Source organism: Tropicibacter alexandrii, assembly GCF_003667315.2.
Taxonomy (GTDB): domain Bacteria; phylum Pseudomonadota; class Alphaproteobacteria; order Rhodobacterales; family Rhodobacteraceae; genus Tropicibacter; species Tropicibacter alexandrii.
The window spans coordinates 1-56,665 of record NZ_RCTZ02000017.1 but is presented as its reverse complement, the minus strand read 5'-3'; the positions used below and the strand labels follow the sequence as shown (position 1 = coordinate 56,665).

Here is a 56,665-nt window from a genome sequence, read left to right as displayed (position 1 = left end):
TCAGGGCGGGCAACGCATGGGCCAGCTTCGCCCCCCAAGGCGTCGTGATCATCGTCATCGACACAGCGATGACCAGCGCCGGGATGTTCACCGCGCCGACGGTCATCGGCGGTGCGCCCGGCACCTCCAGCAGCAGGAACCCGATCACCGAGGGCACCGCGATCAGCAGGCCGAACCCCGCCGCCGTCGCCACCGCCCGGTGCATCGGCACGCTGTAAAGCGTCATGAGCGGCACGCCAAAGCTGCCGCCGCCAATGCCCATCAGCACCGACAGGAAGCCTACCAGCGGCGACAGGATCGCGCGGGCGATGCCCTTGGGCATTTCCGGCCCGACGCGCCAGTGCTGCTTGCCAAAGGCCAGATACAGGCCGACCGCACCCGCCAGCACGCCAAAGATCACGGTCAACACGTCCGAGCGCAGCTGCGTGGCCGTTGCCACGCCGATGATCGCCCCCAGAACGATGCCCACGGCCCAGCTCTTGAGGATGCCCCAGTCCACCGCGCCCTTCTTGTTGTGCGAATGCACCGACCGGATCGAGGTGAACACGATCGAGGCCAGCGAGGTCGCAAGGCAGACCTGCATCAGCAGCGGCGTGTCATAGCCCAGCCCGGTCAGCACGAAGAAGAAGACCGGCACCAGAACGATGCCTCCACCGACGCCAAACAGCCCGGCCAACACCCCTGCAAAGGCCGAGGCCGCCATCAAGAGCCCGACCAAAGGGAGAAGGGTTGCCATATCCATGTCTTATGCCGCCTGTGCCTGTTCGATCTGCGCCAGCGCCTCTTCGACCACGTCCGTCCCGGCGCCGGGGGCAGTTGCCTTGGTCGACAGGACCTGCCGCCACCGCCGCGCCCCGGGCCGCCCTGCGAAAAGCCCCAGCATGTGCCGCGTGACCTGATGCAGTTTTCCGCCCGAGGTCAAGTGCGCCTCGATATAAGGCAGCATCGCGCGGGCCACGTCCTCGGCGGTCTGCGGGTGCGGATCGTCGTAGATCCGGGCATCAGCCTCGCCCAGCACGTTCCACGGCTCGTGATAGGCGGCGCGTCCGATCATCACCCCGTCAAGCCCCTGCGCCAACAGCTCCCCCGCCTGATCCAGCGTCGTGATCCCACCATTGATCGACAGATGCATCGCAGGAAACCGCTGCTTCATGGCGTGGACGAGGTCGTGGTCCAGTGGCGGTATGTCGCGGTTTTCCTTGGGTGACAGGCCCTGAAGCCACGCTTTCCGGGCATGGATCGTCACGCGGGTGCAGTTGATCCGATCCAACTGCCCGAGGAATTCCGGCAAGACCTGCGCCGGGTCCTGATCGTCGACCCCGATCCGGCATTTCACGGTGACCTCGACATCGACGGCCTCTTGCATCGCCGCGACACAGCGCGCAACCAGCGGTGCATCGCGCATCAGGACTGCGCCAAAGGTGCCCGACTGCACGCGGTCGCTGGGACAGCCGCAGTTGAGATTGATCTCGTCATAGCCCGCCTCGGCCCCGAGCCGCGCGGCCTGCGCCAGTTCGACCGGATCGCTGCCGCCCAGTTGCAGGGCAACCGGGTGTTCCTCGGGGCTGTGGTCGAGCAGGTGCAGCGCCCCGCCCCGCACCAATGCGGGCGAGGTCACCATCTCGGTATAGAGCAGCGCATGACGGGACATGAGCCGGTGAAAATAACGACAATGCCGGTCGGTCCAGTCCATCATGGGTGCCACGGAAAGCCGCGCCGCCGATTTGGCGTTGTTTTCTTTGCTCTTTTCCAACTTACGCTCCGATCCTCAACGTCGCACGATATCCGTCATTTGCCGGGATTTCCGGCCGCTTCCGGAGTTGCTGTGCCACGGCGCAGCACAGTTTCCATGCCCTCGCCCGGGCGCCGCCCGGAGGCCTCTCGATCGCTGTTCAGATAATAGGCGGATCGGTCAGCACGACGCGACCTCCGCTTCGACGCAATCAAGAGGCCGACATGACCTACTCACTCTCGACCCAAAATGAAACCCAAGACCTGCTGGCGCGCATCACGCGCGACCTCAGCGCTCGGCAAGCGTCATTTGCCGACGTTGTGCCGAATTCCACGACCCATCCGCCGCCTAGCGGTCGTCGCAATCTCCTTCGATCTTCGCCTACGCCCAGCGCCTGAACGGATACGAGACGTCATTCAAGGTCATTCTTTGCGCAGCGGTGACCGGTGACGCGCTCTATAGGGCACACAATGCATTGTCTTGTGCTCAAGGTCGGGTACCCTTGATCAAGGGCCAATCGTCATTCCGGTGTGACTCTGCCTTCGGCCTGCGGGCGTGAACCGGACAGGATGAACCCCACCCCATCACGATGCGTCGAAAGGTGCATTGCGACCAACAGCGCGGCTATCGTGCGGCTTAGATGGAGCGACGATCTGTGGTGAACAAGGTCTTCACACCGGCTGACCCGGCCCTGCCGATGAACTACCCCGGCTTTGTCTTCCGAACCCTTCTCGAAGACGGCTATCCAGAAGAGGCGCTGCTTGCGGGGACCGGCCTCGCGGCGGAACAATTGGGCGATCCGCATTTCAGATGCGGTTTTCAGCCGCTGCGCCGCCTGCTTCGCAATGCCATCGACCGAACGGACGATCCCGATCTCGGCATCAGGCTGGCTCAGAAGTTTCAGCCGACCTATATCGGGCTGCCATCCTATGCCGCAATGAACGCGGCATGTTTTGCCGATGGGCTCGCCGTTTTGACACGGTTCTTTTTCCTGAACTTCCCGGCGTTCGAGTTCAGCGTTTCAAGCCAGCAGCCGGGTCTGGACCCGGACGAAACCGCCATCCGACTGCGCTCCAAATTCCCATTCGAGGATATCGAGTATTTCGGACTGAGCAGCGCCATCGTCGCGATCAATGGTCTTTTGAAGGCGATGTTGCGGGCCGAAACCGTCGCGACCCGCGCGGAACTGACCGTCCAGCGTCCGGCGCAGGTTGCCGAGATCGCAGCTGGGCTGGGCTTTGAGTTCCGGTTCGAGGCCGCCGAAAACAGGATCGTCTTCCCTGCAGAGCTGCTGGACCGGCCGCTTCCCGGGTCCGATCCATTGAACCACGCGCGCCTCTTGGGGCTTTGCGAACAATTCGCCCAAGAGATGACCTTCGGCGAAACGCCTGTCACACAGGTGATCGCCGTTCTCGAAGGCACGCCCTCCCTCGCGGCCTCGCTGACCGACACGGCCACTGCATTGGGATATTCCGAGCGCAACCTTCGACGGCAGTTGGACCAATCGGGCACATCGTATCGGAAGCTCGTCGAACAGGTGCGCGAGCAGCGGGCGCGCGCGCTCTTGTCAGGCACCACGCAGCCGATCAAGGCGATCGCGGGCGCAACCGGCTTCGAGTCGTCTTCGAATTTCGCCCGCAGCTTCAAGCGCTGGACCGGCCTGACGCCGAAGGCATATCGGGACAAGGCTCTGCTCAGGGGCGATTCTGGCCGTTAATGAACATCCTCTGGCCGCTGGTGATCCTGACCCGTGGTCGTAGGACGCATCCCCTTCGAGGTATTCTGCACATGCAGAACACGTGGAGGGGCCAATGCTGCACAGACCACATACTTCAATGCAGACCGGAGAAATCCGCGGCCGTCTGGCCCGTCGGTCCTTCTGTGTCGTGCTGTCCTGCGCGGCCATCTTTGCCGCACCGAGCATGGCAGAGGTCACCAGCCTCGGGCTGGAAGATACGACCGAGGGGCGCGCCCTGCCGCGTGTCGCAGAGGGCCAGTCCGCAGAGCTCCTCTCCGCCTTCTTCGGCCTCGACAACGCGCTGCCGTTCCTAGCGCGATTGATCTGTCGCGGCGCCCCCGGCAAGGACGGGATGCCGGTGATCTTCTCCACCGAGATCGATCACGCAACGATGCAGGCGGGCGACTTCCTCGTGCGCACCGCCTCCGGCGCGACGGGGCAGATGCATTGCGTCACGCTTTTGCCGGCCACCGATGCCGGGGAAATGCGCACCGTTCTGCTGGTGGGTGAGTTCGGGGATGCGGACAACGATCCGCCGGTTGTGGTGGAGGTCGTCGGGCATCTTCATTCGATCGACGGGATGCTGGATTTTCGCGGCGCAAAGGTGGAGGTCACGCCGCTGGCGCCGGGTCCGAGCCTCGTAATGGCAGAGATCGCCGATCCGCAGGCGCGCGACCTTGGCCTTGGTCAGCGGCGCACCGACGGGACGGACTGCCCGACCGACGGCATTTCGCAGGCGGTGCGGGTGGTCTGGGCCGGGGGCGTGACGCTTGCAGACGGCGGCGAACCGGGCGCGGTCGAGCGCGACCTTTATCGTGTCACCGTACAGGCCGCCGATGGCATCAAGCGCGAGGTTACACCGCGCGCCCTTGCCGATCTCGGAGACGGGGACAACAACCACCTGCTCTGTCTGGACACCCCGGACACGCCCGTCTCTGTCTCTTTCCCGGCGGGCGTCTTCACCGATCCGAACGACGATCTGAACCCCGCAACCTCGGTTGCGGTCCGGCCCGCGCGGTGACCCGCGCCGCCGCCCTGTTTTCGAACACCGTTTTCATGAGGCTTTCGACATGATCAGACATCCCGTTCCGGCGCTTGGCGCCTCCGTGATCGCAGTGCTGGCGGCGCTGCCCGCACTGGCGCAGGAGACGCGCCCGAACATCCTTGTCGTGCTGTTTGACGATGTCGGCTTCACCGGTTTCGGGGCCTATGGTGCCGATGCCAGCACGCCACATATCGACGCATTGGCCGAACAGGGCGCGCTGTTCTCGCGCTACTACTCCTCGCCCTTCTGCGGGCCGAGCCGCGCCATGCTGATGACGGGCCAAGACAATCACCAGACCGGCATGGGCACGCTGACCGAGACGGTCACAGCCGCGCAAAGCGCATTGCCCGGCTACTCCATGGTCTGGGACGACGGCCAGCAGACGATCGCGAGCCATTTGTCGAAGGCCGGGTACCAGACCTATGTCTCCGGGAAATGGGGGATCGGCGCGAAGGGCAAGAACCTGCCCGACCGCTTCGGCTTTGACCGCTCCTATGTCATGGATTCCACCGGCGGCAGCAATTACGACCACCGTCACTACCTGCCAGGATACCCGGAGGTTTCGTGGTACGAGGACGGCGAACCCGTGCGCCTGCCGGAGGATTTCTATTCCTCCCGCAATCTCGTGGACAAGATGATCGCCTATATCGACGAAGGTGCTCCCGATCAGCCCTTCTTCGGCTTCCTGTCGCTTCAGGCGGTGCATATCCCGGTGCAGGCGCCAGCGGAGTTCATCGACAAATACGAGGGTGTCTTCGACGCCGGTTGGGACGTGATGCGCAAGGAGCGCGCCCAGCGCGCCATCGATCTGGGCCTCGTGCCGGAGACGACGACGCTGGCCCCGGTTCACGAAGACCACCGCGCATGGGACGACCTGACAGCACAGGAGAAGGCAGAGGCCGCGCGCGCCATGCAGGTCAATGCGGGCATGAAAGAGGCCGCCGATTTCCATATCGGGCGCTTGCTGGACCATCTGGACCTCACCGGGCGGCTGGACAACACCATCGTCGTCATCACCTCCGACAATGGCGCGGAATCCGGCGTGACATCGCTGGATAACCCCGTGGCCGATCTTCTGCTGAGCGGCCTCCACCGGCTGGAGGGCTACGATACCTCGCCCGAAAACATGGGCCTGCCCGGCAGCCTCACCGCGATTGGCCCGGAATGGGCGTCGGTCGAGGCGTCGCCCTTCAACCTCTACAAGTTCTACTCCAGCGAAGGCGGGCTGCGCGTGCCGCTGGTGATGTCGGGCCCGGGGATCGAAGCCCGCGGTGTGCTGGACGCTCCGGTGCATGTCTCCGACCTGATGCCGACCCTGCTGGACGCGGCGGGCGTCGACTATGACCCAAGCGCGCTTTACGGGCGCAGCATCCTGCCGGTTCTGGCCGGTGAGGCGACCCAGACGCGCGGCGATGTCGAAGGTTTCGGCGGCGAAGTCAGCGGCAACGCCTCGCTCTATCGCGGCAACTGGAAGCTGGTGCGCACCGCCCTGCCGCGCGGCGATTTCACGTGGCGGCTCTACGATCTGTCGGTCGATCCGGGTGAAACCACGGATCTGGCGGGCGAGAACCCCGAACTCTTTGCCGAGATGCGGGCCGAGTACGACGCCTATGCCGCCCAGACCGGCGTGCTCGATCTGGGGCCGGAGGACTACGCGGAGAAGCAGCTCTTCGCCAATCTTCTGGACCGGACGTTCAGCAAATACTGGCCTTACATCTTGGGTCTCGTGCTGGCGTCGCTCGCCGGGCTTTACGGCCTTTACCGCCTGATCCGGATGGCCGTCCGCCGCCCGGCCCACTGAAGACCAGCCCACGGAAACCCGTCCCATGCATGCCCCGCCAAGGGGGCCGTCCTTCAAACATCCAATTTTCGGAGAAAAGTCATGAACTGGATCGTCATCACCCTGCTCGTCTTGGCCCTTCTGGCCATTCTCACCTACCTTTACCTGCCCGCCTTCCTGCGCCTTCTGGGCATCCATCGCCACTACACCATCCCCGATTTCGACATGAAGGGGCGGCGCGCGCTGATGATCTGCACCAACCACAACCGGCTCGATCCGCTCAAGCGCGACACCGGTGCCTTCGGGTCGGAATTCACCGTGCCCTACTACGCCTTCGTCAATGCGGGCATGGAGGTCGACATGGCCTCGCCCAAGGGCGGCGTGATCCCGATCCAGCCGGGATCGTGGTCTTGGCCGCTGGCTTGCGACGACGACAAGCGCTTCATGAAGGACAAGAAGGCCATGCATGACCTCAAGAATTCCAAGGCCATCGCCGATCTCGACCCGAACGAGTATGACGTGATCTTCATGGCCGGTGGCTGGGGCGCGGCCTATGACCTGATGCAAAGCGAGGAACTGGGCGATTTCATCACCCGCGCCAATGCCGCTGGCAAAATCCTCGGCTCGGTCTGCCACGGGGCTTTGGGGCTGTGTGGCGCCAAGGGGCTCGATGGCGAGCCGCTGGTCAAGGGCCGCCGTGTCACCGGTGTGACCAATGGCCAGATCAACACCTTCGGCATCGCGGTCACGCCCAAGCACCCGGAGGAAGAGCTGCGCAAGCTCGGCGCGATCTACGAATGCCAGCACGCCTTCCGCGACCCGTTTGCCACCCATACCAGCATCGATGGCAACCTGATCACCGGCCAGAACCAGAACAGCGGCTACGAGACCGCCCACCGGATTCTGGAAAAGATGGCCACCCAGCGCAACGTCTGAGCGCGCCTCCGGAGGAGCCCCGAGATGCACACCACTCACGGACCCCGCATCGGTTGGCAGCCGGTTGAAAAGGCCGCCTTCGGGCTCATCTACGGCGCGATCATGGTGTTGAGCCTGCTTCTGGCCTTGGGTGATGCGCCCGAGGCCCCCTTCGAGCCGGCGCTGGTCCTTTTCGGATCGGTGCTGGCGGTGACGCTGGCCAAGGCCTTCTCCGAGCTTCTGGCCCATGGCATGGAGACCGGCGAGCGCATCCTGACTGCGAAGGCCTTCCGCACCGCTTGGGCGCACAGCCACCCGACATTGACGGTCGCCAATGTGCCCACGGTTCTGTTCATCGCCGTAGGGCTGGAATGGCTGGCGATGGAGACGGCGGCGATGCTGTCGCAGGTGTTCTGCGTGGCGATCCTGACGGTGCTGGGTGCGCGGGTCGGCTGGGTGATCGGTCACAGTTGGTGGCTGCCCATCGGCGGCGCGCTCTTTGCCGGGGCGCTGGGGGCCGCGCTCGCGGTCCTGAAATACGCCATTCACTGAACCGCACGGGGGCTGCAATGCTCACTATCCTCACGCATGTCCGCCTATGGTCCCGGTCGCGCAAAAGGACCGTGGCCGCAGGCGGCGCTCTGCTCGCCGGGCTTGTGGTTCTCACCCTGCCCCTGATTTGGCCGCAAACGCTGCGCTCCTCTCAGCCGCAAGAGGCCTGCGCCCTCGATCTGGAGACCCTCGGCGGATTTGTCGATATCCCCGGCGGCGGCTTCGTCATGGGGGTCGACCCGGTCTTTCCCGAGGAAGGCCCGCCGCGCAAGGTGCTGGTCTCTCCCTTCCGCCTCGCAGCGCATGAGGTCACCAACAGCCAATTCGCGGCCTTCGTGGCCGAGACCGGCTACATCACCGAGGCCGAGCGCAATGGCGGCTCAGCCCGGTTCAGCGACAGCGAGACGCCGGAGGCATTCTTGTCATGGTGGTCGCTCGACACGGAGGCGACATGGCGCACGCCGGACGGGGCCGGCTCTGACCTCACCGGGCGCGCCCTGCACCCGGTGGTGCATATCACGCAAAACGATGCCCGCGCCTATGCCGACTGGGCCGGTGGGCGTCTGCCCACGGAGGTCGAGTGGGAATATGCCGCCAGCCTCGGGCTCTTTGATCCGATGGACCCGGAATCGGGTGTGCGCGCCCCCGATGGCACGATGCGCGCCAACGTCTGGACCGGGCTGTTCCCGGTGCTCAATTCACGGCGCGATGGCTTTGCCGGGACGGCACCGGTGGGATGTTTCGAGCCGGGTCTGACCGGCGCCTATGACATGATCGGCAATGTCTGGGAATGGACGGACAGCCGCTTCGCCCCCGCCGTGCCCCGCTTCACCATCAAGGGCGGGTCCTTCCTGTGCAGCGAGGATTACTGCCAGAGATACCGCGTCGCAGCCCGCGAAAGCCTCGAACGCGATTTCAGCACCGCGCATATCGGCGTCCGCATCGTGCAGGACATCCCCTGATCCAAAAGGACCCCACGTCATGCCCGTCCGAATGATCCCCTGCCGCGTGGCTTCAGACCTGCTCGCAGGAGATGCCCCACCCAGACAGAAAGCGCGCGCCGACCTGCCGGAGCGCCTGACCGATTGCGCCGCGGCAGGTCCGAGGCCCGTGACCCCGGTCGCCCGGATTGTCGAGATCGAAATGGTCTGCGCCAAATCCGGCGCTGCAGCCTCAGGCGCTGCCAAACCCACTGCGGAGGGCTGAGGATGCGGACCGCCGGGATGCAACGCGCACTCTTGCTGGCCATGTCGGTCGGTCTGATCCCGGTTGCGCTGTCCTACGGCGCTTTGCCAGAGGTCAGCCTGCCGCTCCTTTTCGGGATCGAGGCGTCGCATGTTCCGACGCGCCACATCTTCCGTGCGATCATGGGGCTGTATCTCGCCCTGATCCTCTTCTGGCTCGTGGGCGCGTTGCGGGCCAACCTGCGCAGACCCGCCCTCTGGAGCCTGTTCGTCTTTACCCTCGGGCTCGCGCTCGGACGCGCCCTGAGCCTTGTCCTCGACGGTTGGCCGGGCCTCCTGCTGTTCGGCTACATGTTGGCCGAGTTCGCGCTCGCTGCCATGGCCATCTGGCTTCTTGCAAAGGCCCAAGGCCACCCCGATGCCCCCTGACTTCGCCCGATTTCTCGCGCGTCAGGAGCGCGCGGCCATTCCTTGCGCGCAACCGACAACGTCACCTGCGCCGGTAGAGCAACAGCACCACAGGGGCCAGCGTCACGGTCAGGACGACGGGCGCGATCAGGGCCAGCCCGATCTGCGACAGGCTGGACGTGCCCGACATCAGCCCGCGCAGCGCGGTCGTCATCAGCGACACCGGGTTCACCTCGACGAAGCTGCGGAGCCAGCCGGGCATCGTCGCCGGATCGACCATGATGTTGGAGGCGAAGGTGACCGGAAACAGGATGGTAAAGCCCAGGGTCATGACCGTCATTGGCGTGCGCACCAAAAGGCCCAGCACGATGAACACCCAGCCCATGCCAAAGCCGATCGTCAACAGCATGGCAAAGGCGGCGAGCGTGCCGATCAGACCCGCTTCGGGGCGGTAGCCAAGGATCAGCCCGATGCCCAGAATGATCCCGCCCGCGATCAGATGGCGCAAAAGGTCCCCGACCATCAGCCCCGCAAAGGGCGCAAGCGACCAGATCGGCAGGGTGCGGAAGCGGTCGAAGAGGCCCTTCTGGAAATCCGTGGACAGCCCCATGCCGGAATAGACCGAGTTGAACACGACGGTCTGCACCAGAATGCCCGGCAGGAAGAATTGCAGGTAGTCGCCCGTCGATCCGGCCAGCGCACCCCCGAAGACAAAGGTGAACAAGAGCGTGAACATGATCGGCGTCATGACCAGATCGAACAACTGTTCGGGCACATGGCGGAACTTCAGGATCGCGCGCCAGCCAAAGACCAGCGCGTTCGACAGCGGCCCGGGCGGCGTTGGCGGAGGCACCCGGCGCAGGGCCGCGATGCCGGGTGTTTGGGCGTCCGAGCTTTGGTCGGTCATGGCATGGCCTTTGGGTTTTCGGGGTCCGTTGCGTCCTGCTTTCCGGTCAGCGCAAAGAACACTTCGTCAAGGCTCGGCGTGCCCATGCGGAAGTCGGCCAGCGCGATGCCGCCCCCGATCAGCGCCGCGATGGCGGCGTTCGCCGCAGCCGCGTCACCGGCCAGCACTGAAAGCTCGGCCCCCTCGGGGCTGCGCTGCACCGCGCTTTGCAGATGGGCGGACAGCAGCTCGGCCGCGGCCTCGATCTGGGCATTGTCGGCCAGCGCGATATGCAACACGCCCGAGCCGGTGGCCGCCTTCAGCTCGCGGCTGGTGCCCTCGGCGATCTTGCGCCCGTGGTCGATCACCGCGATCCGGTCCGCCAGTTGATCGGCCTCTTCGAGATACTGGGTTGTCAGCAGGATCGTCACGCCAGACGCAGCAAGCTGCCGGATCAGCCGCCAGACGCCCTGCCGCGCCGAGGGGTCCAGCCCCGTCGTCGGTTCGTCCAGAAACAGGACCCCGGGTGTCACGATCAGCGACGCCGCGATGTCGAGCCTGCGCCGCATGCCACCGGAGTAATCCTTGACCTGCTTGCGCGCCGCCGCCGACAGCTCGAACGCGCCCAGCAATTCGTCCGCCCGCCCCCGCGCCGCACCGGGCCGAAAGCCCCACAGACGCGCCAGCATCACCAGATTTTCGCGGCCCGTCAGATCCTCGTCGAGCGAGGCGAACTGACCCGTCATCGCAATGCAAAAACGCACCTTCTCGGGCGCGGTGGCGATGTCATGGCCCATCACCGTGGCACGTCCGGCATCGGGCGGCGTCAAGGTGGCCAACATCCGCAACAGCGTGGTCTTGCCCGCGCCGTTCGGCCCCAGCACGGCAAAGATCATGCCGCGCGGCACCTCGAGGTCGATCCCCGCCACGGCGGTCAGATCGCCAAAGCGGCGCACGAGCCCGCGGGCATGGATCGCAAGGTCTATGTGTTCGGTGTCCACGTTCGGCGTCCGGGGTTGCTGCGGGGTCTCTGGCATGCCGCAAGGTACAGCAGCCGCAGGATTAGTCGATAGCATCGTGGAAAGATCGTCGTCAGACCGACCTGCGGCAGAGAGAGCCCGGGAGGGTGAGCAAAACGTCATGCGCCACATTATTTGTCGTATGGCCTGCAAGGCCGCGTCACCGGCTGATGCCAACCTGTTCCGCGCCGCCGTGCGACCGCGATTTGTCGTGAAACTTTCATGCCGGTTTCGTCTTCGGGTTATCTGCCGCTGCTCATTTGAGCGCGACGAATGTGGAATCGAGCATGGCAGACAGGAAAGCGCGCATATTGGACGTGGCCCGACGCAATGGCCGCGTGTCGGTCGACGCATTGGCGGACGTGCTGGGCGTGTCGGCGCATACGGTGCGCCGCGATATCAACAGCCTATGCAGCGAGTTGAAGCTGCGCCGCCTGCACGGCGGGGCCGAATTCGTCCAGCCTCAGGCCAACATCCCCTATCCCCGGCGCGCCGTGCTGAACTTCGAGGCCAAGATGGCCATCGCGCGCGCGGTCGCCGATATCGTGCCGGACGGCGCGACGGTCTTCATCTCGGTCGGCACGACCCCTGCGCTCCTGGCGGGTGCGTTGGCCCATAGACGCGGACTGACCGTGGTGACCAACAACCTCAACGCGGCGATGGCGCTGTCGGACGCCGAAGACGTGCGGATCATTCTTGCAGGCGGTGAACTGCGCCTGCCCGACCGAGACGTGCTCGGCCCGGACGTCATCGCCACGTTCACCGCCTATCGGGCCGATTTCGGGATCTATGGCGTCGGCGGGATCGACCGCGACGGCAGTCTGCTGGACTTCCACGAATCCGAGGTCCGCGTGCGCGAAAGCATCCATGCCCGCAGCCGCGCAACGATCCTTGTCGCGGATCACAGCAAATTCGGCCGGATCGCGGCTGCGGTCGGCGGGCATCTTGCGGACCCCGATCATGTGGTGATCGACCGCAGGCCCGGACCGCCATACGCGGACGTGCTGGACCCGATGGGCGCGCGCGTCACCGTCGCGATGGAGCAAGACCGCGATGTCTGAGCCCGTCTTTGTCCGTCTCGACGGTGTGACACGGCAATGGAATGGCGCAGGCGGCGTGCGCGATGTCTCGCTTGAGGTCCCGCGCGGCGCGTTCGTCGCCATTCTGGGGCCATCGGGCTGCGGCAAGTCCACGCTGTTGCGGCTGCTGGCCGGGCTCGAGACGCCAGAGGCGGGCCGGATCGAGATCGACGGGCGCGAGGTCACGCATCTGCCGCCCGCGCAGCGGGGCCTGTCGATGGTCTTTCAGTCCTACGCGCTGTTTCCGCATTTGAACGTGCGCGAGAACATCCTGTTCGGGATGAAGGTGCGCCGCGTCTCGCGCGACGCACGAGAGGCGGCCCTCGCCCGCGCCACGAAGATGACCGGGCTCGAGGGGCTGGAACGGCGCAAACCGGCAGAACTGTCCGGCGGCCAAAGGCAGCGCGTGGCCTTGGCCCGCGCCGTGGTCTCGGGCAAGCCGCTATGCCTGATGGACGAACCGCTGTCCAACCTCGACGCAAAGCTGCGCCATTCCGTGCGGCGCGACATCAAGGCGCTGCAACGGCAGCTCGGCCTGACCGTCATCTACGTGACCCACGACCAGACCGAGGCGATGAGCCTGTCGGACACCATCGTCCTGATGCGCGACGGTCGCACCGAACAGATCGGCCCGCCCGAGGCGCTTTACCACGCGCCTGCGACCCCCTTCGTGGCGCGCTTCATCGGCGATCCGCCCATGGCGGTGGTGGACGGTGCGGCGCTTGGCGTCGCGGCGCATCCGGTCGGCATCCGCATCGAGGCCATCGAACGCGTCCCTCTGAACGAGGCCGATATCGAGGCCGAGGTGGTCGAGACCGAATATCTCGGGGCGCGCACGCAGGTGCTCTTGCATCACCCGGCGGCAGAGGGTCTCGCCTTGATCCTGCCCGACCGCGTGCCCCTGCCCCCGGGCACGCGACTGGGCCTGCGCCTACCCCAAGAACACCGGGTCCGCTTTGCCGCCGACCCGCACCGGAATCACGCCCCGCATCCGCCTTTGCCCGGGGACCGTGATGGCCATGTGGCCGACCCCAACCCGAACACCCACCCAGAGGATCAAGCATGACCCGCATCATCACCGCTGCCGCGCTGCTGGCCGGCACTGCCCTTGCCGCGCCCGCCATGGCGCAGCACACCGAACTGACCATGTATTACCCGATTGCCGTCGGCGGCCCGCTGACGCAGGTCGTGGACGGCATCGTCGCCGATTTCGAAGCCGCGCACCCCGAGATTTCGGTGAATGCGATCTATGCCGGCAATTACGACGACACCCGGATCAAGGCTTTGGCCGCTCTGAACTCGGGCGATCCGGCGCAGCTGGCCGTGATGTTCTCGATCGACGCCTATGACCTGATCGAGCAGGACCTGATCGTGCCCTTCGAGGACGTGACCGACGACGCGGCGTGGCTGGGCAGCTTCTACCCGGCGCTGATGGCCAACGGAAAGATCGAGGGCAAGACCTGGGGCATCCCGTTCCAGCGCTCGACCATCGTCGCCTATTACAACAAGGACATGTTCCGCGAGGCCGGGCTCGACCCGGAAAAGGCGCCGACCACGTGGGACGAGATGGTCGAGATGGGCAAGGCGCTGACCAATGACGATCATTTCGGCCTGATGATCCCGTCGACGGGCTACCCGTACTGGATGTTCCAGGCGCTGGCGATCCAGAACGGTAAGGAAGTCATGTCGAATGACGGCCTGACCACCTATTTCGACGATCCCGCTGTCGTCGAAACGCTGGAATTCTGGAAATCGCTGAGCCAAGAGCACGGCATCATGCCAGAGGGCACCGTGGAATGGGGCACCTTGCGGCAGGCCTTCCTCGAAGGTCAGACCGCGATGATGTGGCATTCGACCGGCAACCTGACGGCGGTGAAGAACAACGCCAGCTTCGATTTCGGCGTGGCCATGCTGCCCGGCAACGAACGTCTGGGGTCGCCCACCGGCGGCGGCAACTTCTACATCTTCAAGGATGCCTCCGAGGATGAGCGCGCAGCGGCGCTGGAACTGATCAAGTTCATGACCGCCCCGGAACAGGCCGCCAAGTGGTCGATCGAGACCGGCTACATGGGCGTGTCGCCCGCCGCCTACGAAACCGAGGCGCTGCAGGCCTACACCGCCGAATTCCCGCCGGCGCTGGTGGCCCGCGATCAACTGGAACACGCGGTCGCCGAATTCTCGACCTTTGAGACCGCGCGCGTGCGTGAGGGCTTGAACAATGCCATCCAGTCGGCGCTGACCGGGCAGATGTCTGCCGCCGACGCGCTGGCCGAGGCGCAGGCCGCCGCAGAGCGCCTGCTGTCGGCCTATCGCTGAACCCACAAGGGGCGCGCCGACGCAGCTTGGCGCGCCCCACTGACCGGAGCCCGTGATGACCGACAGCACCAGACAGTTGCAGCAGATGGCCCGCCGCCGACAAGCGGTGCATGGCTGGCTGTTGCTGTCACCGGCGCTGATCATGTTGTCGACCTTTGCCTTCTACCCCTCGGTGGCGACGGTCTGGACATCGCTCTGGTCCCGCGGAACACGGCGCAACCCGTCGGAATTCGTGGGGCTTGAGAATTACCAGCGCCTGCTGGACGACCCGACCTTTCGCGAGGTCGCGTGGAACAACCTGCTTTATGCCGGTGTCACGATCCCCGTCTCCATCGTGCTGGCGCTGGTCATGGCGCTGTGGGCCAACGCAAAAATCCCCGCGCGCGGCTTCGTGCGCACCGCCTATTTCACGCCGACCATGCTGCCGATGATCGCGGCCGCCAATATCTGGCTGTTCTTCTACACCCCCGGTTTCGGCGTGCTGGACACGATCGGCGGGCTGTTCGGCGCGCCCTCGGTCAACTGGCTGGGCCAGCCGGAAACCGCGCTTTGGGCGATTTGCGCCGTGACGATCTGGAAGGAGGCGGGCTTCTTCATGGTCTTCTATCTGGCCGCGCTGCAAACCATCCCCGAGGACCTGCGCGAAGCCGCGCAGATCGAAGGCGCAAGCCGCTGGACCTACCTGCGCCGGATCGTGCTGCCGCTCTTGATGCCGACGACGCTTTTCGTGCTGGTCAATGCGCTGATCAACTCGGTCAAGCTGATCGATCACCTGTTCATCCTTACCAAGGGCGGGCCGTCGGACAGTTCCAAGCTGATCCTCTACTACATCTGGGAAAGCGCCTTTGCCTTCTTCGACGCGCCGTCGGCGGCGGCCATGACGGTGCTGGTGCTGATCGTGCTCGGTGTCGGGGCAGCGGTGCAGTTCCGGATGCTGGACCGCAGGACACATTACAGATGACCGGCTGGATGCGACATGCCGAGGCGGCGCTTGCGGTGCTCGTCGCGATCCTGTGGATCTCGCCGCTGGTGTTTGCCGTCTGGGCGGCGTTTCACACGCCCACCGACGCGATCAATTTCAACCTCACCGCGCCGTGGACGCTGGAGAATGTGCGCACCGCATGGGGCGGCGCACCGTGGCTGCGGTATTTCCTCAACACCTTCCTGCTGGTGACGCTTGTTCTGGTGGGGCAGTTCTTCTTCTGCACATTGGCGGGCTATGCGTTTGCGCAGATCGACCTTCCCTTCAAGGACACGCTGTTCCTGTTGGTCCTGTTGCAGCTTTTCATCCTGCCAGAGGTGCTGATCGTCGAGAACTACGACGTCGCGGCCCGGCTTGGCTTGCTCGACACGGTGCTCGGCATCGGCGCGCCCTACATGGCTTCGGCCTTTGGCATCTTCCTGATGCGCCAGACCTTCAAGTCGGTGCCGAAAGAACTGGACGAGGCCGCCCGCATCGAAGGCTGCGGCACGCTGGGTGTGCTTTGGCGGGTCTACGTTCCGGCGGCGCGACCGACCTATCTGGCCTATGCTCTGGTCTCGATCTCGACCCATTGGAACAATTTCCTCTGGCCGCTCATCGTCACGAATTCGGACACCACCCGTCCGCTGACGGTGGGCCTGTCGATCTTTGCCGCGCCGGAAAACGGTGTGAACATCTCGGCCATCTCGGCGGCGACCACGCTGGTCGTGGCCCCGTTGCTGATCCTGTTCCTCGTCTTCCAGCGCCACTTCGTCCAAGCGTTCCTGCGGGCGGGGATCAAGTAACTAACCTGCATTGGGCGCCTGCCCACGCCACCCCTCAGCCTGCCTTCAAGAGACCGAAAAAGGCGTCCAGAGTCTCCATCTCGCGATCCACCGGCGCAAAGACGGCCTCCGTGCTGGAGGTGTTGCCGCCCAACAGCGTAAGCTGCTTGACGTCCTCGTTGCGCCCCGTCCCCGTCTGCCAGACGAAGCCCATCCCCATACCGTTCACGACCGCCTCGTAGACACCTTCGCGCGTGTCGAGGGTCAGGAAAGGCTGCGGTTTCGCATCGTGAAGGCGAAAGTATCGGTCAACCACCCGTTGGGTGGAGGACCCCGCAGAGCGAAAGATCAGCCGCTCGCCCAGCAGTTCAGAGCACCCGATCGACGTGCGCGCGGCCAAGGGATGCCCCAGCGCCACGATCGCCACCACATTGTTGGTCAGCAGGTCCTTGCGCCGAAAGCGCCCGTCCGTCGGCACGTCCGGCAAGATGCCGACATCCACGGTATGGTCGATCACCTGCCGCATGATCTTGTCATGCGAGCCGGTGGTGACGCGCAGCTTGACCTGCGGAAACGCCTTGTTGAAGGCGGCGATCACCGACATGCCGGGCATGGCATTGCCCAACCCAACGGACAACTCGCCCCGCGCCAGCGATCCGTGCCGTCGCAGCATCCGTTCCAGCGCATCATGTTCGTGGATCACCCGCGCGGCGGCATCGCAGAGCCGGTCGCACAGCGGCGTGGCGCGCAGCCGCCCCTGTTCGCGCACGAACAGGCGCACACGGAACTCGTCCTCGAGCTTGCGCACCTGTTGCGACACGCCCGGCTGCGTCAGCCCCATGACCCGCGCGGCTGCGGAATAGGAGCCGGTTTCCGACACGGCGAGCAGCGCTTCCAAGGCACGAAGGGACAGGGTCATCGCGTGAACCAAAGCAAGGGTTTGAGACAGCCAAAGCGTAGCCTTGATTCGTCACAGCCATGTCACGGCGAACTGAAAATCCTTCTCTTGTCATCAACGACACGCCGAATCCGAACGAACGCACATCGCACAGCCCCCGCATACCGCCCCCGCGGTTGCGGCCAAGGGAGCATTTGCCGTGACACAGGTCCTGAACCGCGCGGACAGCATCGTCCACAGCCTTGCCTCCGAAATGGTCGAGAGCGACCGGCTGGTGCTGTGCGATCTCGATGGTTGCCTCATGTCCGAGGGCCGGGCCTTTGGCGACGCCGCCGCGTTCGTCCGTGCCTGCGCGGACCGGTTCTGGATCGTGTCGAACAACTCCACCCACAGCGCCCACGGTCTGAGCACCGCGCTGGCGCGGCTGGGTCTCGCGGTGCCGTCCGACCGCATCCTGCTGGCTGGCGAGGAAACCCTGCGCCACATCGCGGCAGAGCGCGCGGGCGCGCGGCTTGCGCTGTTCGGCAGTCCCGAGATGGAACGCCTTGCCCGCCTGCTGGGCTTCGTCCTTGATTTCGGGCGCCCCGACCTTGTGCTGCTGTGCCGCGATACGCAACTGAGCCTAACCCGTCTCGACGCGCTGACCGCCGCGCTTCGCATGGGGGCGGAGTTCTGGATCAGCAATCCCGACACCGCGCATCCCGGCGCGGACGGACAGCCCATCGCCGAGACAGGCGCCCTGTTGGCAGCGGTCGAGGCGATCCTTGGCCGGATGCCCTATCACAGCCTCGGCAAGCCCGACCCGCACATGGCCAATGCCGCGCTGGATCGCAGCGGCTGTGCGCCAAGCGATGCGGTCTTCATCGGGGACAACCCGCTGACGGACGGGGCCGTGGCAAAGGCCGCCGGGGTGCGCTTCATCCGGTTGGCGCGGGACGCACGGCAAACGGAGGCCTGCGCATGACGCTCTACATCCTGCGCACGCTGGTGAAGATGGTGGTCACGCTGTTCGTGATCGTCACGCTCGTCTTCTTCGCGACCCGCCTGTCGGGCAGCCCGCTGGATACCTTCCTTGGCGAGGGGCTGACGCCAGAGGACCGCGAGGCGATGATCCGCTATTTCGGCCTCGAGGGCTCGATCTGGCAGCAATATGTCAGCTATCTGCGCGGGCTGCTGGAGGGCAATTTCGGACTGTCCTTCCTCGAACGCCGCCCGGTGGCACAGATCGTGGCCGAACGCATCGGGCCGTCGTTGCAACTGCTGGGGTCCTCCTTGGTCCTGACGATCTGCGTTGCGGTGCCTTTGGGTGTGATCGCGGCGCTGAACCGTTCAAGCTGGGTGGGCAGCGCGGTGATGGCGCTGGCCTTCGTCGGCTACGCGGTGCCGAATTTCGTCATCGCGACGTTCATGGTGCTGCTCTTCGCCTTCACGCTGAACTGGCTGCCGGTGGTGGGCAATGGAACGGCCCTGCATTTCATCATGCCGACCATCGCCATGTCGGGCGTGCTGATCGCCGCGCTGACGCGCTTTACCCGCAACGCCATGCTGGACGTTCTGGGGCAGGATTTCATGCGCACCGCCCGCGCCAAGGGCCTGCCCGAGACGGTGGTGATCCTCAAGCACGGGCTGCGCAACGCGGGCGTCACGGTGCTGTCGGTTCTGGGCCTGCAGATCGCGGGCATGGCGGCGGCGGGCAACGTGGTCGTCGAGGCGATCTTTTCTTGGCCGGGCATCGGCGAGCTTCTGGTGAAGGCCGCCATCGTGCGCGACTACCCGGTGCTGCAATTCGGGGTCATCACCGTGTCCTGCGCCGTCGTGGTCATCAACGCGGTGACCGACATCCTCTACGCGGTCGCCGATCCGCGCATCCGCATGGCGAAGGGATAGGGCATGACCGTCAGCACGCATATCCCGACCCGTGGCGCGTCCTTGATGACGCTCTGGCGCGAAGCCGACGGCATCCAGAAGGCCGCCGCCCTGATCGGGGTGACGCTGGTCCTGCTGGCGCTGTTCGCGCCGCTGATCGCGCCGTTCGACCCGCTGAAGCAATCGTTGATCTCGCGCCTGCGTCCACCCATGGGCTTCGAGCGCTACAAGGACGGGTTCTTCCTCGGCACCGACGAGCTTGGCCGCGACGTGCTGTCGCGCAGCCTCTTCGGTCTGAGGCTGACGCTGGGCCTTGCGTTGCTGGGGGCCATCATCGGCCTGCTGGTCGGCGGAACCCTCGGGCTGGTGGCAGGCCTGCGGCGCGGTTGGGCCGAGGATACCATCATGGGCGCGGTGGATCTGCAGATCGCGGTGCCCTTCACGCTGGTGGCGCTGTTGATCCTCGCGCTGTTCGGATCGTCGCTGACGGTGATGATCTGCGTTCTCGGCATCGCCGGGTGGGAGCAATACGCCCGCATCGTGCGCGCCGAGGTGCGCAAGATCACCGAACTGCCATTCATCGAGGCCGCACGCGCGAGCGGCGGGGGGCCGCGCTACATCGCGCTGACCCATGTGCTGCCCAACATCGTCTCGCCGCTGGTGGTGCAGTTCACCCTGTCGCTGTCGAACATCGTGATCCTCGAAAGCACGCTGTCCTTCCTCGGTCTCGGTGTGCAGCCGCCCACCGCCACGCTGGGCAGCATGGTGGGCTACGGGCGCGACTACATGCCCACCGCGCCGTGGATGGTGAGCGTCCCGGCCGTCCTGATCATCCTCATCACCTTTTCCGTGCAGATCCTCGGCGACTGGCTGCGCGACCGCGCCGATGTCCGCCTGCGCGCCCGATAAACCCAGAGGCCGAAGATGCCCGCCAAACCTGACCAAGGAGACCTCAAGATGAAGACCTTCCTGATGACCACTGCGGCGGCCCTCATGGCGTCCACCACCTTTGCCCAGTCGATCACCGTCGGCGCCGCCAACGTGTCCGATTACCTCGATCCGGGCCGCGACCATTCCAACGTCGGCTCGCAGTTCTACTACAACGCCTTCGACACGCTGATCGACCGCGACCATTCCAAGCTGGAACCGGAATGGGTGCCCGCTTTGGCGACCGAGTGGGCGATGGTCGACGACACCACCATGGAATTCAAGCTGCGCGAAGGCGTCACCTTCCACAACGGCGAGGCCATGACCGCCGATGACGTGGTCTTCTCGCTCAACCGCATGTATCAGGCGAGCTTTGCGCCCTATCAGGTGCGCGCCAAGGACCGTCTGGCCAATTTCGCCGAGGCGGTGAAGATCGACGACTACACCGTCCAGATCAAGGTGCACCGGGCCGAGCCGCTGTGGGAAACGCTGGTTTCCCTGCAGCAGGTCATGATCATCCCCGAGGAATACACCAAGGCGCTGTCGGGCGATCCGCTGGTGGCCGAGGATGGCGATTACGAGGCGTTCAGCCTCGCCCCCGTCGGCACCGGCCCCTATGCGATCTCGGAATTCACCCCGGGTCAGAAGGTGGTCTACACCCGCTTCGACGACTTCTGGGGGGACCTTGCGCCCCTGGAGCAGGCGACCGTGATCCGCATCCCCGAGACCGCGTCGCGCATCACCGCGCTCAAGACCGGCGAGGCGGACATCGTGACCAACATCGCGCCCGACCAGTTGGCGCTGATCAATGCCGATGCGAACCTGAAGACCGAAGGCTCCGCGACCGCCCTGTTCCACGTCATGATCATGAACGTGAACCACCCCAACCTGACCGATCCCAAGATTCGTCAGGCCATGTCCTATGCCATCGACCGCGACCTGCTGAACGAGGCGCTGTGGCTGGGCAAGGCGGTCGTGCCCTCGACCCACACGATGGAAGAGATGGGCGCGCTGCACATGCCCGAACTGACCACCTTCGAGTATGACCCCGAGATGGCGCGCAAGCTGCTGGCCGAAAGCGCCTATGACGGCGAGGAAATCGTCTTTGATGCCTTCCCGGTCTACTACACCAACGGCGTGCTCGCCGCGCAGGCGATCATCGAGATGTGGGCCGAGGTCGGCATCAACGGCAAGCTGAACGTCACCGACAAATGGACCGGCAACGATCCCGAGATGATGGCGCGGTCGTGGTCGAACCCGATGTATTTCGCCGACCCGTTCGGCAGCTTCGGCGTGATGTGGGCCCCGGACGGCCCCTCCGAGGGCGCAGGCCGCTTCAACACCGACGACGCCTATGCCGAAGCGTGGGAGCGGTTCCGCTTTTCCAAGGATGTCGACGCCCGCCGCGCCGCCTATGGCGAGCTGATGGAGCGTATCAAGCAGGACCCGCCGGTGCTGCCGCTGTACCGCCCGTTCGAAAGCTGGGGCATGAACAAGTCGATCAACTGGAAGCCGCAGTCGGGCCATATCCCCTACGTGCTCGACTTCCGCGCTGGCGCCATCGCGCTGGCCGACAGCTGATCCGATCGGCGCGTCCCCTCGCGGGGCGCGCCACACTTTCCCGGAACCAAGGACACGCCTCATGCCGCTGCGCATCGCAATCGTCGCCGACATCCACCACGGCACCCCCAGCCACACCAAGCGCGGCGACGCCGCCTTGCCGCTCATGGCGCGTTTTGCCGAGTGGGCGAACGCCGAGACGCCCGACATGGTGCTGGACCTCGGCGACCGGATTTCCGACATCGACGAAGAGACGGACCTGCGGCTGGAACGCGAGGTGGCCCAAGCGTTCAAGGCGGTCGACGCGCCGATCCACCACATCTGCGGCAACCATGACCGCGATCATCTGAGCGTGGCCCAGAACGAGGAGATCCTCGGGCAGCGGCTGGTCTCCGAGGTGCTGGATTGCGGCCACTGGCAGATCGCGCTGTGGCGCGCGGATGCAAAGATTTGCCGCGACCCCGAGCGGCGCGGGTTCGCCCTGCCCGAGACCGACCTGCTGTGGCTGTCGCGCGTGATGCAATCGGCGCAGAAACCGACTCTGGTGGTCAGTCACGTGCCAGTGTCCGGCCATGACCAGACCGGCAATTACTACTTCCAGCGCAACCCGCAATTCTCGCGCTATCCCGAAAGCGACCGCGCGCGGCAGGCGCTGGCGCAGGCGCGGGTTCCGGTCGTCTGCCTTGCGGGGCACGTTCACTGGAACACCGTCACCACGGTCGACGGCATCCCGCACCTGACGCAGCAATCGCTGACCGAAAGCTTCACCACCCAAGGCGCGCCCGCCGAAGCGTGGGGGATGCTGACGCTGAGCGATACCGCGCATTGGCAGGTACATGGCCGCGACCCGTTCGAGGCCCGCGTCACCCCGACAGCCGGGCGCTGGACGCCCCCGCTGGCACCGTTCTGAGGCAGGTCACAGACATGATCGAGGCACCCGTCCTGTCCGTCAAATCGCTCTCGGTGGCCTTCGGGGCGCACGAGGCCGTGCACGATCTGTCCTTCGACATCCACGCGGGCGAGACGCTGGCGCTGGTGGGGGAAAGCGGCTCGGGCAAATCCGCGACGGCGCTGGCGGTGTTGCGGTTGATCGAGCGCGAGGGCGGACGCATCACGGCGGGCCAGATCAGGCTGGGCCGCGACGCACCGGTGGACCTTGCCGCGCTGTCGGACCGCCAGATGCAAGTCTATCGCGGCAACCGCATCTCGATGATCTTCCAAGAGCCGATGACCTCGCTCAATCCGGTGATGCGCATCGGCGAGCAACTGGCCGAGGTGCTGCGCCGCCATCAGGGCCTGTCCCGGGCCGAGGCGATGCGCGCCGCCGGTCAGGCGCTGGATCAGGTCCGCATTCCCGATCCCGCCCGGCGCCTGCGTCAATATCCGCACGAATTGTCGGGCGGGCTGCGCCAGCGGGTGATGATCGCCATCGCATTGGCCTGCCGACCCGATGTTTTGATCGCGGACGAGCCGACCACCGCGCTGGATGTAACGACGCAGGCCGAGGTGCTGCGCCTGCTGAAGGCGCTTCAGACCGAACTGGGCATGGCGGTGCTGTTCATCACGCATGACATGGGCGTGGTGGCCGAAGTGGCCGACCGCGCCCTCGTGCTGCGCCACGGCAAGACAGAAGAGGTCGCAACCGTCGCCCAGCTTTTCGAGGCGCCCCGGTCACGCTATGCGCGCGACCTGATGGCCGCGACGCCCCGGCTTGGAACCGCGCCCCTGCGCGCGCCGGTCGCGCAGGCCGAACCGGTGCTGACGGTCGAGGGGCTGAGCAAGGGCTTTGCCCTTGGCGGCGGCCTGTTCCAGCCCAAGACCGTCACGCAGGCCGTCGACGACGTCTCGTTCGAGATACGCCCGGGCGAGACGCTGGGCCTCGTCGGCGAGAGCGGCTGCGGCAAGTCCACCCTGTCGCGCGCGCTGATGCGCCTGATCGAACCGGATGCGGGCCGCGTGCGCCTCGCCGGGCGGGACATCACGCAACTGGACGCCGCCGCGCTGCGGCAGGCGCGGGCCGATATCCAGATGGTCTTTCAGGACCCGTTCGCCAGCCTGAACCCGCGCATGAAAATCGCCGATCTCGTCACCGAACCGGCGCATCTGCATTCGGGGATCATTGGTGAGGCGCGGCGCGCCCTGGCCGAGGACCTGCTGGAGCGTGTCACCCTGTCGCGCGGCGATGCGGATCGCTACGCGCACCAATTCTCGGGCGGGCAACGCCAGCGGCTTTGCATCGCGCGCGCGCTTTCGGTGTCGCCCAAGGTGATCGTCGCGGACGAGGCGGTCTCGGCTTTGGACGTGTCGACCGCCGCGCGCATCACCGCGCTTATGCAGACCCTGCAAGAGGAGATGCGCATCGCCTTCCTCTTCATCAGTCACGACATCGCGGTGGTGGAACGGGTCAGCCATCGCATCGCCGTCATGTATCAGGGCCGGATCGTCGAGACGGGCCCCGTGGGCGAGGTGCTGCACGACCCCAAGCATCCCTACACGCAAAAACTGCTGTCCGCCGTGCCCGCTGCCGTGCCGGGCGCACGGCCGGTGTCGACCGCGCGGATGCCCCTGTCGGAGCCCGCAGAATGATGGATGCCCCCTACACCCCGGATCGCTTCGACGCGGCGGTCGGTCACTACGTTGCGGCGCGTCTCGACTATGCCCCCGCGCTGATTGCGTGGCTGGCGCGCGAAACCGGCATCGCGGGCGGGCGCGTGCTTGATCTGGGCTGCGGGCCGGGCTTCATCGCCAATGCCATCGCACCCCATGCCGCGCATGTTCTGGGCCTCGACCCGAGCCCCAACATGATCGCCGCCGCGCGTGACCGGGCCGCGCCGAACGTGCGGTTCGAGATCGGCAGTTCCGAAGATCTGAGCCTTGTCGATGCCCCGCTGCACCTCGTCACCATCGGGCGGGCCTTCCACTGGATGGACCGGGCGCAGACGCTTGCCGATCTGGACGGGCTGATCGCCCCGGGCGGAGCCATCGCCCTGATCAATGACAGCCCCGTCAAGGCGCCGAGCAACCAGTGGTGGCACGCCTACAACGCGCTGGCCAAACGCTTTGCGGTTCTGGACGACTACAACCGGCACCGCGCCTCCGACGCGTGGGTGCCGCATGAAGAGGTGCTGTGCCAATCGCCCTTCGACAGGCTGCGCGCCATCTCCGTCTACCAGCGCCATGACTGGAGCTTCGACCGGCTCATCCGCCACACACTGTCGCGCTCTGCCACGACAGAGGCCCTGCTGGGTGAGCGCGTCAGAGAATTCGAGGCCGCCGCGCGGGACCTGCTGGCGCCCTATGGCCCCGGCCCGTGGACAAGCCTCAACCAGCACATCGCGCTGATCGCCACGCGGTCGGCGGATGACCCGTCCGGAGGGGACCGTGATGTCTGACCTCCGGGCACAAACCACCAAACCGAACCTCTGGGGGACAAACCCATGCTGAGAAGCATCATCAAGGCCGTCGCGGTCGCCGCGGTCGCATTGACCGCCGCGCCCGTTCTGGCTCAGGACGACACGCGGCCCGATCTGGTCGTGGCCGTCAACAACCTGCCCGGCTCGCTCGAAGGCATCGAAGAGATGGGCAACGTCGCCGTGCGCATCACCTACTCGATGTTCGACAGCCTGATCCGTCGTGACTTCCTCGCCGATGGCACCGGCACCGCATCCAAGCTGGTGCCCGGTCTGGCCGAAAGCTGGAAGCGCATCGACGACCGCACGCTGGAACTGAAGCTGCGCGAAGGCGTCACGTTCCATGACGGGTCCGAGCTGACCTCCGACGATGTCGTGTTCAGCTTCAACGCCGGTCGCGGCCACGGATACGATCCGCTGATCGGTGCCGCCGCCCGCTTCATGCTGACCGTAAGCCATATCGAGCCGGTCGACAGGTACACCGTCCGGGTCGTGTCCAAGGAACCCGACGTCCTGCTGGAACAGCGCCTTGCGGGCTATGCCTTCTGGGTCGTGGAAAACAAGAGCTACCTGACGCAAGGCAAGGATGCCTTTGCCCGCAACCCCGTCGGCACCGGCCCCTACAAGATGGATGAGTGGGTCGAGGGCGAATACATCCGCCTTGCCAGCCATGACGACTATTTCATGGGCAAGCCCGCTGCAAAGACCGTCACCTTCGTGCAGGTGCCCGAGGTCTCTGCCCGCATCGCGGGTCTCGTGTCGGGCGAATACGACATCTCGGTCAACATCCCGCCGGACCAGATCCCCACGATCGAAAGCTATGACGACCTGAAGGTCGAGCAGATCGTTCTGGACAACACGCATATGCTGGTCTTCTTCACCACGGGCCCGCTTGAAGACAAGCGCGTGCGTCAGGCGCTGTCGGCCTCCATCGACCGCGACCTGCTGCGGCAGGCGCTTTGGGCGGACAAGAACTACACCCCCAACGGCCACCAGCTGCCCGCCTACACCATGTGGATCGAGGACTATCCCGAGTTCGAATATAACCCGGAAAAGGCCAAGGCCCTGCTGGCCGAGGCCGGATATGACGGCGAGGAAATCGTCTACAAGTTCCCGCTGAACTACTACCTGCTGTCCACCGAAGCGGCGCAGGCCATGCAGCAGATGTGGAAATCCGTCGGCCTCAACGTCAAGCTGGAGCCGGTCGAAAACTGGGGTCAGGTCGAGGACCCGAACGGCACCGTCCACATCCGCCCGTGGTCGAACACCCACCGCATGCCCGACCCGCTGGGCAGCTTCGTGCCGCAATGGGGCAAGGCCTCGGGCATCCAGAACAACAAGCAGGATGCGGACCGCGCCTGGGACGCACCGAAAGCGTTCAACGACGCGCAGGACGTCATCGTGACGGCCACCGACTGGACCGTGCGTCAGGACGCCTATCGCAAGGCGCTGGACATCTGGATGGACGAGACGCCCGGCACGATGCTCTACAACCCGCTGGAAACCTACGCCATGCGCAAGAACATCGAGTGGAAGCCCTACGGCCTCTACTACATGGACCTGCGCCCGGACAACCTGAAGATCGCCGAGTGATCGGATGATCGCGGGCGGCCCGGGAAAGCCGGGCCGCTCCCCTTGAATTCAGCGGGACCTGCTTGCCATGACGCTTTATGTCTCTGATCTCGAAGTGACCATCGACCGGCGCGCAGGCGCGCCCGTGCGCCCGGTGCGCGGGGCGTCGCTGTCCGTCGAACCGGGGCATACTCTGGCGGTTGTCGGTGAATCGGGCTGCGGCAAGTCGATGACGTGTCTGGCGATTGCCGGGCTGCTGCCACGCCGCGCGCGGATCAGCGCCGGGTCCGTGCTGTTCGACGGTCAGGATCTGGCCGCCCTGCCCCTGCGCGAGGCCGCGCGGATACGGCGTCGCGCCGTGGCCTCGGTGTTTCAGGATGCAACGGGCGGGCTGAACCCCGTGCGCACCATCGGCTGGCAGGTCGCCGAGGCGGTCCGCCTGCGCATCGGCGCCACCCGTCACGAGGCCACGCGCGAGGCGGTGCGCCTTCTGGGGCGTGTCGGTCTGCCCGATCCGGAAAGTCGCGCCCGCGAATACCCGCACCAGTTTTCCGGCGGCATGAACCAGCGCGCCATGATCGCGCTGGCCGTCGCGGGCAATCCAAGGCTGCTGATCGCCGACGAAGCGACCACCGCGCTGGACGTCACGCTTCAGGCGCAGATCCTCGACCTGATCGCGGACCTGCGCGACAGCATGCGGATGGCCGTGCTCTTCGTCACCCATGACCTCGGCCTCGTGGCGCAAAGCGCGGACGAGGTCGCCGTCATGTATGCCGGTCGCGTGGTCGAGACGGCGCCGGTGGCGGGTCTGTTTGCAGACCCCCGGCATCCCTACACGCGCGGTCTCTTGTCCGCCCTGCCGCATGGCGCCGCGCCCGACACCCGGCTGCGGACGATCGAGGGCACCGTGCCTCCGATCGATGCACTTCCGCCCGGCTGTGCCTTTGCGCCGCGTTGTCCGCGCGCGAACGGCCTGTGTCGGCAGGACGACCCGGCGCTTGTCACCGGCGTCGCGTGCCATCACCCGCATGGCTCCGCCTCGAAGGTGGCCCCCACCCGTCATCTGGAGGCGGTTCAATGACCCAACTCGTCGCAACCGATCTGGCACGCAGCTATGCGGTGGGTCGCAAGAGGCTCTGGCGCCGCCAGAGGCGGTTCTTCGCAGTGGATGGCGTGTCCCTGACGCTGGAAGCCGGGCAGACCTTGGGCATCGTCGGTGAAAGCGGCTGCGGCAAGTCCACCTTGTCCCGGCTTGTCCTTGGGCTGATCGAGGCGGATCGCGGTGCCGTGACGCTGGACGGTCAGGACATGTTGCACGTCTCGGACGCCGCATGGCGGGCACAGCGGCGCCGGATGCAACTGGTCTATCAGGATGCTGCCGGGTCGCTCGACCCGCGCCTGACCGTGCGCGCGCAGGTGCAGGAGCCGCTGCGGATTCACAACCTGCCGCTCGACGCCGCCGAAGAGGCGCTGATCGCCGTCGGCCTGTCGGGCAAGATGGCGGATCGCTACCCACACGAGATGTCGGGCGGTCAATTGCAGCGGGTCGTGATCGCGCGTGCGCTGGCGCTGGACCCCGATGTGCTGGTCCTGGACGAACCCGTCTCTGCGCTGGACGTGTCGATCCAGGCGCAGATCGTCAACCTGCTCATGGACCTGCAGCGCGACCGTGGCCTGACCTACCTGTTCGTCAGCCACGACCTGTCGGTGGTGCGCCATATCGCGGACCGGGTGGCGGTCATGTATCTTGGCCGCATCGTCGAAGAGGCCCCGCGCGAGGCGCTGTTTGCCCGACCCTTGCACCCCTATACGCGCGTGCTGATGGACGCGGTGCCGCGACCCGATCCTGCTACCCGCCGCGCCCGCAAGCTGCAGATCGGCGACCCGCCCAACCCGGCTGACCCACCAAGCGGCTGCCGGTTTCACCCACGCTGCCCGCTGGCCCTCGAACGCTGCCGGACCGAAGACCCAGCCCTGCGCAGCTTCGGCCCGCGTCGCGCGGCCTGTCATCTGGTGGAGGATTTCGGCTGATGCGCTGGACCCTGATCAAGACCATCCGCGCGGCACTGACGCTGCTTTTGGTGGTGAGTTTCGTGTTCTTCGTCCTGCGGTTGTCGGGCGATCCGACCTACATGCTGCTGCCGGACGATATAGACGAGGCCACGCGCGACTTCTATCGCAGCAAATGGGGGCTCGACGCGCCTCTGTTCGAGCAGTATCGCAGCTACCTTGTCGCCCTGCTGCACGGCGATTTCGGAATATCGTTCCGCAACAATCTGGACGCGTTCGATCTGGTCTGGGACCGGGTGCCGAAGACGGCGCTGCTGATGGGAACCTCGCTGCTGATTGCGCTGGCCATGGGCATTCCGCTGGGCATCATCGCCGCCCTTTACCGCGACAGCTGGCTGGACCGAGGGGTGATGACGGTGTCGGTCTTCGGCTTTTCGATGCCGAACTTCTTTCTTGGTATCCTTCTGATCCTCGTCTTTTCCCTGAACCTGCGGGTCCTGCCCTCGTCGGGGTCGGACACGTGGTGGCACCTGATCATGCCCGCCGCGACGCTGGGCATCAGCTATGCCGCGCAATTCGCGCGCTACACGCGGTCGTCGATGATCGACGTGCTGTCGAAACCCTACATGCGCACCGCCCGGTCCAAGGGGGCGGCCCCGGCGCGTCGGGTGAACCTGCATGCGCTGCCCAATGCGGCCATTCCCGTGGTCACGATCCTTGGCTTCAAGGTCGGCGAGATGCTGGGCGGCGCGGTCGTGGTCGAAACGGTCTTTGCGTGGCCCGGCATCGGGCGGCTGCTGACCAGCGCGGTGGCGACGCGCGACCTTGCGGTGGTACAGTGCATCATGATCCTGCTGGCGATCACGATGATCGCCGCCAATACGCTGACCGACCTGCTCTATGGCTGGCTCGATCCAAGGGTGCGCGTCGGCGCGAAGGCAGGTGCGCGATGAGTGTCATGGAACGCATCACCCCGCGTCGTCTGCCGCTGCCGCGTTGGCTGACACGGGCGCCGCTCGCCGTGACGCTGGCAGCCGGGTTCATGGTGCTCATGCTGTTCGTCATGGTGTTTGCGCGGGTGATCCAGCCCTATGCCTTCGACTATATCGACCTGATGAACCGCATGGCCCCGCCCGTGCCGCTGGAGGGCAGCACGTGGCTGCACCCCACGGGGACGGATACGCTGGGGCGCGACCTGTTCTCGCGGCTGCTGGTCGGCACGCAGACCTCCATGTTGCTGGCATTGCTGGGCACCTGCCTTGGCGCGGTTCTGGGTGTGACGCTGGGCTTCGTCGCGGCGCATAAGGGGCGGCTGTGGGACGAAGCGATCATGGCGCTGGTGGATTTCCAAGCGGCGATGCCGTGGTTCATCATCGCGCTGGCGGTGCTGGCCTTCCTCGGCAATTCGATGGTGATCTTCATCGCCATCATGGCGCTCTATGGGTGGGAGACCTACGCCCGCATCACCCGGGGCCTCGTCCTGTCGGCACGCGAACAGGGCTATGCGCTGGCGGTCCGGGGCCTTGGTGCGCGACCGCGCTGGGTCTATCTGCGCCATATCCTGCCCAATATCTCGGGCCCGCTTCTTGTCCAGCTTACCGTAAATTTCCCGGCCACGATCCTGTTCGAGACCTCGTTGAGCTTTCTCGGCCTTGGTATCCGGCCACCGATGACCTCGCTCGGCCAGATGCTGGGAGAAGGGCGCGACTACCTCATCAACGCGTGGTGGCTGGCCGTGGTGCCGGGGATGACGATCTTTTTCATCACGCTCAGCATGTCGATCCTCGGCGATTGGCTGCGCTCGAAACTCGACCCGTCTCTGGAGGACTGACCATGGGTATCATCACCGGCTGCGGCCTCAACCTGACCTCCGTGCCGCCGGGGGATCTCGACGCCGCCGACCGACTGATGGCCGAATGGGCCGAGATCGGGTGCAGCCATGTGGAGATCAGCGCGCGGCGGCTCGACATCATCGTCGGCGGGCGGCTGAACTTGCCCGCCCTGCGCCGCGTGGCCGACATGATCGACCGGCATGGCATGGCGCCGGTGCTGCATGCGCCGCACGGGATCAACCTGATGGACCGCGCGCGCCGCGACATGCACCTTGCCGCCGCAGAGGCGTCCGTCGAATTCTGCCGGATCACCGGCTGCGCCTCGATGGTGCTGCATTCGGGGCATGTGCCCGCGCCGGACTGGGTGGTTCAGGCCGACGCGCTGCTGGCCGAGGAACGCGACCTGCTGTGCCACCTTGGCGATCTGGCGGAGGCGGCGGATGTGAACATCGCCGTCGAGAACCTGATCGCCAGCCCCACCAATGCCGGTCGCGTCATCTATGGGGCCGACCCGCGCGCGCTGGCCGCGCAACTGGCCGCGACGCAGCACCCCCGCATCGGCGCCTGCCTCGATTTTGGCCATGCCTTCCTGTCGGCGGCAACGCTCGGCTTCGACTTCATCGCGGGGTGCGGCGCGCTCTCGCCGCATGTGTGGCATCTGCATCTGCACGACAATTTCGGACGGCCCAGCGGCGGCACGGCCATCGGGGATGCGGGCGACGAGGTCGTGCTGGGACAGGGCGACTTGCACCTGCCGATGTTCTGGGGGGCCATCCCTTGGGCAGAGCTGCTGCCCGAAATGCGCTTTCGGGACGGCACCTTTGGCATGATCGAACTCAACGGGCGCTACAACGCCCATGCGCGCGGCGTTCTGGACGCCGCGCAGGCCATCGCCGCGCATCTGGACGGCGCGCCGCTCATCAACCCGTGGGAAGAACAATGACACAGATCATCGCGACCGGCTTCAATACCGGCATGACCGAGGGCGACCTGTCGCGCCTTGAAACACGTCTTGAACACATGGTCCGGATCGGCTGCACCGGGGCCGAGATCACGGCGGTGGGGCTCGACGCCGTGGTGGATTGCCGCCTGATCCCGCATCGCGCCGCCATGCTTGCGAAGATCATGGCGCGCCACGACCTTGCCTATTCGATGCATGCGCCCATCGCCATCAACCTGATGGACGAGGCGCATGCCGACATCATGCAGCGCGCCGCCTTGGTATCGATGGACCTTGCCGCCGAGATCGGCGCAAAGGTCGTCGTCATCCATCCCGGACGGGTCGCGCCGCTGGACTGGATCAATCGCCGCGCGGCGCTGTTGCAATTCGAGATCGACCAGCTTGGTCCGGTGGCAGAGCGCGCCGCCGCCTTGGGCATCCGGATCGCTTATGAGAACATCTCGCCCAATCCGCGCGTCATTGCCGGGCAGGAAACCTCTTATTCGCTCGACCCCGCACAACTGGCCGATCAATTGCAGCGGCTGAACCACGAGGCCGTCTGCGCCTGTCTCGACATCAGCCACGCCCAGCAGGGGGCCGGTCTGTTGGGGTTCGACATGATCGCCGCGTGCAAGGCGCTCGGCCCATGGATTGGCCATATCCATTTCTCGGACAGCACCGGCATCCCGGCCAGCTTTCCGACCGGGTCGCGCAACGAACAGCACTTCTTCGGCGTGGGCGACATGCATGCGCCGCAAGGCTATGGCCGCGTCGATTTCGAGGCGCTGGCCGCCGCGCTGCCCGTCCGCCCGGACACCCGTATCGTCATCGAGATCAAGTCGAACTTCATCGCCCACGCAGAAACGGACACGCTCGCGGCGGCCAAGGCCTTTGCCGTGGCTGTCAACGCCGCCCGCGCAGAGGAGGCCGCATGAGCAAGGTTGACCGCGCCGTCATCGTGGTCTTCGACGGGCTGCGCCCCGACAGGATCGCCGGGCTCATGCCCAACCTCGAAGCCTTTGCCCAAGAAAGCCTTTGGTTCACCGAGGCGCGCTCGGTCTTTCCCTCCATGACCCGGGTTGCGACCACATCCTTTGCCACGGGTGACTGGCCCGCACGGCATGGCATCGTCAACAACGCCTTCCATCGCCCCCAGATCGTCAAGGGCGAACCGCTCGACACCTCGAACTTCGACCACCTCGCGCGGCTGAAGGCCGCCGAGGAGGCTGTCGTGACGACCACCAGTCTCGGTCAAGCCCTCGCCCGGGCGGGGCTGCGGATGGGGGCGGTGCATTGCGGCTCTGCCGGGTCCGCCTATCTGGTCAATCACGAGGTGGCGTCGAACGGGCAATGGACCTTCTCCGTGCATGGCGAGGCCGCGACCCAGACCCCGGAGGCCGTGCGCGAGGCGATTGCGCGCTGTGGCCCGCTGCCCGGACACGCCGTTCCGAAATACGAAACCCTGAGCTATGCGGCACGGGCGTTTTCCGAGATGGCCCTCGGGCCGGACGGGCCGGATGTCGCGCTGATGTGGCTGCCCGAACCGGACACGACCTACCATCAGTTCGGCATCGGCTCGGCTCAGGCGCAGGCCGTGACGCGCGCCGCAGACGATGTCTTTGGCATGGTTCTGGAACAGGTGGCCAAGCACGACGGGCGGACTGCGGTCATCGCCATGTCCGACCACGGCCAGATCACGACGACGTTTCAGACCGACATCACCGCCGAAATGCAGGCCGCCGGGCTTCCGGCCAGCCACCGGCCCGACGACACCCACCGCCTCGCGCTGACCCGGGGCAATATGGGCGAAGTCCGCAGCCTCGACGGCGACCACGGCCTGATCGACGCGGCCTGCGCATGGCTGATGTCGCGGGACGATATCGGGATGGTCTTTGCCCGCGACGACATCGCGGACAGCCTGCCCGGAACGCTGCCCATGTCACTGGTCAACCAAGGGCATCCGCGTGCGCCAGAGCTGTTCTTCCTGATGCGCGCCTCGGATGCGCCGGACGGGCATGGCGTGAAGGGGACCTGTGGGCTGATCGCAGGCGTGCCTTTGGGTGGCGGGATGCATGGCGGCCTCAACCGCTATGAATTGAAGACCACGCTCATCATGCGGACGCCCGGCGGGCGGCAGGGCAAAGACCCCTGTCCCGCCGCCTTGGTCGACATCGCGCCGACGGTCTGCGATCTGCTCGACGTGCCGTTTGAGGCGACGGGCCGTATCCTGCCGCTTTTCGAGCCGGACAAAGCGACGGTCGGCACCGAAACCCTGAGCACTGGATGCGGCGCGTTCCGGCAAGTCCTGCACCGGATACATGTCGGAAACTCGGTCCTTATCGATCATGGTGGCCGTGCCCCCGAAACCGGCCCCCTGCCCGCGGTCTGACCTTGTCATCGGGTCGTTTGCTAAATTGTCTTGACCGGTCCTGCCGACACTGTCGGCTCGGTGTTTCGGCACGCAGCGGGGTGAGGGTGGACCTGAAAACATCGGTCTCATACGATCGGCAAGGTCGCACAATAAACGCTTCGGTGCGCGCGCGTCGAAGTGGCGGAACACATCGCCGCCGTCGCCCCATCCGTGGCCAAGACCCTTTTCTCCGTCGGGCCGGACGGCGGGCAGCGGTCGGTCCGATACATCGCCGTGCATGGATTTGACAAGCGCAAGGTCAGCCCCTACCCCTGCGCAACAAAGGCAGATCAGGCAGGTCATGACCAAGGAATTCCTCCGCTCCGCCGCGCCCGACGCATTGGTCGCGCATTTCTCCGGCCCAGAGGGCGAGCAGATGCTCTGCGACCTCATGGTGCGACGCGGTATGCAGGTCGACCTGATGGTCGCCGCCGACCGTCTGCTGTCGGTCGCGCCCGACCTGTCCGACCGCCTGTTCGCGCATGCCATGCTGGCGCAAGGCAGTCTTGAGGCCGCCAGCACCGCACTGGCCCAGTTGTTGCCCGAGGGCCGCGTGATCGACAGGCTGGCCTGCGCCACGGCGCATCGGCAAATGGGCGACATCGTCGAGGCGCGCCTTTTGCTGCGCGACGACCGGGCGGACCTGCCGCTGTGGCAGTTGGAAAAGGCGCGTCTGGCCGTGCTGGCGAATGACCACGCCGCCGCAATCGCGCATCTGGACCAGCTCACCGACCCCGGCACCTTGAAGGCCGAGATCACATGGCTGAGCGGCTACCTTGGCGGGCTGACAGGTCGGGACGGGCCGAAGGTCACGCGCAACCTGTCGGAGCGTCTCGCCGGGGCGTCGCGGGCCGGGGACCGGGTGCAGCTGGCGGTGCTGGACTACAAGACGCCAGAGCCGGGATCGTCGTCGATGAATATCGGCGACTGGATGCAAAGCGCCGCCCTGCTGCGCCATCTCGTCCGGCATTTCGGCGCGGACCTGACCTGCGACCATCCCGGCCTCGACCTGCGCCCCCTGCGCGACAGCTGGCCCATGGCCGAACGGATCACCGGCGCGCCGCCTGCGCATCTTGCCCTGATGGATCGCGACTTTCCCGAGATGCTGGCCCAGACCCATCCCGGCCAGCCAGTTCTGGCCCTGCTGCATGGCTGGTTCCTGCACCGGGTCTGGGGCCAGATCCGCGCCCTGCCACTGCCCGATCAGGTCACGCCGATCATCCTGAGCTTTTACCTGCAACGGGCCGAGGACCTGACCCCCGAGGTGGTGGATTTTCTCAAGGCGAACGCCCCCATAGGCTGCCGCGACCGCCCGACCTGCCACTGGCTGCTCAATAGCGGGATCGAGGCGTTCTTTTCGGGCTGCGTCACGACGACCATGGGGCTGGAGGTCGCGGGCCGTTCGGACGAGGTGCTTGAGGTCGATACCGACAGCGGCGGGATCGAACAGAACGCCCCCGCCTATCGCCGCATGGATTTCGCCGAGGCCATCGCGACCTGTCTCGACCTGCTGACCCGCTACGGGCGCGCCGCGCAGGTGACGACCTCACGGCTGCATTGCTATCTGCCTGCGCGCGCCATCGGTGCCAACGTCGCCTTCGCACCCAAGGATGCAAGCGACCGCCGCTTTGACGGTCTGATCTTTGACGGGCCGGGATTCGAGACGATCCGGAGGCGCGTCACCAACCTGATCGACACCGTGCTGGATGCGGTGCGGGCGGGTACGCCGCCGGACGGGCTGCGCGCGCTCTGGCGCGAGACCACCGCACCGCTGGTCGCCGAGGCGCGCGCCGACCTCGCCAAGGCGCAACCGCTGCGCCGCGCCGCGCGACCTGTCCCGCCCAGCCCGACGCGGCCCGGCGTGGACATTGTCATCGCGCTGGATCAGAGCTTTGTCCACCGGGCGGGTCCCTTCCTGCGCTCGGTGCGCGCGCATTCCGATGCGCAGATCGACATGCATGTCCTGACCCGTGGGATCGACGCGGCGGGCTTTGCCCGTTTGCAGGCCGAGGCACCTGCCCTGCGCCTGCACCAGATCACGATGGATGGGCGAAAAGCGCCCTTCGATGCGGCGCTGGCGGGGGGGGCCAACTCGGTTTCGACGATGGACCGGCTGCTCTTGCCAAAGCTGCTGCCGGATCTCGACCGGGTGGTCTATCTGGATTGCGACACCGTCTTGCTGGCCGACGTGGCCGAGCTTGCCGCGCTGCCGGTATCCGCGCTCGGGATCGCGGGCCGCGCCACGCCCAACCGGCAGTTCCGGACGCTGACGCAATGGATGGAACGCGCCATCCGGCTGCGCGGCTACCCGCAGGACGTGACCCGCGAGCTGCGCCGCCGCATCGCCGCGCATGGCCGGATCAACGCGCGCTACATCAATGCCGGCGTGATGGTGCTGTCCCTCGACCGGCTGCGCGCCCATGGCTTCGTCGAGACGGTGCTGGCGCTGGTCGAACGCTATGGCTTCGAGGATCAGGAAGCCATCAACATGTACCTGCAAGGCGATTTCGCCCCCATGCCAGAGGCGTGGAACATGCAGCCCTATGGCGACCACATGGCAGCGCCCAAGCTGATCCACTGGGTCGGCGCGCGCAAACCGTGGATCACCGCCCGCCCGATCCGCTGGGCCGGCGAGTGGCGGCGCTACGCCCGGAACGAGGCCTGACATGACCCGCAAGACCGCCCGCCCCACCGAATGGAGCGACCCGGACAAGTTCAAGCGCAACTGGGACAAGCGCGCCGAAGCGGTGCGCGACTGGCTGCCCGATACCGGCATCGTGGCCGATATCGGCTGCGGACCGCATCAGGCGCTGCGCGGGATGCTGGCGCCGGGAGTGGGCTACCAGCCTGCCGATCTGACCGGCTGGACGCCCGAGGTCGCCGTGATCGATCTCGATCAGGGGCAATTCCCCGAGGGGGATTTCTCGGCCAGCACCTTGCTGGGCGTGCTGGAATATCTCGAAAAGCCGGGGCTGGCGCTGCGGGCGGCGCGCAAGCGATCCGGCCGCCTGATCCTGTCCTATGTCCACCCCAAGGGCGAGGATTTCGCGCCGGTTCGGGAAAAACGCCACTGGATCAACGCCTTCAAGCCGCATGTGCTGACACGCCTGCTGGCCCGGCAGGGCTGGCAGATCGCCGAGCAGCGGGTCTTTGGCGAAACCAACCACGGCATCCAGATGCTCTACCTGTGCACGCCCTGCGCGCCGGTCAAACCGCCCGCGCTTGGCCCGCTGGCCAGCCGGGTCCGCGAGGAAGGTCTGACCTACCTGCGCCCGGAAAAGATGGCCCGTCTGGAAACGGTGCTGACCGGGATGGCAACAGTGCCCGAGGGCGATTTCGTGGAATTCGGCCTTGCGCTTGGCGGGTCGGGCATCGTGATCGCGCAGGCGGCGCAGGCTCAGGGACGGCGGTTCCTTGGCTTCGACGTCTTTGGCCAGATCCCCGCGCCCAGTTCGGAACATGACGACCCGCTGTCCCGCGCCCGCTACCGCGAGATCGCCGAGGGCAAGTCGAGCGGCATTCGCGGCGCGCTGTATTACGGCTATCGCGACGACCTGCTGGGCGAGGTCACCGACAGTTTCGCGCGCTTTGGCCTGCCGGTCGATGGTGACCGGGTGCAGTTGCACAAGGGCCTGTTTCAGGACACGTGGCCCGCCCTGCCCACCGCACCGATCGCCTTTGCCCATGTGGATTGCGACTGGTACGACCCGGTGGCCTTCTGCCTGACGGCGCTGCACGCCGTGCTTGTCCCCGGCGGCGCGATCCTGCTGGACGACTACCACGATTACGGGGGCGCGCGACTGGCGGTGGACCAGTTCGTCGCCGCCCACCCCGATTACCGGATGGAAGACGGCGACAACGTCATCCTGTGGCGCAATCAGCCCGGCTGACGGGCCAGGGTCAGCGCCTCGGATAGGGCCTCGCGGTCGCCGATGTGGTTGGCCAGCAGCAGGATCAGGCGCGCGTTCAGGGCGGCGCTGTCGTCATCGCTCAGGCCCTCATGCGCGGCGATGAGATCGGCATAGAAATCGTCCGGCGCGGCGATATTCGGCTGTGTGTTCAGGCGCATGGCTTATCCTCTTGCGGTGGCGCGGCGCAGGGCGTCGCGAACAGCGGAAGCGTCGAAGCTGTCCCACCGCGCGGCGACATGCTGGTCGGGCCGGATCAGGTAGACGGCGCGGGGCGCATCACCGAGATAGCGGGCGGCCAGCGCGCCGGTGGGATCGTCCGAGGCGCTCAGCGCCACGCGCGTGACCGCGATGCCATCCTCATCCAGCGCATCGGGCGCGTCGGCGTCGATGGTCAGAAGCTGGAAGCGACCGCCAAGCTGGCCGAGCAGGAACCGATCGCCCACTGGCGCATCCGGGCAAGGCGAACCGGGGCGCGTGCGCGCCGGGCCACCGGTCAAGGCGTCTGCGCCGTTCAGGCTGAGCCCGTCATAGGTGCAGGGCACGCTGAGGCGCCCCGAATTGACCAAGGGCCGGGCAAAGGCGTGGTGCTCGGCCAGATCCAGCACCGCGTTGCGGAAGATATGGCTGGTCTTGGATTTCGGCGTGATGAAATCGGTGGACCGCGTGGAATTCAGGATATTCTCGTCCGCCCCATAGGCGCGTTCCTCGTGATAGCTGTCGAGCAGGCGCTCGGGCGCCTTGCCTTGCAGCACCAGCCCCAGCTTCCAGCCGAGGTTGTCCACATCCTGCATGCCGCTATTGGCCCCGCGCGCCCCAAACGGGCTGACCTGATGCGCCGCATCCCCGGCAAAGATCACCCGGCCATGGCGGAACTGCTTCATCCGGCGACACTGGAACGTGTAGATCGAGGTCCAGACGATGTCGTATTCGACGCCCGGAAGCATGGCGTCCAAACGCTTGCGCACGTTTTCCTCGCGCAGTTCTTCCTTGCGGTCGATATTCCAGCCGATCTGGAAGTCGATGCGCCATTCGCCATCGGGCTGCTTGTGCAGCAGGGTCGAAGCGCCGGACTTGAAATGCGGCTCGAACCAGAACCAACGCTCGGTCGGGAAGTCCTGATTGTTCATCTTGATGTCGGCGATGAGGAAGCTGTCCTCGAAGACGCGACCCTCGAAATCGAGCCCCATCATGCCCCGCAAGGGGCTGGAGGCGCCGTCGCAGCCGATCAGCCAATCGGCCTCGATTGTGTAGGGGCCGTCGGGCGTGGTGATGTTCAGGCGCACGTGGTCGTCATGGGTTTCGACGCTGTCGACCCGGTTCTTGCCCCGGATGTCGATGGGCGCGCCTTCGGCCTGCGCCTGCCGCACGCGGTCCACGAGGAAGCGTTCGAAATAGGGTTGCTGGAGGTTGATGAAGGCCGGGAACTTGTGGCCGTCCTCGGGCAGCAGGTTGAACTCGAACACCTTGCGGTCGTCGTGGAAGACCTTGCCGAGGTTCCAGACCACGCCCTTGTCCAGCATCTTGTCCGCCGCGCCGTAGCGGTCGGCGATTTCGAGCGAGCGTTTGGCGAAACAGATCGCGCGGGAGCCCTGCCCGATGCCCTCGTGATCATCCAGCACCACGACCGGGATACCCTGAAGGCCAAGGTCCAGCGCCGTGGCAATCCCGATGGGACCACCGCCCATGACGACGACCGGGTGACGGACCGGCTGGGCGGCGTCCTGATCGGATGAGCGTTCATAGGGGTAGAGTTTGAAGGCGAGTTGATAGCGGTCGTGGATCATGTCGGCTCCTCCTTGTCCCACGGGCAGACGGGTCAAAGACCGCAGTCTGCGAGTGACATCATTTTTTCAGGCACGACTGGATCGTGCGTCCGTCGTTGAGGCTGTAGCTTCGATATTCGAGGCAGGGTTTGTTCAATTCCCCGACAATCATCATTGCTGTCCCCAATGCCGCAGAGATTGCAACTGCCAAAACCAAGCGAGTCTGGTACCGAAGCAGTTGGTTTCTGGCATGCGTGTTCCGAGAGTCGAACCAAACCCGAAACGCGTTGTAGTAGCCGCCGGTCAGCACGGCCTTTTCAGGTTCATCCAGGGCACTTTTCCGGAGCGCGTGCGTAAAGCTTGAAAGCCGCGCAATAGCCTGGAGGAAAAACACGAGCGCACACAGTACGCTCACGCACAGGGCAAGTGCCAAAGCGATTTTCAGGCCAGACATCCCCACTTCTCCCCCTTGAGTTGACCGGTTGGGTTGACGCTTGGTGTCAGCCCGTTCGATAGATGGAACGCCCAAACAGCGCCCCATCCATGCCGGACTGCGCGGAGTCACCCCTGCAGGCTTGCCCACATGTCCTTGTCGCGTTGGGCGGTCCAGACGCGGGGTGTGTCGATGCCGCGGGCCTCGTCATAGGCGCGGGCAACGTTGAACGGCAGGCAGTGTTCGTAGATGGCGTAGTCGCTGAACTTCGGGTCGCATTCGGCGCGGCAAGCGTCCCAGGCCTCTTTCAACGTGCCGCCACGGGCGACGACGCGGGCGATGGGCTTGTAGGTCGAGTTGACGAAATCCGCCGTGGCGGCGATGGCCTTGGCGACCATGTCCTCGCCGACCAGCGCATCGCCGCGCCCCGGCGCGATGGCCTTGGGCTCATAGGCCGCGATGTTCATCAGCGTGTCTTCCCAGTCGCCGAAATGCCCGTCGCCGCAATAGCAGGCAGAGTGGTATTCGACGATATCGCCGGTGAACATGACCTCTTGATCCGGCACCCAGATCACCGCGTCGCCCGCGGTATGGGCGCGGCCCAGATGCATGATGTCGACCCGGCGCTTGCCAAGGTAGACGGTCATCCGGTCGGAGAAGGTGGTCGTGGGCCGCGTCAGGCCGGGAATTTCCTCATGGCCCTGAAAGAGCCGTGGAAAGCGGTCGAATTCGCTGTCCCAGTCCTCCTGACCGCGCTCCTCGACCATCGCCGCTGCCACGTCGGACATGATGATTTCCCGCGCGCCGTAGGCGCTTGCGCCCAGCACGCGGACGGCGTGGTAATGGGTCAGGACGAGGTGGCTGATCGGCTTGTCAGTGACGCTGCGCACGCAGTCGATCACCTTGCGGGCAAGGCGCGGGGTGGCCTGCGCCTCGACGATCATGACGCTGTCATCGCCGATGATGACGCCGGTGTTCGGGTCGCCCTCGGCGGTGAAGGCGTAAAGCCCCTCGCCCACCTGCGTGAAGCTGATTGTCTTTTCTTCCATGTCTCCGGCAGAGGCGAAGGCTTTGGTCATGGTGCGGTCCTTTCGCGCCCCGGGCCTGATCCGGGGCCTCTTGGTCAAAGGTGGAGGTCCCGGATCAAGTCCGGGACGGGGTTATCTCTTGTAAGGGTCCTCAAGCGCGGGCAGCACCTTGGCCGAGCAGGCGCCAAAGCCCACGCGGTAGCCGTCGCCCAAGGCAGCGCCGCGCAGGGTCAGCGTGTCGCCGTCCTCGACGAAGCTGCGGGTCTCGCCGCTGTCCAGCGTGATGGGCTCCTTGCCACCCCAAGTGATTTCCAGCAGCGCGCCGCGCTGGTGCTTTTCCGGACCGGAAATGGTGCCCGATCCCAACAGGTCGCCGACATTCATCGGGCAGCCCGAGGTGGTGTGATGCGCCAATTGCTGCGCGCTGGAGTAATACATCTGGTTGTAGTTGGTCCGGCTGATGACGGTTTCGTCCTTGCCTTCGGGGGCAAGGCCGACCTCCAGCGCGATGTCATACAGCATCGGACCCGGTTCCTCGAGATACGCCAGAAGCGGGCGCTTGCGCTCGGGCGTGGTGGTGCGGAACGGCTCCAGCGCCGCCTTGGGCACGATCCACGGGCTGATCGTGGTCGCCGTCGCCTTGGACTGGAACGGGCCGAGCGGCATGTATTCCCAAGCCTGGATGTCGCGCGCGGACCAGTCGTTGAGCAGGACATAGCCAAAGATCATCTCGTCCGCCTCGGCCACGGTGACCGGCCCTTCGGATTGTTGGCCGACAATCGCCCCCATCTCCAGTTCGATATCGAAGCGTTTGCACGGCGCGAAGACCGGCAGGTCCTGATCCGGCGCCTTCAACTGTCCCCACGGGCGGCGCAGATCGGTGCCCGACACCTGAACCGAGGACGCCCGCCCATTATAGCCGATCGGGATCGACAGCCAATTCGGCGGCAGCGCGTTTTCAGGGCCGCGGAACATGGTGCCGACATTGCTGGCGTGATGATAGGAGGCGTAGAAATCGGTGTATTCCGCCACGGTGAAGGGCAGGCACATCCGCGTGCCCACCTGCGGCACCAAATACTGCGTCAGCCCCTGCGGGTCCTCGTAATCCTCCGCCAGCAATTCCGTGATCGCGGCGCGGAAACCCGCCCAGATCTGCGGCCCCAGCGCCATGAACTCGGACCAGTCGCCGAAGAAGAACACCTCTTCCTCGTCCGGCACGGCGATCACCCCATCCGCCTCCAAAGCGGTCACGTCGAGGATCATGTCCCCGATGGCAACGCCGCAATGCTGCTCGCCATCCTGCGTCAGAAAGGCACCGTAGGGCAGGTTGTTCAGGGGGAAGTCGGTCTCAGACGTGTTCGCGCTGTCGACCCAGCTTTTCATCAGGGGCATTTGGGCTCCTTTATTGGGCATCGGGTTGGTGTTCGGGCAAGGCGGCGTGGATCGCGGGGATCGCGCGCGCGGCCTCATCAATCTCTACAAGCCTTGCGAAGGGCGTCATGTCCAGCCCCCAGCGCCGCGCATTGACCATCTGCCCAACGAGGCACAGATCGGCCTGCGTCGGCGCGTCGCCAAAGCCGAACCGGCCTGTCGGCGCGATCAGCCGCTGGAAGGCGGAAAACCCCTCGGCCATCCATTGGCACATCCAGTCGCGGACCTCGTCGGCGGAGTGGCCCAACCGCTTGAGATGGCCCACGACCCTGAGGTTGTTGACCGGGTGAATGTCCATCGCGATCACCTGCGCCGCCGCCCGCACATGGGCGCGCGCCACCGGATCGGACGGCAAAAGGGCCGGGTCCGGATAGGTTTCTTCCAGCCAGTCCAGAATGGCCATCGATTGGGTCAGCACGGTGCCGTCGTCCAGCACCAGCGTCGGCACGCCCCGACCCGGGTTCAGCGCCGCGTATTCGGGCGCGCGCTGCGCCCCGTCCAGCAGGTTCACCGAACGGGTTTCATACACGACCCCCTTCAGGTTCAGGGCCGCGCGCACGCGCAGCGAGGTCGTCGACCGCCAATAGCCGTAAAGGATCACGCGCCACCTCTTGCTTCTTCTGGCCACAAGTACCGCGGGGGAGTCACGGCCTGCCGTGACGGGGGCAGCGCCCCCAAGGCCCTCACTTCTTGCCCGGCGTCCCGTCGAACTTCTTCTCGAGACTGTCCCAGCAGTCGATGTAATCATCCTGCAAGGGGGCTTCTTTCGCAGCGAATTCCGTAAGATGCTGGGGGAACCTCGTCTCGAACATGAAGGACATGGTGTTGTCCAGCTTCTCGGCCTTCAGATCGGCATTGGACGCGCCCTCGAACGCGTTCTTGTCCGGGCCGTGCGGCAGCATCATGTTGTGCAGTGACATGCCGCCGGGCACGAAGCCCTTGGGCTTGGCGTCGTACTGGCCATAGATGTTGCCCATCAATTCGGACATGATGTTCTTGTGGTACCACGGTGGGCGGAAGGTGTCCTCTGCCACCATCCAGCGTTCGCGGAACAGGACGAAGTCGATATTCGCGGTGCCCGGCACACCGCTTGGCGCGGTCAGGACAGTGAAGATCGACGGATCGGGGTGGTCGAACAGGATCGCACCCACCGGGCAATAGGTCGACAGATCATACTTGTAGGGGGCGTAGTTGCCATGCCACGCGACCACGTCCAGCGGGCTTTGGCCGATCTGCGTCTCGTGGAACTGGCCGCACCACTTGATCGTCAGGGTCGAGGGCACCTCTCGGTCCTCGAACGCCGCCACCGGCGCCTTGAAGTCGCGCGGATTGGCAAGGCAATTCGCCCCGATCGGGCCGCGCCCGGGCAGTTCGAATTTCTGGCCGTAATTCTCGCAGACGAAGCCGCGACACGGGCCGTCGAGCACCTCGACCCGGTAAACGAGGCCACGGGGCAGGATCGCGATTTCCTGCGGCGCAAGGTCGATGATCCCCAATTCTGTGCAAAAGCGCAGGCGGCCTTGTTGAGGAACGACCAGCAACTCGCTGTCGGCGCTGAAGAAATAGCTGTCCACCATCGACTCGGTCACGAGGTAGATATGCGAGGCCATCCCCACCTGCGTGTTCACGTCGCCCGCCGTCGTCATGGTGCGCATGCCGGTCAGCCAAGTGGTTTCCCCTGACGCCTCGACCGGGTCCCAGCGATACTGGCCCAAGCTGATGACATCGGGATCGACGCATGGCGCGCTTTTCCAGTATGGCAGGTCGATCTTGGTATAGCGTGCCGAATGCTTGACCGAGGGCCGGATGCGATAGGTCCATGTGCGTTCGGGCGGGTTCGCCGTGAAGGCCGTGCCCGACAACTGCTCGCCATAGAGCCCGTAATTGCATTTCTGCGGGCTGTTCATCCCCTGCGGCAGGGCCCCCGGCAGCGCCTCGGTCTCAAAGTCATTCCCGAAACCGGGCATGTACCCATCATGCGTCCCCACAACATGCGGCGCACGGATCATGCCTGTCGGCAAGGATGATACGGTCATGGCGTCCTCCCCAGGTCTGGTTACCATCTCGCGGGTCGTTTAATCATTGCACATGCAACGATGTCAACGATAATTGTTGCATATGCCACGGACCTTTCGCTAAGGCTTTGATATGACGGAAAACGTTCCCCTGCCCGATTTCGACCTGTCGCGCTTCATGCCCTATCGGCTGGCCGTGGCGGCGCAGCGCACCTCGGAGGAGTTGGCGCGGCAATATCGCGACCGGTTCGGCATCTCGATCCCGGAATGGCGCGTGCTGGTGCATCTGGCGACCGCCGAGGATGTGTCGGTGCGCGATATCGAGGCGCGCGTGGCGATGGAGAAATCCAAGGTCAGCCGGGCCGCGACACGTCTGGAAGCGCAAGGATACGTGACCAAGACGCAGCATCAGGGCGACCGCCGCCTTGTCCGCCTGAAACTGACGCCGCGCGGGCGCGAACTGATGGCGGAACTGCTGCCCTTGGCCCAAGCCTATCAAGACGAGATCGAAGCGCGGCTCGGCGCCGCGTTCGCGCACCTCGAATCCGGGCTGACGGCGCTGTTGCAGGATAAATGAGGGCGGATGGGTCAAACCCATCCTACAGACCTGTCACTCGATCAGGAAACGGTCCGACAGGGGCAGGCTCGCCGCGCCAAGAACGCGCGCATCCGGCCCCACACTGCCGGGCAGGACCCGCGGCGGCACCACGCCCGACAGGTCCATGCGCGCCAGCGCCTCGGAGGCCGCAGCGACGAGACCGGCCCGGACCGGATGCGGAATCCAGCCGTCGATCCGCACTTCGGGCAGGTCCAGCACGCAGATCGCCGAGGCAACGGCATGGGCCAGCCCGGCCCCGGCACGCGTCACCCAATCCTCCAGCAGGTCGGTCGGCACCTCCCATGCGGCGGGCGGCTCCCACAGGCAGGCGGTGTCGTGACCATCCTCGGACATCGTGCGTTCCAGCACGCATAGCGAAGCCATGTCGATCAGCTGGACCGTCCCCCCGCCCGGTTGCGGCACCGGCATCGAGCCCAGTGCCCCGGCATTGCCCGTGCGTCCGGTGAACAGCTGATTGTCCAGCACCACCCCGCCACCCGCGAAGTAACCGATGTAGAAATACAGGAAATCCGGAGAGCGATCCGACGATCCAAAGACCAGTTCTGCCCCGCAGGCCGCCGACGCGTCGTTCTGCATGAACACCGGCAAAGCCAGATCATCGGCCAGTTCGGCACAGATGTCGCGGCTTTGCCAGTCCGACATCTTGAGCGGGTCGAGCCCCAGTGACACCGCCCAGTCCCAAAGCTGGAACGGCATCGCCACACCCAGCCCGCCAATGCGGTCGCGCTGCGCCGGGCTGAGTTGCGCGGCCAACTGGCCAAAGCTTTCGCGGGCAAAGCGCACCGTCGCATCCGGCGTCGGATAGGCATAGGTGATGCGCGCCCGCGCCCGCACATGGCCGAGGAAGTCCGTCAGCACCAGATCCGCCGACCTTCGCCCGATCTTGAGACCCGCGAAAAACGCCCCCTCTTCGGCCAATCGCATCGGCACCGAGGGCTGACCCACCCGCCCGCGCACCGGCTCGCCCTTGGCCAGCAGGCCCTCGTCTTCGAGCTTGCGCATGATGACGGAAACGGTCTGCGCCGACAGACCGGTGGATCGGGCCAGATCCGCCTTGGCCATAGGGCCATGACGGCGCAGAATCGTCAGAACCAGCCGTTCATTCTGGGCCCGCATGAGCCCCTGATTGGTGCCCCGAGCAACAAATTTTAAATTATTGTCAGTGACTTGCACCGCGTCCTTGGTATTCACGCGACGTCCTCCCTGCCCGTACACTGACCCCGAGTGCGACCTTCTGTCAATAATAATTCACTGAGATTTATTTATTGACAGCCGCCGCGAATCCGCGTTTGTTAACGCTGAGAGAGGCGGCAAGATGCCTGTTTGAACGGCAAGCGGCCCTGCTCACACGACCTTAGGGAGGATTATCGTGAAAACTCTGAAGAAAACCCTTGCGCTCGGCGCATCTGCTCTGGCCTTCACCGCGATTGCTGGCGCGGCAACGGCTGGCAGCCACGGCATGACCTCGGCCTGCCTGATCACCAAGACCGACACCAACCCGTTCTTCGTCAAGATGCGCGAAGGCGCAATGGCCAAGGCCGAGGAGCTGGGCATCGAGCTGAACGCCTATGCGGGCAAGGTCGACGGCGACAACGAGACCCAGGTTCAGGCCATCGAGACCTGCATCGCCAACGGTGCCAAGGGTATCCTGATCACCGCGTCCGACACCTCGGCAATCGTGCCGTCGGTGCAGCAGGCCCGCGACGCCGGCCTTCTGGTCATCGCGCTCGACACCCCGCTGAACCCGATCGACTCCGCCGACATGACCTTTGCCACCGACAACTTCCTTGCAGGTGAGCTGATCGGCAAGTGGGCCGCTGCAACGCTGGGCGACGCCGCCGCAGACGCCAAGATCGGCATGCTGGACCTCGCGATTTCCCAGCCCACCGTCGGCGTTCTGCGCGATCAGGGCTTCCTGACCGGCTTCGGCATCGACGTGAAGGACCCCAACAAGTGGGGCGACGAGGATGATCCCCGCATCGTCGGCAACGACGTGACCGCCGGCAACGAAGAAGGTGGCCGCAAGGCGATGGAAAACCTGCTGGCGAAAGATCCGATGATCAACGTCGTCTACACCATCAACGAGCCCGCCGCCGCAGGTGCCTATGAGGCGCTGAAGGATATCGGCCGTGAGAATGACGTGCTGATCGTGTCCGTCGACGGCGGCTGCCCCGGCGTGCAGAACGTCAAGGAAGGCGTGATCGGCGCGACCTCGCAGCAGTACCCGCTGCTGATGGCCTCGCTGGGCATCGAAGCGATTGCAGCCTGGGCGAAGGACGGCACCAAGCCGGAAGCGACCGATGGCAAGGACTTCTTCGACACCGGCGTGGCGCTGGTGACCGACAAGCCCGCCGAGGGCGTCGAGTCCATCGACACCGCCGAAGGCATGGACAAGTGCTGGGGGTAATTGCCGGATCGGGGCGTCAATGACGCCCCGACAAACTCTCCGGGGGAGAGTTTGAGGCAATTACGGGCGAAGCCCCGGGGCCTGCCAGTGGCGCGCCCCGCGACCCGCCCAAGACCGGGCATTTGGGGGAGGATACGGCCCCTGCCCGGCCACAGCCTGACAACACGACAATCCGGGGGGCAGGCGCCTGCCTGCTCCCCGTTTTCTATTCCGGCGGCCAAAGCCGCCCGCGCCTTGGAGAGGGGAGGCAGACATGTCCAACTCGGACAACTACGAAGCCGCCGCAAGCGGAGCATCAACCGAAGTGGCATCCTTTGCCGACACCAAGAAGGGCTTCGTCGGCCAGTTCCAGCACGCCTTGCACGTCAACCCGGCCATCGTGCCGCTGATCGTGCTCGTGGCGGCCATCATCATTTTCGGCCTCTTGCTAGGGTCGCGCTTCTTCTCGCCCTTCGCGCTGACGCTGATCTTGCAACAGGTGCAGATCGTGGGCGTTCTGGCCGCAGCGCAGGCCCTGATCATCCTGACCGCAGGCATCGACCTGTCGGTCGGCGCGCTGGCGGTGCTGTGCACCGTCGTCATGGGCCAGTTCACCTTCCGCTACGGGCTGCCCGCGCCTGTGGCCGTCGCCGCCGGTCTGGCCGTCGGCACCGCGATTGGTGCTGTGAACGGCTGGCTGGTCAGCCGCATGAAGCTGCCGCCCTTCATCGTGACGCTGGGCATGTGGCAGATCGTTCTGGCCGCCAACTACCTGTATTCCAACAATGAAACCATCCGCAGCCAGGATATCGAGGCCGAGGCCGCCTTCCTGCAATTCCTGGGCACCAAGATCAATATCAGCGGCGCGATCTTCACTCTTGGCGTGGTCTTGATGATCGGTCTGGTGTTCGGTCTTGCCTATGCGCTGCGCTCGACCGCATGGGGCCGCCACGTCTATGCCGTGGGCGATGACCCGGAGGCGGCAGAACTGGCAGGCGTGAATGTCCACAAGACGTTGATGTCGGTCTACATGCTGGTGGGGTTCATCTGCGGTCTCGCCGCTTGGGTGATGATCGGGCGCTACGGCTCTGTCTCGCCATCCGCCACGACCGGTGTGATCGGCAACATCCAGTCCATCACCGCTGTGGTGATCGGGGGCATCTCGCTGTTCGGCGGGCGTGGCTCGATCATCGGGGCCTTCTTCGGGGCGCTGATCGTCGGCGTGTTCGAACTGGGCCTGCGCATGGCCGGGGCTGACCCGCAATGGACCTACCTGCTGATCGGCGTGCTGATCATCGCCGCTGTCACCGTGGATCAGTGGATCCGCAAAGTCACCGCCTGAGCGTTCGGGGAGGATATTCAAATGACACAACCCATCCTGAAAGGCCGCAACCTGACCAAGCGCTACGGCAAGGTCACGGCGCTCGACAATTGCGACTTCGAACTGATGCCGGGGGAAATCCTCGCGGTGATCGGCGACAACGGCGCGGGCAAATCCACCCTGATCAAGGCGCTTTCGGGCGCCGTGATCCCCGATGCAGGGACCGTGGAACTGGACGGCAAGCCCGTCAAGTTCCAGTCGCCCATCGACGCGCGGGAAGCGGGGATCGAGACCGTCTACCAGACGCTGGCCATGTCCCCTGCCCTGTCGATCGCCGACAACATGTTCATGGGGCGCGAGATCCGGCAGAAGGGCCTCATGGGCCAGCTGTTCAAGCGGCTCGACAAGAAGGAGATGGAGCGGATCGCGCGCGAAAAACTCAACGATCTGGGCCTGATGACCATCCAGAACATCAACCAGGCGGTGGAAACCCTGTCCGGGGGCCAGCGTCAGGGCGTGGCCGTGGCCCGCGCCGCCGCCTTCGGGTCCAAGGTCATCATCCTCGATGAACCGACGGCAGCGCTAGGGGTGAAGGAAAGCCGCAAAGTGCTCGAACTGATCCAGGACGTGAAGTCGCGCGGCATTCCGATCATCCTGATCTCGCACAACATGCCGCATGTGTTCGAACTGGCGGATCGCATCCATGTCCACCGTCTGGGAAAGCGGCTCTGCGTGGTCGATCCCAAGAAATACTCGATGTCGGATGCCGTCGCCTTCATGACCGGCGCAAAGGAACCGACGCAGGCCGAGGCCGAGGCCGTCGCGGTCTGATCTTTCAAGTAGGATGGGTGATCACCCATCCTACCCCATCTCGCGCCAGCCCCAACGGTTGGCGCGGTCAAGACAGGCCTTGGCGCCGTCGACCCCGGAATAGGTATCCGCCGCCCTGAGACTGGCCGCAGCCGTCGCATGCGCCATCGCAAGACAGTCCGACAGCGGCTGGTCGTGATACCGCCCGTAAAAGAACCCCGCCGCAAACGCATCCCCGGCCCCGTTCGCGCCCACGCGCTGGTCGTCGGGCACCCGGACCGAGGGATGGTGCAGAGCGCCGTCCCGGGTGACGGCCACCGCCCCAGCGGTGAAATGCACGACGACCACCTCCATCGCCCCTTTCCCAAGCACCTCGCGCGCGGCGACTTCGACAGCGGCGATATCGGTCACCCCGTCGGTCACGGTGATCCGGGAGGCCAGCGCGCCGATTTCCGAGTCGTTGACCACAAGCGTATCGAGATGCGGCAAACAGGGCAGGACGATCCGGCGGATCGTCTCGTCGGGCGCGGTGACAAGTTCGAGATTGGTCTGCATCCCCGCCGCCCGCGCCCGGCGCAGGCAGGTCACCCAGCCATTGGAGTCGTCCCCCCAAGGCGCATCCATGCGCGGGTGAATACCCGGCAGGCCAAGGTGAAAGAAGCGCGCGTCGCTGTCCTCTGGCACGATGTGATCGGGGCAAAGCAGCGCGCCGGTGCCCGGGAACAGGATATGCGTGCGCCGCCCGGTCTTGGCCGACAGATAGGCGTCGGTCATCTGGGTCTGCGCCTCAGCGGTGCGGTGCAGGTTCGGATGGGTGATGCCGTGGGCATCCGCCACGTTCAGCAGGAAATCCCCCCATTCGCCCGCGCCGATCAGCCCTTGGGTCTCGACCGGGATGGCCGGGTCGAGCCGTTTGAGGTCACAGGCAAAGTTGCAGGCCGGGCCGCCCCCTGCCGGGACGATTTCCGTGACCGTGGCGAGCATATCCTCACCCGGCCAGTGATCGACGGTGATGTTGCGGTCGACAACCCATGTGCCCGCCGCCAGAAACCCGCCGGGCATCAGGCGATGTTCGGGCGCAGGATGTCCTCGGTGACTTGCAGATCATCGTCGAGCGACCGAAAGGGCGCGATGCCCGCCGCCTGCAGATCACCGTGATAGGCCTTCACCCCCTCTTCCGAGGTCACCCCCTCTTCCAGCACGCGGCGCATGGCGCGCAGCATGCAGAGGCTATCCTCGGAGCGATAGATCTTGCGCCCGAACAGCGCGACGCGCGCGCCGTATTTCTCGGCCTGTTTGATCAGTTCCAGACAGTCGCGGGTGGTGCCTGCGCCACCGCCAAGGATGCCGAAGATCAGGTTCTCGGGATCGTAGCCGGCAATTTCCTCGGTCGCGGCGGGGCCGTTATAGGCCGCCTTGAGAAACACGGGCCGGTCGATATGGCTGACACCTGCGAGGCAGCGCGCGATCATGTCGTTGTTATAGGCGGCAAAATCCGGGCACTCGACGGGGATCTGCGGGTTGAAGACTTCGAGGAAGTGGCGCATGCCCGCCGCCGTCGCCTCGTCCCGGAAGCGGCTATACGCTTCGAGCATGGCGATATCCCGGTCGAGATCGTTGTAAAAGGTCACCGAGAACAGACCCAGATCCGCAACGGCGCGCACGCGGTCCAGCCGGGCGCTGCGGAATTGTCGCGCCGGATGCGACGGGTAGACCGCACCGCGCGCGTGCCAGATATCGGTGGTGTCGTTCAGCCGCGCCGCCGGCGTGACGGGCGTGTTGGCAAAGGCCCCTTCGCGGGTCAGCACCTCAGTCGAGGAAAGCGACATCAGCATGATGTCGACCAACCCCGATTGCGTCACGCGGATCATGTCGTCGCGATAGGCGCGCAGCGGCTTGGCCTTACCATTGGCATCGGTTCCCGCAACCACGGCGCCAAAGGCCATGTCGCCATCCTTGGCGTCGGCGATGATGAAATCCCGGGCGGTATATTGGCCGCTTCGGATACGGGCCAGCTTGGCGTCGAGACTTTTCATGGTGGTCCTCCCTCTGACGGCACGCTAGCGCCACCAGCCGCCAAGCGGAAGACCGATTCCGGGCGGAGCCGCCCCGCGTCCCTCACGGCCCGGCAGCGTGACAAGGATGACGGGTCTGACGCATAGCGGAGCGGCGCTTAGGCCGCCGGAGCGTTCTACCTACGTCCGGAAAATGAAAAGCCCCGGGCAAGGCCGGGGCTTTTGTCACGCCGGAACCGGCTCAGGCCAGCGATGGCAGCCAGAGCACGATCCATGGGAACGTCACCAAGAGCGCGATGGTCACCGCGTCGGCGATGAAGAACGGCGTCACCCCCCGGAACACGTCCTGCACGCTCAGATCCGGGCGCACGCCTGCCACGACGAAGCAGTTCAACCCGATGGGCGGCGTGATCAGACAGAACTCCGCCATCTTGACCACGAGGATGCCGAACCAGATCGCGCACATCGTCCCCGACATGCCAAAGGCACTGTCCGCCGCCGCCACCGTCTCGCCCCCGTTCAGGGCCATGACCGCAGGATAGACCACCGGAAGGGTCAACAGCAGCATCCCGATCGCATCCATGAACATGCCCAGCACTGCATAGGCCAACAGGATGCAGACGAGGATCAGCATGGGCGAATAGTGCAGCGAGGTGATCCAGTCGGCAAAGGCGTTGGGCAGGTCGGCAAAGCCGAGGAAGCGTACATAGATCAGCACCCCCCAGATGATCGAAAAGATCATGATCGACAGTTTCGCCGTCTCGACCAGCGCGTCCTTGAGCTCTTTCAGGCGCATGCCCCGAAAAACCGCCATGAGGAAGACGATGAACGCGCCGATGGCCCCGCCCTCGGTCGGTGTCCCCCATGCATCGCCGCCAAACGGGTTGTAGACGAAGAAGATGATGATCACGACCACCGCCACGATGGGCAAGGCAGGCGGCAGCGCGGCAAAGCGTTGCCTCCACGTGAACCCGCGCACCGGCGGGCCGAAATTCGGCAGGACCAGAGCCAGCCCGATGATCAGCGCGGCATAGACAATGGCCGAGAACATGCCCGGAATGAAGCCCGCCAGCAGCAGCTTGCCCACGTCCTGTTCGACGATGATGGCGTAGATCACAAGGATGGCCGAGGGCGGGATCAGGCTGGCCAGCGTCCCGCCTGCCGCCACGACCCCCGCCGCGAACCGCTTGTCATAGCCGATCTTGAGCATCTCGGGGATGGCGATGCGGGCAAAGACCGCCGCCGTCGCGACGCTCGCCCCCGACACGGCGGCGAAACCGGCGGTCGCGAATACGGTCGACACCGCAAGGCCGCCCGGCACCCATGCGATCCAGCGCTTGGCCGCCTCGAACAGCGCGCGCGTCAGCCCTGCGTAATAGGCCAGATAGCCGATCAGGATGAAGGTCGGGATCAGGCTCAGCGCCTGACTTGCCACCTTGCCATGCGGCACCTGCCCCGCCGTCTTGACCGCGACGGTCAAGGCCCAGCCGAATTGCTCGGGGTCGTAGGACTTCTTCTCCCAGAAGATCCAGATCAGGCCGACCACACCGGCAAAGGCGGCAGCAAAGGCCACGCGCATGCCCAGCACGACCAGCAGGAACATGCCCCCCGTGACCCACAGGCCAATTTCAACACCGTCCATCAGTCGTGCCCCTGTACTTGATCCGCCTCGGCGGCGGCGATCTCGGCGGCGCTGAGCACCAGCGGCACGGCGACGGGTTCGGACAGCCCCAACAGGAAAGCCCGCCCATAGCCCCACAATTGCAGGACAAGCCGCAGGCACATGACCGAGAAGGCCACCGGCACCACCAGCTTGGCCGGCCAGATCGGCAAGCCGATATCGATCGAACTGTCGCGGCTGAAATTCGGGGCGTTCCAGTCAAAGCTGCGGTCGAAATGCGCCCAAGTGCCCCAGACCAGCAGGACCATCAGGACCAGAACCGCCAAGGTCGTGACGAACTCGGCCAGCCACAAGGGCCGCCCCTTGAGCTGCCCAACGAGGATGTCCATGCGAATATGGCCGCCATTGCGCTGCACGTAGGCAATGCCAAAGATCGCGATCAGCGGCATCGCCGTCTGAATCCAGTCGACATATCCCGGCAAGGGCTCGTTGAACAGGTTGCGCCCGGTCACCGACACCACCGCAAGCACCATCAGCCCGAAAGCGCCGATACCCGACACGAAGGCCATGCCCCATTCAAGCTTCTGCAGGCCGCGATCGCAACGCGACAACAGGCTGCCATCCTCCAGAACCGATGCTGCTCCGGCCATTCACCCCTCCGTCATTGTTTTCGTTGCCCGCCCCGAACGGATGCCGGGGCGGGATGGGCGGCCTCAGTTCGAGGCGCGCACCTCGTCGAGGGTCGTAAAGACGAGGTCGTAAAGCTCCTGCGCGGGCAGGCCTTGCGCGGACATCTCGGCGATCCATGCGTCATGGATCGGCTTGCCGGCGACCTCCTTGAACTTGCTCAGTTCCTCGTCCGAGATCATGACCTTTTCCACGTTCTTCTCGGCCAGCACGTCATCCCACTGCTTCAGCAGTTCCCCGTAGTTTTCGAGATAATAGGCAATCGCCTCGTCGACCGAGCTGTCGAGCGCCTCACGCTCCGCATCCGAAAGCGACTCGTAGGCGTCGATGTTCACTACGACCGGGCAGTTCACCGTGCCGGGGTTCAGGTTCGCCGTCCACCAGGCCGCCTGGTTGATCGTGCCAAAGGACAGGTGCGCGTGCTGGGCAAAGGCCACGGTGTCGACGACACCCGACTCCATCGCCTGATACGCCTCGGAGGAGGTCACAGAGGTCGGCACGCCGCCCACGGCACTGAACGCATCGCCCAGACCACCCGTCGCGCGCACCCGCATGCCGTCGAATTCCGACAGCTCGTCACGCGCCTCGCCGGTGCCGACAAGGTTGTATTGCGGCATGGGCGAGGTCATCAGCATCTTGGCATTCCACTGCGCCATCTCGTTGGCGACGGCGGGATGGGCGTAGACCGCGTGGCTGACGGCGACTTCTTCGTCAAGGTTCGCAACGCCGAGGAAGGGCAGTTCCAGCACGGTGATCGCGCGGTTCTTGTCGGCGTGGTAGCCGGCGCAAAACTGCGCCATCTCGAAGGCGCCGATGGAAATGCCGTCGAGGTTCTCGGTGTTCTTGGACAGGCCGCCATAGCTGATATTCATGGTGAATCCGCCGTCGGTCTTTTGCTCGACCAGTTCGGCGATCTTGTGGATGTGTTCGGTGAAGGCGCGGCGCTTGCCCCAGACGGACACGTTCCATTCGGTGGCGGCCGCCTCGGTGACGAACGTGCAGGCGATCGCCGTGCACAGCAGTTTTGCCGTGAGATGGGACATGGGTATTCTCCTCCTTGTTGTACGGCGGTTTTCCGCCTTGCTGCGAAGCGTAGAGGATCATCCGACGGGTTCAAGCCTTTATCACCCGCGCGGGATTCGCGCCGGGGTGGAACCGTTAGCGGTATACATTGGCATACCGCAGCGATTTGTCACACCCGACGCGGGTCAGGGTTTTGCAGGGATTAGCCGCTGCGGGAATAAATCAGCTAACTTAGCAAACCCGGAGATTGACTTTGAAAACACGGCGATTTTGGGCCGGGCCGCAAATTCATTTACAGATTGCCAAGCGCACCTGAAAATTATTTACAGCTAAACCATTATTTTTACGGTGCTTATTCATTTTTTTTCAATGGTCGCTAAAGTGCGCGTATCAGCCGGTGACGCTACGGCACGTATTCCGGCACAGCGTGACTTCTCAAAGGGAGGACCTTCATGACCGATCAGACGCCCGCCAAGGCCGCCAGCTACCCCCCATCCGCCACCATCGTATCCCAGGCGCATGTGGACGCTGCGAAATACGAGGCGATGTATGCGCAATCCGTGACGGAGTCCGAGAGCTTCTGGGCCGAACAGGCGCAGCGCATCGACTGGATGAAGCAGCCGACCGAGATCAAGAACGTCGATTTCACCCTGGGCCAGGTGTCGATCGAGTGGTTCCGCGACGGCACGCTGAACGTCGCCGCCAACTGCATCGACCGCCATCTGGAAACCCGCGGCAACCAGACCGCCATCATCTTCGAGCCCGACGATCCCAACGAGCCCGCGCAGTCGATCAGCTATAACGACCTGCACCGCCGCGTCTGCCGCATGGCGAACGTGCTGGAGTCACTCGGCGTGCGCAAGGGTGACCGGGTCATCATCTACCTCCCGATGATCCCCGAAGCCGCCTATGCCATGCTCGCCTGCGCGCGCATCGGTGCGGTGCATTCCATCGTCTTCGCCGGCTTCTCGCCCGATGCGCTGGCCGCGCGCGTCAATGGCTGCGACGCCAAGGTCGTCATCACCGCCGACGAGGCCCCCCGCGGCGGCCGCAAGACCCCGCTGAAAACCAATGCTGACAAGGCCCTGCTGCATTGCAAGGACGACGTCAAATGCCTGGTCGTGAAGCGCACCGGCGGGCAGACCACCTGGGTGGACGGGCGCGACTACGACTATAACGAGATGGCGCTGGAGGCCGACGATTACTGCCGCCCCGCCGAAATGAATGCCGAAGATCCCCTTTTCATCCTGTATACCTCGGGCTCGACCGGGCAGCCCAAGGGTGTTGTGCACACGACAGGTGGATATTTGGTTTACGCCAGCCTGACCCATGAGATCGTGTTCGATTACCACGCGGGCGACGTCTATTGGTGCACGGCAGATGTTGGGTGGGTGACGGGTCACTCCTACATCATCTATGGGCCGCTGGCCAATGGCGCGACCACGCTGATGTTCGAGGGCGTGCCGACCTATCCCGATGCCAGCCGCTTCTGGCAGGTCTGCGAGAAGCATAAGGTCAACCAGTTCTACACCGCGCCGACGGCGATTCGCGCGCTGATGGGCCAGGGTGACGAATTCGTAACGAAATGCGATCTATCCTCGCTGCGAATCCTCGGCACGGTGGGCGAGCCGATCAACCCGGAGGCGTGGAACTGGTACAATGACGTGGTCGGTGGCGGGCGCTGCCCGATCGTCGACACCTGGTGGCAGACGGAAACCGGCGGGCACCTGCTGACCCCGCTGCCGGGCGCACATGCGACGAAACCCGGCGCGGCGAT

The 56,665-nt window shown here is 65.3% G+C and carries 53 protein-coding genes and 1 pseudogene (1 of these 54 cut by a window edge); 36 read left to right on the top strand and 18 right to left on the bottom strand.

Translation table 11 applies throughout. The annotated features are described in order from the left end of the window. Nucleotides 1-742 carry the 5' portion of a sulfite exporter TauE/SafE family protein gene (locus D8Z78_RS18505; protein ID WP_121631877.1) on the bottom strand. Its footprint begins 74 nt before the window's first position, so 742 of the gene's 816 nt are visible here — the first part of the coding sequence; its start codon is at nucleotides 740-742; its stop codon lies beyond the left edge, outside the window. A gap of 3 nt (nucleotides 743-745) precedes the next feature. After that, nucleotides 746-1,753 carry a tRNA dihydrouridine(20/20a) synthase DusA gene (gene dusA, locus D8Z78_RS18500; protein WP_121631878.1) on the bottom strand — a complete coding sequence of 336 codons (1,008 nt, stop codon included), beginning with the start codon at nucleotides 1,751-1,753 and terminating at the stop codon, nucleotides 746-748. Nucleotides 1,754-2,372: 619 nt separating this feature from the next. On the opposite strand from dusA, the gene D8Z78_RS18495 reads away from it, so the two are divergent. The 7 genes from D8Z78_RS18495 to D8Z78_RS18465 all read left to right on the top strand — a co-directional run bounded on the left by D8Z78_RS18495 (nucleotide 2,373) and on the right by D8Z78_RS18465 (nucleotide 9,375). Next, on the top strand, nucleotides 2,373-3,449 hold the full coding sequence (locus tag D8Z78_RS18495) for an AraC family transcriptional regulator (RefSeq protein ID WP_121631879.1): 1,077 nt from the start codon (nucleotides 2,373-2,375) through the stop codon (nucleotides 3,447-3,449). A 118-nt stretch (nucleotides 3,450-3,567) separates the two neighbouring features. Continuing rightward, entirely contained in the window at nucleotides 3,568-4,491 is a 924-nt protein-coding gene (locus tag D8Z78_RS18490) for a hypothetical protein (RefSeq protein ID WP_121631880.1), read from the top strand. A 49-nt stretch (nucleotides 4,492-4,540) separates the two neighbouring features. After that, on the top strand, nucleotides 4,541-6,316 hold the full coding sequence (locus D8Z78_RS18485; RefSeq protein WP_121631967.1) for an arylsulfatase: 1,776 nt from the start codon (nucleotides 4,541-4,543) through the stop codon (nucleotides 6,314-6,316). An 81-nt stretch (nucleotides 6,317-6,397) separates the two neighbouring features. Next, complete coding sequence (locus D8Z78_RS18480) at nucleotides 6,398-7,231, top strand: type 1 glutamine amidotransferase domain-containing protein (protein WP_121631881.1); 834 nt, start codon at nucleotides 6,398-6,400, stop codon at nucleotides 7,229-7,231. Nucleotides 7,232-7,255: 24 nt separating this feature from the next. Further along, the gene (locus tag D8Z78_RS18475; protein ID WP_121631882.1) at nucleotides 7,256-7,762 is read left to right on the top strand and encodes a hypothetical protein; all 507 of its coding nucleotides are present in this window, start codon (nucleotides 7,256-7,258) and stop codon (nucleotides 7,760-7,762) included. A 17-nt stretch (nucleotides 7,763-7,779) separates the two neighbouring features. Continuing rightward, nucleotides 7,780-8,724, top strand: a complete 945-nt coding sequence (locus D8Z78_RS18470) for a formylglycine-generating enzyme family protein (protein ID WP_121631883.1) — start codon at nucleotides 7,780-7,782, stop codon at nucleotides 8,722-8,724. Between the two features lie 261 nt (nucleotides 8,725-8,985). Then, nucleotides 8,986-9,375, top strand: a complete 390-nt coding sequence (locus D8Z78_RS18465) for a DUF4345 domain-containing protein (RefSeq protein WP_121631969.1) — start codon at nucleotides 8,986-8,988, stop codon at nucleotides 9,373-9,375. Between the two features lie 61 nt (nucleotides 9,376-9,436). Here D8Z78_RS18465 and D8Z78_RS18460 read toward each other — a convergent pair whose 3' ends face one another. After that, entirely contained in the window at nucleotides 9,437-10,261 is an 825-nt protein-coding gene (locus D8Z78_RS18460; RefSeq protein WP_240672180.1) for an ABC transporter permease, read from the bottom strand. Beyond that, nucleotides 10,258-11,277 carry an ATP-binding cassette domain-containing protein gene (locus D8Z78_RS18455; protein WP_121631885.1) on the bottom strand — a complete coding sequence of 340 codons (1,020 nt, stop codon included), beginning with the start codon at nucleotides 11,275-11,277 and terminating at the stop codon, nucleotides 10,258-10,260. The genes D8Z78_RS18460 and D8Z78_RS18455 overlap by 4 nt, the downstream gene beginning before the upstream one ends. A gap of 269 nt (nucleotides 11,278-11,546) precedes the next feature. Between D8Z78_RS18455 and D8Z78_RS18450 the strand changes: the two genes are divergently transcribed. The 5 genes from D8Z78_RS18450 (at nucleotide 11,547) to D8Z78_RS18430 (ending at nucleotide 16,421) form a co-directional block, all read left to right on the top strand. Next, on the top strand, nucleotides 11,547-12,320 hold the full coding sequence (locus D8Z78_RS18450; RefSeq protein ID WP_121631886.1) for a DeoR/GlpR family DNA-binding transcription regulator: 774 nt from the start codon (nucleotides 11,547-11,549) through the stop codon (nucleotides 12,318-12,320). Continuing rightward, the gene (locus D8Z78_RS18445; RefSeq protein ID WP_121631887.1) at nucleotides 12,313-13,404 is read left to right on the top strand and encodes an ABC transporter ATP-binding protein; all 1,092 of its coding nucleotides are present in this window, start codon (nucleotides 12,313-12,315) and stop codon (nucleotides 13,402-13,404) included. Before D8Z78_RS18450 ends, D8Z78_RS18445 begins: the two co-directional genes overlap by 8 nt. Further along, nucleotides 13,401-14,654, top strand: coding sequence for an ABC transporter substrate-binding protein (locus tag D8Z78_RS18440; protein ID WP_121631888.1), 1,254 nt, complete (start codon nucleotides 13,401-13,403; stop codon nucleotides 14,652-14,654). The genes D8Z78_RS18445 and D8Z78_RS18440 overlap by 4 nt, the downstream gene beginning before the upstream one ends. A gap of 85 nt (nucleotides 14,655-14,739) precedes the next feature. Continuing rightward, entirely contained in the window at nucleotides 14,740-15,615 is an 876-nt protein-coding gene (locus tag D8Z78_RS18435; RefSeq protein WP_206169709.1) for a carbohydrate ABC transporter permease, read from the top strand. Next, nucleotides 15,612-16,421, top strand: a complete 810-nt coding sequence (locus D8Z78_RS18430) for a carbohydrate ABC transporter permease (protein WP_121631890.1) — start codon at nucleotides 15,612-15,614, stop codon at nucleotides 16,419-16,421. Before D8Z78_RS18435 ends, D8Z78_RS18430 begins: the two co-directional genes overlap by 4 nt. 34 nt (nucleotides 16,422-16,455) lie before the next feature. Here D8Z78_RS18430 and D8Z78_RS18425 read toward each other — a convergent pair whose 3' ends face one another. Next, nucleotides 16,456-17,319: a LysR family transcriptional regulator gene (locus tag D8Z78_RS18425; RefSeq protein ID WP_128910849.1), complete on the bottom strand. Its 864-nt coding sequence runs from the start codon at nucleotides 17,317-17,319 to the stop codon at nucleotides 16,456-16,458. A 178-nt stretch (nucleotides 17,320-17,497) separates the two neighbouring features. Between D8Z78_RS18425 and D8Z78_RS18420 the strand changes: the two genes are divergently transcribed. The 18 genes and pseudogenes from D8Z78_RS18420 (at nucleotide 17,498) to D8Z78_RS24875 (ending at nucleotide 37,715) form a co-directional block, all read left to right on the top strand. Further along, the gene (locus D8Z78_RS18420; protein ID WP_121631892.1) at nucleotides 17,498-18,262 is read left to right on the top strand and encodes an HAD-IIA family hydrolase; all 765 of its coding nucleotides are present in this window, start codon (nucleotides 17,498-17,500) and stop codon (nucleotides 18,260-18,262) included. After that, on the top strand, nucleotides 18,259-19,185 hold the full coding sequence (locus D8Z78_RS18415) for an ABC transporter permease (RefSeq protein ID WP_121631893.1): 927 nt from the start codon (nucleotides 18,259-18,261) through the stop codon (nucleotides 19,183-19,185). Before D8Z78_RS18420 ends, D8Z78_RS18415 begins: the two co-directional genes overlap by 4 nt. A gap of 81 nt (nucleotides 19,186-19,266) precedes the next feature. After that, nucleotides 19,267-19,374: pseudogene (locus D8Z78_RS25370) on the top strand (ABC transporter permease); the annotation flags it as partial. Continuing rightward, nucleotides 19,375-20,073, top strand: a complete 699-nt coding sequence (locus D8Z78_RS18410; RefSeq protein WP_420824328.1) for an ABC transporter permease — start codon at nucleotides 19,375-19,377, stop codon at nucleotides 20,071-20,073. 48 nt (nucleotides 20,074-20,121) lie between these two features. Next, a complete protein-coding gene (locus D8Z78_RS18405; protein ID WP_121631895.1) occupies nucleotides 20,122-21,672 on the top strand; it encodes an ABC transporter substrate-binding protein in 1,551 nt (516 codons plus the stop codon). A 61-nt stretch (nucleotides 21,673-21,733) separates the two neighbouring features. Continuing rightward, complete coding sequence (locus D8Z78_RS18400) at nucleotides 21,734-22,561, top strand: metallophosphoesterase family protein (RefSeq protein ID WP_121631896.1); 828 nt, start codon at nucleotides 21,734-21,736, stop codon at nucleotides 22,559-22,561. Nucleotides 22,562-22,575: 14 nt separating this feature from the next. Further along, a complete protein-coding gene (locus D8Z78_RS18395; RefSeq protein WP_206169705.1) occupies nucleotides 22,576-24,237 on the top strand; it encodes an ABC transporter ATP-binding protein in 1,662 nt (553 codons plus the stop codon). After that, nucleotides 24,234-25,043 carry a class I SAM-dependent methyltransferase gene (locus tag D8Z78_RS18390; RefSeq protein WP_121633789.1) on the top strand — a complete coding sequence of 270 codons (810 nt, stop codon included), beginning with the start codon at nucleotides 24,234-24,236 and terminating at the stop codon, nucleotides 25,041-25,043. Before D8Z78_RS18395 ends, D8Z78_RS18390 begins: the two co-directional genes overlap by 4 nt. A gap of 45 nt (nucleotides 25,044-25,088) precedes the next feature. Further along, on the top strand, nucleotides 25,089-26,654 hold the full coding sequence (locus D8Z78_RS18385) for an ABC transporter substrate-binding protein (RefSeq protein ID WP_121633791.1): 1,566 nt from the start codon (nucleotides 25,089-25,091) through the stop codon (nucleotides 26,652-26,654). Between the two features lie 67 nt (nucleotides 26,655-26,721). Further along, nucleotides 26,722-27,714, top strand: a complete 993-nt coding sequence (locus tag D8Z78_RS18380) for an ABC transporter ATP-binding protein (protein WP_121633793.1) — start codon at nucleotides 26,722-26,724, stop codon at nucleotides 27,712-27,714. Then, a complete protein-coding gene (locus D8Z78_RS18375; protein WP_121633795.1) occupies nucleotides 27,711-28,664 on the top strand; it encodes an ABC transporter ATP-binding protein in 954 nt (317 codons plus the stop codon). The genes D8Z78_RS18380 and D8Z78_RS18375 overlap by 4 nt, the downstream gene beginning before the upstream one ends. Beyond that, the gene (locus tag D8Z78_RS18370; protein WP_121633797.1) at nucleotides 28,664-29,596 is read left to right on the top strand and encodes an ABC transporter permease; all 933 of its coding nucleotides are present in this window, start codon (nucleotides 28,664-28,666) and stop codon (nucleotides 29,594-29,596) included. The genes D8Z78_RS18375 and D8Z78_RS18370 overlap by 1 nt, the downstream gene beginning before the upstream one ends. Further along, nucleotides 29,593-30,474 carry an ABC transporter permease gene (locus tag D8Z78_RS18365; protein ID WP_121633799.1) on the top strand — a complete coding sequence of 294 codons (882 nt, stop codon included), beginning with the start codon at nucleotides 29,593-29,595 and terminating at the stop codon, nucleotides 30,472-30,474. Before D8Z78_RS18370 ends, D8Z78_RS18365 begins: the two co-directional genes overlap by 4 nt. Nucleotides 30,475-30,476: 2 nt before the next feature. Next, nucleotides 30,477-31,418, top strand: a complete 942-nt coding sequence (locus tag D8Z78_RS18360) for a sugar phosphate isomerase/epimerase family protein (RefSeq protein ID WP_121633802.1) — start codon at nucleotides 30,477-30,479, stop codon at nucleotides 31,416-31,418. Continuing rightward, nucleotides 31,415-32,350: a sugar phosphate isomerase/epimerase family protein gene (locus D8Z78_RS18355; RefSeq protein ID WP_121633804.1), complete on the top strand. Its 936-nt coding sequence runs from the start codon at nucleotides 31,415-31,417 to the stop codon at nucleotides 32,348-32,350. Before D8Z78_RS18360 ends, D8Z78_RS18355 begins: the two co-directional genes overlap by 4 nt. Then, nucleotides 32,347-33,804, top strand: coding sequence for an alkaline phosphatase family protein (locus D8Z78_RS18350; protein WP_121633805.1), 1,458 nt, complete (start codon nucleotides 32,347-32,349; stop codon nucleotides 33,802-33,804). Before D8Z78_RS18355 ends, D8Z78_RS18350 begins: the two co-directional genes overlap by 4 nt. Nucleotides 33,805-34,126: 322 nt before the next feature. Continuing rightward, complete coding sequence (locus tag D8Z78_RS18345; protein ID WP_164933007.1) at nucleotides 34,127-36,490, top strand: glycosyltransferase family 8 protein; 2,364 nt, start codon at nucleotides 34,127-34,129, stop codon at nucleotides 36,488-36,490. Nucleotide 36,491: 1 nt separating this feature from the next. Beyond that, nucleotides 36,492-37,715 (top strand): TylF/MycF/NovP-related O-methyltransferase, encoded by a 1,224-nt coding sequence (locus D8Z78_RS24875; RefSeq protein ID WP_206169704.1) that lies wholly within the window; start codon nucleotides 36,492-36,494, stop codon nucleotides 37,713-37,715. On the opposite strand, the gene D8Z78_RS18335 is transcribed toward D8Z78_RS24875, so the two are convergent. From D8Z78_RS18335 to hmgA, 7 genes are all read right to left on the bottom strand, one after another. Continuing rightward, a complete protein-coding gene (locus D8Z78_RS18335; RefSeq protein ID WP_121633810.1) occupies nucleotides 37,703-37,894 on the bottom strand; it encodes a DUF2783 domain-containing protein in 192 nt (63 codons plus the stop codon). The two genes, D8Z78_RS24875 and D8Z78_RS18335, sit on opposite strands and share 13 nt — an antisense overlap. 3 nt (nucleotides 37,895-37,897) lie before the next feature. Then, complete coding sequence (locus D8Z78_RS18330) at nucleotides 37,898-39,520, bottom strand: FAD-dependent oxidoreductase (protein WP_121633812.1); 1,623 nt, start codon at nucleotides 39,518-39,520, stop codon at nucleotides 37,898-37,900. Nucleotides 39,521-39,578: 58 nt separating this feature from the next. Further along, on the bottom strand, nucleotides 39,579-39,953 hold the full coding sequence (locus D8Z78_RS18325; protein WP_121633814.1) for a hypothetical protein: 375 nt from the start codon (nucleotides 39,951-39,953) through the stop codon (nucleotides 39,579-39,581). Between the two features lie 107 nt (nucleotides 39,954-40,060). Continuing rightward, nucleotides 40,061-41,011: an MBL fold metallo-hydrolase gene (locus D8Z78_RS18320; protein WP_121633816.1), complete on the bottom strand. Its 951-nt coding sequence runs from the start codon at nucleotides 41,009-41,011 to the stop codon at nucleotides 40,061-40,063. Between the two features lie 81 nt (nucleotides 41,012-41,092). Continuing rightward, a complete protein-coding gene (fahA, locus tag D8Z78_RS18315; protein ID WP_121633817.1) occupies nucleotides 41,093-42,352 on the bottom strand; it encodes a fumarylacetoacetase in 1,260 nt (419 codons plus the stop codon). A gap of 10 nt (nucleotides 42,353-42,362) precedes the next feature. Continuing rightward, nucleotides 42,363-42,992 carry a maleylacetoacetate isomerase gene (gene maiA / locus D8Z78_RS18310; RefSeq protein WP_240672178.1) on the bottom strand — a complete coding sequence of 210 codons (630 nt, stop codon included), beginning with the start codon at nucleotides 42,990-42,992 and terminating at the stop codon, nucleotides 42,363-42,365. Nucleotides 42,993-43,074: 82 nt separating this feature from the next. Next, entirely contained in the window at nucleotides 43,075-44,427 is a 1,353-nt protein-coding gene (gene hmgA / locus D8Z78_RS18305) for a homogentisate 1,2-dioxygenase (RefSeq protein WP_121633821.1), read from the bottom strand. Nucleotides 44,428-44,539: 112 nt separating this feature from the next. Here hmgA and D8Z78_RS18300 point away from each other — a divergent pair, with 112 nt between their 5' ends. Further along, entirely contained in the window at nucleotides 44,540-44,983 is a 444-nt protein-coding gene (locus D8Z78_RS18300; RefSeq protein WP_121633823.1) for a MarR family winged helix-turn-helix transcriptional regulator, read from the top strand. A gap of 33 nt (nucleotides 44,984-45,016) precedes the next feature. On the opposite strand, the gene D8Z78_RS18295 is transcribed toward D8Z78_RS18300, so the two are convergent. Then, complete coding sequence (locus D8Z78_RS18295) at nucleotides 45,017-46,141, bottom strand: ROK family transcriptional regulator (RefSeq protein ID WP_121633825.1); 1,125 nt, start codon at nucleotides 46,139-46,141, stop codon at nucleotides 45,017-45,019. Between the two features lie 253 nt (nucleotides 46,142-46,394). Here D8Z78_RS18295 and D8Z78_RS18290 point away from each other — a divergent pair, with 253 nt between their 5' ends. From D8Z78_RS18290 to D8Z78_RS18280, 3 genes are all read left to right on the top strand, one after another. Beyond that, nucleotides 46,395-47,432, top strand: a complete 1,038-nt coding sequence (locus D8Z78_RS18290) for a sugar ABC transporter substrate-binding protein (protein WP_420824327.1) — start codon at nucleotides 46,395-46,397, stop codon at nucleotides 47,430-47,432. 253 nt (nucleotides 47,433-47,685) lie between these two features. Beyond that, a complete protein-coding gene (locus tag D8Z78_RS18285) occupies nucleotides 47,686-48,753 on the top strand; it encodes an ABC transporter permease (protein ID WP_121633827.1) in 1,068 nt (355 codons plus the stop codon). Between the two features lie 21 nt (nucleotides 48,754-48,774). Continuing rightward, a complete protein-coding gene (locus D8Z78_RS18280) occupies nucleotides 48,775-49,563 on the top strand; it encodes an ATP-binding cassette domain-containing protein (RefSeq protein WP_121633829.1) in 789 nt (262 codons plus the stop codon). Between the two features lie 30 nt (nucleotides 49,564-49,593). On the opposite strand, the gene D8Z78_RS18275 is transcribed toward D8Z78_RS18280, so the two are convergent. The 5 genes from D8Z78_RS18275 to dctP form a co-directional block, all read right to left on the bottom strand. Further along, nucleotides 49,594-50,604, bottom strand: coding sequence for a carbohydrate kinase family protein (locus tag D8Z78_RS18275; RefSeq protein ID WP_121633831.1), 1,011 nt, complete (start codon nucleotides 50,602-50,604; stop codon nucleotides 49,594-49,596). Then, the gene (locus D8Z78_RS18270) at nucleotides 50,604-51,578 is read right to left on the bottom strand and encodes a beta/alpha barrel domain-containing protein (RefSeq protein ID WP_121633832.1); all 975 of its coding nucleotides are present in this window, start codon (nucleotides 51,576-51,578) and stop codon (nucleotides 50,604-50,606) included. The genes D8Z78_RS18275 and D8Z78_RS18270 overlap by 1 nt, the downstream gene beginning before the upstream one ends. 220 nt (nucleotides 51,579-51,798) lie before the next feature. Further along, the gene (locus D8Z78_RS18265) at nucleotides 51,799-53,199 is read right to left on the bottom strand and encodes a TRAP transporter large permease (RefSeq protein ID WP_121633834.1); all 1,401 of its coding nucleotides are present in this window, start codon (nucleotides 53,197-53,199) and stop codon (nucleotides 51,799-51,801) included. Then, complete coding sequence (locus D8Z78_RS18260; RefSeq protein ID WP_121633836.1) at nucleotides 53,199-53,828, bottom strand: TRAP transporter small permease subunit; 630 nt, start codon at nucleotides 53,826-53,828, stop codon at nucleotides 53,199-53,201. The genes D8Z78_RS18265 and D8Z78_RS18260 overlap by 1 nt, the downstream gene beginning before the upstream one ends. Nucleotides 53,829-53,891: 63 nt before the next feature. Next, nucleotides 53,892-54,908 (bottom strand): TRAP transporter substrate-binding protein DctP, encoded by a 1,017-nt coding sequence (gene dctP, locus D8Z78_RS18255; RefSeq protein ID WP_121633838.1) that lies wholly within the window; start codon nucleotides 54,906-54,908, stop codon nucleotides 53,892-53,894. On the opposite strand from dctP, the gene D8Z78_RS18250 reads away from it, so the two are divergent. Together D8Z78_RS18250 and D8Z78_RS18245 are read left to right on the top strand one after the other, a co-directional pair. Then, nucleotides 54,907-55,221: a hypothetical protein gene (locus tag D8Z78_RS18250; protein WP_128910848.1), complete on the top strand. Its 315-nt coding sequence runs from the start codon at nucleotides 54,907-54,909 to the stop codon at nucleotides 55,219-55,221. The two genes, dctP and D8Z78_RS18250, sit on opposite strands and share 2 nt — an antisense overlap. 119 nt (nucleotides 55,222-55,340) lie before the next feature. Beyond that, a partial coding sequence (locus D8Z78_RS18245; protein ID WP_128910847.1) for an acetate--CoA ligase occupies nucleotides 55,341-56,665 on the top strand: 1,325 nt, incomplete at its 3' end.

Bases quoted from the DNA above. Each gene is read 5' to 3' on its own strand.
- dctP (WP_121633838.1), bottom strand. From the start codon at position 54,908: ATGTCCCATCTCACGGCAAAACTGCTGTGCACGGCGATCGCCTGCACG.
- D8Z78_RS18430 (WP_121631890.1), top strand. From the start codon at position 15,612: ATGACCGGCTGGATGCGACATGCCGAGGCGGCGCTTGCGGTGCTCGTC.
- D8Z78_RS18465 (WP_121631969.1), top strand. From the start codon at position 8,986: ATGCAACGCGCACTCTTGCTGGCCATGTCGGTCGGTCTGATCCCGGTT.
- D8Z78_RS18445 (WP_121631887.1), top strand. From the start codon at position 12,313: ATGTCTGAGCCCGTCTTTGTCCGTCTCGACGGTGTGACACGGCAATGG.
- D8Z78_RS18400 (WP_121631896.1), top strand. From the start codon at position 21,734: ATGCCGCTGCGCATCGCAATCGTCGCCGACATCCACCACGGCACCCCC.
- D8Z78_RS18350 (WP_121633805.1), top strand. From the start codon at position 32,347: ATGAGCAAGGTTGACCGCGCCGTCATCGTGGTCTTCGACGGGCTGCGC.
- D8Z78_RS18280 (WP_121633829.1), top strand. From the start codon at position 48,775: ATGACACAACCCATCCTGAAAGGCCGCAACCTGACCAAGCGCTACGGC.
- D8Z78_RS18485 (WP_121631967.1), top strand. From the start codon at position 4,541: ATGATCAGACATCCCGTTCCGGCGCTTGGCGCCTCCGTGATCGCAGTG.
- D8Z78_RS18295 (WP_121633825.1), bottom strand. From the start codon at position 46,141: ATGCGGGCCCAGAATGAACGGCTGGTTCTGACGATTCTGCGCCGTCAT.
- D8Z78_RS18390 (WP_121633789.1), top strand. From the start codon at position 24,234: ATGATGGATGCCCCCTACACCCCGGATCGCTTCGACGCGGCGGTCGGT.
- D8Z78_RS18250 (WP_128910848.1), top strand. From the start codon at position 54,907: ATGGGTATTCTCCTCCTTGTTGTACGGCGGTTTTCCGCCTTGCTGCGA.
- D8Z78_RS18495 (WP_121631879.1), top strand. From the start codon at position 2,373: ATGGAGCGACGATCTGTGGTGAACAAGGTCTTCACACCGGCTGACCCG.
- D8Z78_RS18300 (WP_121633823.1), top strand. From the start codon at position 44,540: ATGACGGAAAACGTTCCCCTGCCCGATTTCGACCTGTCGCGCTTCATG.
- D8Z78_RS24875 (WP_206169704.1), top strand. From the start codon at position 36,492: ATGACCCGCAAGACCGCCCGCCCCACCGAATGGAGCGACCCGGACAAG.
- D8Z78_RS18335 (WP_121633810.1), bottom strand. From the start codon at position 37,894: ATGCGCCTGAACACACAGCCGAATATCGCCGCGCCGGACGATTTCTAT.
- D8Z78_RS18480 (WP_121631881.1), top strand. From the start codon at position 6,398: ATGAACTGGATCGTCATCACCCTGCTCGTCTTGGCCCTTCTGGCCATT.
- D8Z78_RS18440 (WP_121631888.1), top strand. From the start codon at position 13,401: ATGACCCGCATCATCACCGCTGCCGCGCTGCTGGCCGGCACTGCCCTT.
- D8Z78_RS18285 (WP_121633827.1), top strand. From the start codon at position 47,686: ATGTCCAACTCGGACAACTACGAAGCCGCCGCAAGCGGAGCATCAACC.
- D8Z78_RS18365 (WP_121633799.1), top strand. From the start codon at position 29,593: ATGAGTGTCATGGAACGCATCACCCCGCGTCGTCTGCCGCTGCCGCGT.
- D8Z78_RS18375 (WP_121633795.1), top strand. From the start codon at position 27,711: ATGACCCAACTCGTCGCAACCGATCTGGCACGCAGCTATGCGGTGGGT.
- D8Z78_RS18475 (WP_121631882.1), top strand. From the start codon at position 7,256: ATGCACACCACTCACGGACCCCGCATCGGTTGGCAGCCGGTTGAAAAG.
- D8Z78_RS18265 (WP_121633834.1), bottom strand. From the start codon at position 53,199: ATGGACGGTGTTGAAATTGGCCTGTGGGTCACGGGGGGCATGTTCCTG.
- D8Z78_RS18470 (WP_121631883.1), top strand. From the start codon at position 7,780: ATGCTCACTATCCTCACGCATGTCCGCCTATGGTCCCGGTCGCGCAAA.
- D8Z78_RS18415 (WP_121631893.1), top strand. From the start codon at position 18,259: ATGACGCTCTACATCCTGCGCACGCTGGTGAAGATGGTGGTCACGCTG.
- D8Z78_RS18355 (WP_121633804.1), top strand. From the start codon at position 31,415: ATGACACAGATCATCGCGACCGGCTTCAATACCGGCATGACCGAGGGC.
- fahA (WP_121633817.1), bottom strand. From the start codon at position 42,352: ATGCCCCTGATGAAAAGCTGGGTCGACAGCGCGAACACGTCTGAGACC.
- D8Z78_RS18275 (WP_121633831.1), bottom strand. From the start codon at position 50,604: ATGCCCGGCGGGTTTCTGGCGGCGGGCACATGGGTTGTCGACCGCAAC.
- D8Z78_RS18460 (WP_240672180.1), bottom strand. From the start codon at position 10,261: ATGACCGACCAAAGCTCGGACGCCCAAACACCCGGCATCGCGGCCCTG.
- D8Z78_RS18410 (WP_420824328.1), top strand. From the start codon at position 19,375: ATGGGCTTCGAGCGCTACAAGGACGGGTTCTTCCTCGGCACCGACGAG.
- D8Z78_RS18325 (WP_121633814.1), bottom strand. From the start codon at position 39,953: ATGTCTGGCCTGAAAATCGCTTTGGCACTTGCCCTGTGCGTGAGCGTA.
- D8Z78_RS18450 (WP_121631886.1), top strand. From the start codon at position 11,547: ATGGCAGACAGGAAAGCGCGCATATTGGACGTGGCCCGACGCAATGGC.
- D8Z78_RS18490 (WP_121631880.1), top strand. From the start codon at position 3,568: ATGCAGACCGGAGAAATCCGCGGCCGTCTGGCCCGTCGGTCCTTCTGT.
- D8Z78_RS18360 (WP_121633802.1), top strand. From the start codon at position 30,477: ATGGGTATCATCACCGGCTGCGGCCTCAACCTGACCTCCGTGCCGCCG.
- hmgA (WP_121633821.1), bottom strand. From the start codon at position 44,427: ATGACCGTATCATCCTTGCCGACAGGCATGATCCGTGCGCCGCATGTT.
- D8Z78_RS18425 (WP_128910849.1), bottom strand. From the start codon at position 17,319: ATGACCCTGTCCCTTCGTGCCTTGGAAGCGCTGCTCGCCGTGTCGGAA.
- D8Z78_RS18385 (WP_121633791.1), top strand. From the start codon at position 25,089: ATGCTGAGAAGCATCATCAAGGCCGTCGCGGTCGCCGCGGTCGCATTG.
- D8Z78_RS18435 (WP_206169709.1), top strand. From the start codon at position 14,740: ATGGCCCGCCGCCGACAAGCGGTGCATGGCTGGCTGTTGCTGTCACCG.
- D8Z78_RS18455 (WP_121631885.1), bottom strand. From the start codon at position 11,277: ATGCCAGAGACCCCGCAGCAACCCCGGACGCCGAACGTGGACACCGAA.
- D8Z78_RS18380 (WP_121633793.1), top strand. From the start codon at position 26,722: ATGACGCTTTATGTCTCTGATCTCGAAGTGACCATCGACCGGCGCGCA.
- D8Z78_RS18330 (WP_121633812.1), bottom strand. From the start codon at position 39,520: ATGATCCACGACCGCTATCAACTCGCCTTCAAACTCTACCCCTATGAA.
- D8Z78_RS18395 (WP_206169705.1), top strand. From the start codon at position 22,576: ATGATCGAGGCACCCGTCCTGTCCGTCAAATCGCTCTCGGTGGCCTTC.
- D8Z78_RS18345 (WP_164933007.1), top strand. From the start codon at position 34,127: ATGACCAAGGAATTCCTCCGCTCCGCCGCGCCCGACGCATTGGTCGCG.
- D8Z78_RS18405 (WP_121631895.1), top strand. From the start codon at position 20,122: ATGAAGACCTTCCTGATGACCACTGCGGCGGCCCTCATGGCGTCCACC.
- D8Z78_RS18320 (WP_121633816.1), bottom strand. From the start codon at position 41,011: ATGACCAAAGCCTTCGCCTCTGCCGGAGACATGGAAGAAAAGACAATC.
- D8Z78_RS18370 (WP_121633797.1), top strand. From the start codon at position 28,664: ATGCGCTGGACCCTGATCAAGACCATCCGCGCGGCACTGACGCTGCTT.
- D8Z78_RS18270 (WP_121633832.1), bottom strand. From the start codon at position 51,578: ATGAAAAGTCTCGACGCCAAGCTGGCCCGTATCCGAAGCGGCCAATAT.
- D8Z78_RS18260 (WP_121633836.1), bottom strand. From the start codon at position 53,828: ATGGCCGGAGCAGCATCGGTTCTGGAGGATGGCAGCCTGTTGTCGCGT.